The sequence below is a fragment of the Parasphingorhabdus cellanae genome, from assembly GCF_017498565.1.
Lineage (GTDB): Bacteria > Pseudomonadota > Alphaproteobacteria > Sphingomonadales > Sphingomonadaceae > Parasphingorhabdus > Parasphingorhabdus cellanae.
In genome coordinates this window covers 2589657-2646986 of the sequence record NZ_CP071794.1, presented here as the reverse complement: position 1 = coordinate 2646986, position 57330 = coordinate 2589657, and the positions used below count along the sequence as shown (strand labels likewise).

The 57330-nt window shown below is 52.9% G+C and carries 57 protein-coding genes (2 of these 57 running past the window's edge); 32 read left to right on the top strand and 25 right to left on the bottom strand.

The genetic code is table 11. The features are described 5' to 3' along the window. The 3 genes from J4G78_RS12745 to J4G78_RS12735 form a co-directional block, all read left to right on the top strand. Window positions 1–836, top strand: partial view of an isopenicillin N synthase family dioxygenase gene (locus tag J4G78_RS12745; protein WP_207986913.1) — the 3' portion only. It extends 109 nt beyond the left edge of the window; 836 of the gene's 945 nt are visible here — the last part of the coding sequence; its start codon lies beyond the left edge, outside the window; the stop codon is at window positions 834–836. Then, on the top strand, window positions 833–1453 hold the full coding sequence (gene udk, locus J4G78_RS12740; RefSeq protein ID WP_207986912.1) for a uridine kinase: 621 nt from the start codon (window positions 833–835) through the stop codon (window positions 1451–1453). The genes J4G78_RS12745 and udk overlap by 4 nt, the downstream gene beginning before the upstream one ends. Window positions 1454–1684: 231 nt before the next feature. After that, the gene (locus tag J4G78_RS12735; RefSeq protein ID WP_207986911.1) at window positions 1685–5146 is read left to right on the top strand and encodes a TonB-dependent receptor; all 3462 of its coding nucleotides are present in this window, start codon (window positions 1685–1687) and stop codon (window positions 5144–5146) included. 257 nt (window positions 5147–5403) lie between these two features. Here the strand turns inward: J4G78_RS12735 and J4G78_RS12730 are convergent, their stop codons facing one another. From J4G78_RS12730 to J4G78_RS12715, 4 genes are all read right to left on the bottom strand, one after another. Next, entirely contained in the window at window positions 5404–5934 is a 531-nt protein-coding gene (locus tag J4G78_RS12730; RefSeq protein WP_108811228.1) for a CarD family transcriptional regulator, read from the bottom strand. A gap of 427 nt (window positions 5935–6361) precedes the next feature. Next, window positions 6362–6700 (bottom strand): ferredoxin FdxA, encoded by a 339-nt coding sequence (fdxA, locus tag J4G78_RS12725; RefSeq protein WP_207986910.1) that lies wholly within the window; start codon window positions 6698–6700, stop codon window positions 6362–6364. A 100-nt stretch (window positions 6701–6800) separates the two neighbouring features. Next, entirely contained in the window at window positions 6801–7103 is a 303-nt protein-coding gene (locus J4G78_RS12720; RefSeq protein ID WP_207986909.1) for an RNA-binding S4 domain-containing protein, read from the bottom strand. A 9-nt stretch (window positions 7104–7112) separates the two neighbouring features. After that, entirely contained in the window at window positions 7113–9857 is a 2745-nt protein-coding gene (locus J4G78_RS12715) for a helicase-related protein (protein ID WP_207986908.1), read from the bottom strand. A 227-nt stretch (window positions 9858–10084) separates the two neighbouring features. Between J4G78_RS12715 and J4G78_RS12710 the strand changes: the two genes are divergently transcribed. Continuing rightward, entirely contained in the window at window positions 10085–11659 is a 1575-nt protein-coding gene (locus J4G78_RS12710) for a M23 family metallopeptidase (RefSeq protein ID WP_375140340.1), read from the top strand. 11 nt (window positions 11660–11670) lie between these two features. Here J4G78_RS12710 and J4G78_RS12705 read toward each other — a convergent pair whose 3' ends face one another. Both J4G78_RS12705 and J4G78_RS12700 read right to left on the bottom strand, forming a co-directional pair. Next, window positions 11671–11988 (bottom strand): hypothetical protein, encoded by a 318-nt coding sequence (locus J4G78_RS12705; RefSeq protein ID WP_207986907.1) that lies wholly within the window; start codon window positions 11986–11988, stop codon window positions 11671–11673. A gap of 64 nt (window positions 11989–12052) precedes the next feature. Further along, on the bottom strand, window positions 12053–13645 hold the full coding sequence (locus tag J4G78_RS12700) for a caspase family protein (protein WP_207986906.1): 1593 nt from the start codon (window positions 13643–13645) through the stop codon (window positions 12053–12055). A gap of 116 nt (window positions 13646–13761) precedes the next feature. On the opposite strand from J4G78_RS12700, the gene hemB reads away from it, so the two are divergent. From hemB to J4G78_RS12680, 4 genes are read left to right on the top strand one after another with little or no spacing between them, the layout of a single operon-like run. Further along, on the top strand, window positions 13762–14763 hold the full coding sequence (gene hemB, locus J4G78_RS12695) for a porphobilinogen synthase (protein ID WP_207986905.1): 1002 nt from the start codon (window positions 13762–13764) through the stop codon (window positions 14761–14763). Next, window positions 14756–15313: a GNAT family N-acetyltransferase gene (locus J4G78_RS12690; protein ID WP_207986904.1), complete on the top strand. Its 558-nt coding sequence runs from the start codon at window positions 14756–14758 to the stop codon at window positions 15311–15313. Before hemB ends, J4G78_RS12690 begins: the two co-directional genes overlap by 8 nt. Before the next feature lie 15 nt (window positions 15314–15328). Beyond that, on the top strand, window positions 15329–15874 hold the full coding sequence (locus J4G78_RS12685; RefSeq protein WP_207986903.1) for a GNAT family N-acetyltransferase: 546 nt from the start codon (window positions 15329–15331) through the stop codon (window positions 15872–15874). Then, window positions 15871–16428, top strand: a complete 558-nt coding sequence (locus tag J4G78_RS12680; protein WP_207986902.1) for a gamma carbonic anhydrase family protein — start codon at window positions 15871–15873, stop codon at window positions 16426–16428. Before J4G78_RS12685 ends, J4G78_RS12680 begins: the two co-directional genes overlap by 4 nt. A gap of 9 nt (window positions 16429–16437) precedes the next feature. Here J4G78_RS12680 and J4G78_RS12675 read toward each other — a convergent pair whose 3' ends face one another. Then, window positions 16438–16956: a hypothetical protein gene (locus J4G78_RS12675; protein ID WP_207986901.1), complete on the bottom strand. Its 519-nt coding sequence runs from the start codon at window positions 16954–16956 to the stop codon at window positions 16438–16440. A 230-nt stretch (window positions 16957–17186) separates the two neighbouring features. On the opposite strand from J4G78_RS12675, the gene rplU reads away from it, so the two are divergent. The 3 genes from rplU to J4G78_RS12660 all read left to right on the top strand — a co-directional run bounded on the left by rplU (window position 17187) and on the right by J4G78_RS12660 (window position 18782). Next, window positions 17187–17732 (top strand): 50S ribosomal protein L21, encoded by a 546-nt coding sequence (rplU, locus tag J4G78_RS12670; RefSeq protein WP_207986900.1) that lies wholly within the window; start codon window positions 17187–17189, stop codon window positions 17730–17732. Window positions 17733–17735: 3 nt separating this feature from the next. After that, a complete protein-coding gene (gene rpmA / locus J4G78_RS12665) occupies window positions 17736–18005 on the top strand; it encodes a 50S ribosomal protein L27 (protein WP_108811240.1) in 270 nt (89 codons plus the stop codon). A gap of 225 nt (window positions 18006–18230) precedes the next feature. After that, window positions 18231–18782: a GNAT family N-acetyltransferase gene (locus J4G78_RS12660; protein ID WP_207986899.1), complete on the top strand. Its 552-nt coding sequence runs from the start codon at window positions 18231–18233 to the stop codon at window positions 18780–18782. Here J4G78_RS12660 and J4G78_RS12655 read toward each other — a convergent pair. From J4G78_RS12655 to lnt, 4 genes are all read right to left on the bottom strand, one after another. Beyond that, window positions 18779–19753, bottom strand: a complete 975-nt coding sequence (locus J4G78_RS12655; RefSeq protein ID WP_207986898.1) for a metal-dependent hydrolase — start codon at window positions 19751–19753, stop codon at window positions 18779–18781. The genes J4G78_RS12660 and J4G78_RS12655 overlap by 4 nt on opposite strands. Before the next feature lie 185 nt (window positions 19754–19938). Then, window positions 19939–20634, bottom strand: a complete 696-nt coding sequence (gene trmB, locus J4G78_RS12650; protein ID WP_207986897.1) for a tRNA (guanine(46)-N(7))-methyltransferase TrmB — start codon at window positions 20632–20634, stop codon at window positions 19939–19941. A 28-nt stretch (window positions 20635–20662) separates the two neighbouring features. Beyond that, window positions 20663–21874 carry a methionine adenosyltransferase gene (gene metK, locus J4G78_RS12645; RefSeq protein WP_207986896.1) on the bottom strand — a complete coding sequence of 404 codons (1212 nt, stop codon included), beginning with the start codon at window positions 21872–21874 and terminating at the stop codon, window positions 20663–20665. A 70-nt stretch (window positions 21875–21944) separates the two neighbouring features. Further along, a complete protein-coding gene (lnt, locus tag J4G78_RS12640) occupies window positions 21945–23627 on the bottom strand; it encodes an apolipoprotein N-acyltransferase (protein WP_207986895.1) in 1683 nt (560 codons plus the stop codon). A gap of 188 nt (window positions 23628–23815) precedes the next feature. On the opposite strand from lnt, the gene J4G78_RS12635 reads away from it, so the two are divergent. Beyond that, a complete protein-coding gene (locus tag J4G78_RS12635) occupies window positions 23816–24562 on the top strand; it encodes a hypothetical protein (protein ID WP_207986894.1) in 747 nt (248 codons plus the stop codon). Continuing rightward, window positions 24558–24980: a VOC family protein gene (locus tag J4G78_RS12630; protein WP_207990696.1), complete on the top strand. Its 423-nt coding sequence runs from the start codon at window positions 24558–24560 to the stop codon at window positions 24978–24980. The genes J4G78_RS12635 and J4G78_RS12630 overlap by 5 nt, the downstream gene beginning before the upstream one ends. Here the strand turns inward: J4G78_RS12630 and J4G78_RS12625 are convergent. Together J4G78_RS12625 and J4G78_RS12620 are read right to left on the bottom strand one after the other, a co-directional pair. Continuing rightward, complete coding sequence (locus J4G78_RS12625) at window positions 24963–26090, bottom strand: sigma-54 interaction domain-containing protein (protein WP_207986893.1); 1128 nt, start codon at window positions 26088–26090, stop codon at window positions 24963–24965. The genes J4G78_RS12630 and J4G78_RS12625 overlap by 18 nt on opposite strands. 104 nt (window positions 26091–26194) lie before the next feature. Beyond that, window positions 26195–26791, bottom strand: a complete 597-nt coding sequence (locus J4G78_RS12620; RefSeq protein ID WP_207986892.1) for a TetR/AcrR family transcriptional regulator — start codon at window positions 26789–26791, stop codon at window positions 26195–26197. A 78-nt stretch (window positions 26792–26869) separates the two neighbouring features. Between J4G78_RS12620 and J4G78_RS12615 the strand changes: the two genes are divergently transcribed. The 4 genes from J4G78_RS12615 (at window position 26870) to J4G78_RS12600 (ending at window position 29369) form a co-directional block, all read left to right on the top strand. Further along, window positions 26870–27769 carry a metal-dependent hydrolase gene (locus J4G78_RS12615; RefSeq protein ID WP_207986891.1) on the top strand — a complete coding sequence of 300 codons (900 nt, stop codon included), beginning with the start codon at window positions 26870–26872 and terminating at the stop codon, window positions 27767–27769. A gap of 340 nt (window positions 27770–28109) precedes the next feature. After that, on the top strand, window positions 28110–28538 hold the full coding sequence (locus J4G78_RS12610) for a hypothetical protein (protein WP_207986890.1): 429 nt from the start codon (window positions 28110–28112) through the stop codon (window positions 28536–28538). 245 nt (window positions 28539–28783) lie between these two features. Then, the gene (locus J4G78_RS12605) at window positions 28784–29095 is read left to right on the top strand and encodes a hypothetical protein (protein ID WP_207986889.1); all 312 of its coding nucleotides are present in this window, start codon (window positions 28784–28786) and stop codon (window positions 29093–29095) included. Window positions 29096–29168: 73 nt separating this feature from the next. Further along, complete coding sequence (locus J4G78_RS12600) at window positions 29169–29369, top strand: hypothetical protein (protein WP_207986888.1); 201 nt, start codon at window positions 29169–29171, stop codon at window positions 29367–29369. Window positions 29370–29543: 174 nt separating this feature from the next. On the opposite strand, the gene J4G78_RS12595 is transcribed toward J4G78_RS12600, so the two are convergent. Continuing rightward, entirely contained in the window at window positions 29544–29831 is a 288-nt protein-coding gene (locus tag J4G78_RS12595; RefSeq protein ID WP_207986887.1) for a hypothetical protein, read from the bottom strand. A gap of 150 nt (window positions 29832–29981) precedes the next feature. Between J4G78_RS12595 and J4G78_RS12590 the strand changes: the two genes are divergently transcribed. Together J4G78_RS12590 and J4G78_RS12585 are read left to right on the top strand one after the other, a co-directional pair. Then, the gene (locus J4G78_RS12590) at window positions 29982–30143 is read left to right on the top strand and encodes a DUF1328 domain-containing protein (RefSeq protein WP_207986886.1); all 162 of its coding nucleotides are present in this window, start codon (window positions 29982–29984) and stop codon (window positions 30141–30143) included. 119 nt (window positions 30144–30262) lie between these two features. Beyond that, window positions 30263–30631: a PRC-barrel domain-containing protein gene (locus tag J4G78_RS12585; RefSeq protein WP_243457085.1), complete on the top strand. Its 369-nt coding sequence runs from the start codon at window positions 30263–30265 to the stop codon at window positions 30629–30631. A gap of 117 nt (window positions 30632–30748) precedes the next feature. On the opposite strand, the gene J4G78_RS12580 is transcribed toward J4G78_RS12585, so the two are convergent. From J4G78_RS12580 to J4G78_RS12560, 5 genes are all read right to left on the bottom strand, one after another. Beyond that, a complete protein-coding gene (locus J4G78_RS12580; RefSeq protein ID WP_207986885.1) occupies window positions 30749–31729 on the bottom strand; it encodes a hypothetical protein in 981 nt (326 codons plus the stop codon). Window positions 31730–31813: 84 nt separating this feature from the next. Then, complete coding sequence (locus J4G78_RS12575) at window positions 31814–32371, bottom strand: hypothetical protein (RefSeq protein ID WP_207986884.1); 558 nt, start codon at window positions 32369–32371, stop codon at window positions 31814–31816. Between the two features lie 105 nt (window positions 32372–32476). Beyond that, complete coding sequence (locus J4G78_RS12570) at window positions 32477–33022, bottom strand: hypothetical protein (RefSeq protein ID WP_207986883.1); 546 nt, start codon at window positions 33020–33022, stop codon at window positions 32477–32479. An 84-nt stretch (window positions 33023–33106) separates the two neighbouring features. Further along, window positions 33107–33613, bottom strand: coding sequence for a hypothetical protein (locus J4G78_RS12565; RefSeq protein WP_207986882.1), 507 nt, complete (start codon window positions 33611–33613; stop codon window positions 33107–33109). A gap of 1 nt (window position 33614) precedes the next feature. Next, a complete protein-coding gene (locus J4G78_RS12560; protein ID WP_207986881.1) occupies window positions 33615–34679 on the bottom strand; it encodes a hypothetical protein in 1065 nt (354 codons plus the stop codon). 244 nt (window positions 34680–34923) lie between these two features. Here J4G78_RS12560 and J4G78_RS12555 point away from each other — a divergent pair, with 244 nt between their 5' ends. Beyond that, window positions 34924–36849: an alpha/beta hydrolase family protein gene (locus J4G78_RS12555; RefSeq protein ID WP_207986880.1), complete on the top strand. Its 1926-nt coding sequence runs from the start codon at window positions 34924–34926 to the stop codon at window positions 36847–36849. Window positions 36850–36868: 19 nt separating this feature from the next. On the opposite strand, the gene J4G78_RS12550 is transcribed toward J4G78_RS12555, so the two are convergent. Further along, window positions 36869–37420 (bottom strand): hypothetical protein, encoded by a 552-nt coding sequence (locus J4G78_RS12550; protein ID WP_207986879.1) that lies wholly within the window; start codon window positions 37418–37420, stop codon window positions 36869–36871. A gap of 438 nt (window positions 37421–37858) precedes the next feature. After that, window positions 37859–38647 carry a DUF4864 domain-containing protein gene (locus J4G78_RS12545; RefSeq protein ID WP_207986878.1) on the bottom strand — a complete coding sequence of 263 codons (789 nt, stop codon included), beginning with the start codon at window positions 38645–38647 and terminating at the stop codon, window positions 37859–37861. Between the two features lie 179 nt (window positions 38648–38826). Between J4G78_RS12545 and J4G78_RS12540 the strand changes: the two genes are divergently transcribed. Continuing rightward, the gene (locus J4G78_RS12540) at window positions 38827–39480 is read left to right on the top strand and encodes a response regulator (protein WP_207986877.1); all 654 of its coding nucleotides are present in this window, start codon (window positions 38827–38829) and stop codon (window positions 39478–39480) included. A gap of 37 nt (window positions 39481–39517) precedes the next feature. After that, complete coding sequence (locus J4G78_RS12535; RefSeq protein ID WP_207986876.1) at window positions 39518–41398, top strand: ATP-binding protein; 1881 nt, start codon at window positions 39518–39520, stop codon at window positions 41396–41398. 60 nt (window positions 41399–41458) lie between these two features. On the opposite strand, the gene J4G78_RS12530 is transcribed toward J4G78_RS12535, so the two are convergent. Both J4G78_RS12530 and J4G78_RS12525 read right to left on the bottom strand, forming a co-directional pair. Continuing rightward, window positions 41459–41908 carry a (2Fe-2S)-binding protein gene (locus J4G78_RS12530; RefSeq protein ID WP_207986875.1) on the bottom strand — a complete coding sequence of 150 codons (450 nt, stop codon included), beginning with the start codon at window positions 41906–41908 and terminating at the stop codon, window positions 41459–41461. Window positions 41909–41911: 3 nt separating this feature from the next. After that, window positions 41912–44308, bottom strand: coding sequence for a xanthine dehydrogenase family protein molybdopterin-binding subunit (locus J4G78_RS12525; RefSeq protein ID WP_207986874.1), 2397 nt, complete (start codon window positions 44306–44308; stop codon window positions 41912–41914). A gap of 290 nt (window positions 44309–44598) precedes the next feature. On the opposite strand from J4G78_RS12525, the gene J4G78_RS12520 reads away from it, so the two are divergent. Both J4G78_RS12520 and J4G78_RS12515 read left to right on the top strand, forming a co-directional pair. Continuing rightward, window positions 44599–45726: a sensor histidine kinase gene (locus J4G78_RS12520; RefSeq protein ID WP_207986873.1), complete on the top strand. Its 1128-nt coding sequence runs from the start codon at window positions 44599–44601 to the stop codon at window positions 45724–45726. A 2-nt stretch (window positions 45727–45728) separates the two neighbouring features. Next, window positions 45729–46523 (top strand): LytR/AlgR family response regulator transcription factor, encoded by a 795-nt coding sequence (locus J4G78_RS12515; protein WP_243457084.1) that lies wholly within the window; start codon window positions 45729–45731, stop codon window positions 46521–46523. A gap of 320 nt (window positions 46524–46843) precedes the next feature. Here the strand turns inward: J4G78_RS12515 and J4G78_RS12510 are convergent, their stop codons facing one another. Both J4G78_RS12510 and thiS read right to left on the bottom strand, forming a co-directional pair. Then, complete coding sequence (locus J4G78_RS12510) at window positions 46844–47200, bottom strand: UrcA family protein (protein WP_207986872.1); 357 nt, start codon at window positions 47198–47200, stop codon at window positions 46844–46846. 382 nt (window positions 47201–47582) lie between these two features. Then, window positions 47583–48596: a sulfur carrier protein ThiS gene (gene thiS, locus J4G78_RS12505; protein ID WP_207986871.1), complete on the bottom strand. Its 1014-nt coding sequence runs from the start codon at window positions 48594–48596 to the stop codon at window positions 47583–47585. Between the two features lie 97 nt (window positions 48597–48693). Here thiS and aroQ point away from each other — a divergent pair, with 97 nt between their 5' ends. The 8 genes from aroQ to J4G78_RS12465 form a co-directional block, all read left to right on the top strand. After that, window positions 48694–49158: a type II 3-dehydroquinate dehydratase gene (aroQ, locus tag J4G78_RS12500; protein WP_259371337.1), complete on the top strand. Its 465-nt coding sequence runs from the start codon at window positions 48694–48696 to the stop codon at window positions 49156–49158. Between the two features lie 33 nt (window positions 49159–49191). Beyond that, window positions 49192–49674 carry an acetyl-CoA carboxylase biotin carboxyl carrier protein gene (gene accB, locus J4G78_RS12495; protein ID WP_243457083.1) on the top strand — a complete coding sequence of 161 codons (483 nt, stop codon included), beginning with the start codon at window positions 49192–49194 and terminating at the stop codon, window positions 49672–49674. A 14-nt stretch (window positions 49675–49688) separates the two neighbouring features. Beyond that, window positions 49689–51041 carry an acetyl-CoA carboxylase biotin carboxylase subunit gene (gene accC, locus J4G78_RS12490; protein WP_207986869.1) on the top strand — a complete coding sequence of 451 codons (1353 nt, stop codon included), beginning with the start codon at window positions 49689–49691 and terminating at the stop codon, window positions 51039–51041. Window positions 51042–51187: 146 nt separating this feature from the next. After that, the gene (locus J4G78_RS12485) at window positions 51188–52390 is read left to right on the top strand and encodes an RcnB family protein (protein WP_207986868.1); all 1203 of its coding nucleotides are present in this window, start codon (window positions 51188–51190) and stop codon (window positions 52388–52390) included. Window positions 52391–52531: 141 nt separating this feature from the next. Beyond that, window positions 52532–53827 (top strand): metal-dependent hydrolase family protein, encoded by a 1296-nt coding sequence (locus J4G78_RS12480; protein WP_207986867.1) that lies wholly within the window; start codon window positions 52532–52534, stop codon window positions 53825–53827. Window positions 53828–53835: 8 nt separating this feature from the next. Next, entirely contained in the window at window positions 53836–54546 is a 711-nt protein-coding gene (locus tag J4G78_RS12475) for a 2OG-Fe(II) oxygenase (RefSeq protein ID WP_243457082.1), read from the top strand. Window positions 54547–54711: 165 nt separating this feature from the next. Continuing rightward, the gene (locus J4G78_RS12470) at window positions 54712–56547 is read left to right on the top strand and encodes a DUF885 domain-containing protein (protein ID WP_207986866.1); all 1836 of its coding nucleotides are present in this window, start codon (window positions 54712–54714) and stop codon (window positions 56545–56547) included. An 88-nt stretch (window positions 56548–56635) separates the two neighbouring features. Continuing rightward, window positions 56636–57330, top strand: partial view of a M1 aminopeptidase family protein gene (locus J4G78_RS12465; RefSeq protein ID WP_207986865.1) — the 5' portion only. The gene runs 820 nt beyond the window's last position; 695 of the gene's 1515 nt are visible here — the first part of the coding sequence; its start codon is at window positions 56636–56638; its stop codon lies beyond the right edge, outside the window.

Sequence of the window (57330 nt, the reverse complement as noted above, 5' to 3'; positions counted from 1 at the left end):
CCATTATTTCAGATCACGGCATTCCGGATGAATTGATCGCAAAAGCCGAGCACATGTCCCGCGCGTTTTTCGCGTTGCCGGATGGTGTGAAACGCAAATATTATGTTCCCGGCGGCGGCGGTGCCCGCGGCTACACGCCTTTCGGTACAGAGGCGGCTAAAGATTCCAACATACACGACCTCAAGGAGTTCTGGCATATCGGTCGGCAGTTGCCGAGCGGACATGCGTTTGAACCGTTTATGAGTGACAATATTTGGCCGGAAGAAGTGGACGGCTTTCGCGAATGCTATCTTGAGCTGTTCGCTGCTTTTGACAAGGCGGGACAACGCATATTGGAAGGGATTGCACGCTTCCTGGGATTGGAGCCCAATTTCTTCGACGACACAGTGCGCGACGGTAACAGTATATTACGTCTCATCCATTATCCGCCGGTACCAGCTGATTCACCTGCCGTGCGCGCCGCAGCGCATGAAGATATCAACACCATTACCCTGCTTATCGGAGCAGAAGAAGCGGGGCTTGAGCTGCTGGACAAACAAGGCAATTGGCGCCCTGTGACTCCGAAACCAGGTGAGCTCGCCGTCAATATTGGCGATATGCTGCAACGACTGACCAACAACCGCTTGCCATCGACGACACACCGGGTAGTTAATCCGCCACCAGAACGGCGCGGACATTCGCGCTATTCGATGCCATTTTTCCTTCACTTCCGGCCAGACTATTTAATCGAGACTTTGCCGCAATCCATAGATGAGGATCATCCCAATCTCTATCCAGAGCCGATTACGGCCCATGATTATCTGATGGAACGTCTTCGCGAAATTGGATTGGTATGAGTCCAAAAGTTGTGGGGATTAGTGGCGGCAGCTGCTCAGGAAAATCGACACTGGCGGCTTATATCCATGGGACATTGGGCGCTGATCAATGCGTCATCCTGCCACAAGATGACTATTTTTTTGGTTATGGCGATGCCCCGGAAGGTAAGGGAGGTCCGAATTTCGATCACCCCGATGCGGTTGATTTTGACAAGATGCGCGCGCAACTATCTTTACTAAAACAGGGTCAATCAATTGACCGGCCGCTTTATGATTTTCCAACGCATATGCCCAAGATGGAAACGGAGCTTACCGAGCCACGGCAGATCATATTGGTCGACGGCATATTGATCCTGCACCACGCTCCCTTGCGGCAGCTATTTGATCTATCTGTTTTTGTGCGATGTGACAGCGCCATCCGATTTGAACGACGCCTAGAACGTGATGTCAGGGAACGCGGGCGCACGGCCGACTCGGTCCGAGAAGTTTTTCGCAGTCAGGTCGATCCGATGCACGAAAAATTTGTCGCGCCTTCACAGATGCATGCAGATATCGTGATAAATTCGCAACAGTCAAAAACAGTCGTTACGAGCGATTTTTCCGCTATTTTGGAATCAATAAATACTTTAATTCAATAAGATAGCTTCATTCCGCAGTGAAACTCGGCCATTTATCAACCGATTTTCCAAGCCCTTGATAAACTGTGGATAAAAATTAAATGCTGCAGCGCAAAACAAAGTCGTTGCGATTGAGACAAAACTGTCATTTTACGCCCCTAGGGAGCAGTTCGATTACATGGCGTTCAGGACGTTCACCGCGTCGCCGATCATGTCCATCACTGTAAAAGACCGCAAATGGGGAACCTTAACATGAAAATGAAATATCTATTGGCAGCCAGCGTTGTCAGCCTTTCCACAGCCGGCCTGATGGCCACTCCAGCCGCAGCGCAGCAGATTACATCTGGCGTCGAAGGTAAAGTTGCTGATGAAAGTGGTGCCGCCATTTCCGGCGCTACTGTCACAATCACCGATACTCGAACCGGTCAGAAAAGAACAATTTCTACTGGATCCAACGGCTTGTTTCGCGCTGAAACGCTTGTCACCGGTGGCCCTTACACAATTACGGCAACTGCACCGGGCTTCGAAGGCCAAACGGTTGAGAACCAGTTTTTGAACCTTCAAGGTAACACTGACTATACCTTTACGCTTGCATCTGGTTCTGAAGAAAATGTAATCGTCGTTACGGGTACACGTGCTGGTGTATCTCAACTTGCTGTGGGTCCTGGACAAGCGTTTGGGTTGGAAGCCTTAGAAGGATTCCCTTCAGTTACCCGCGATGTTCGCGATATAATAAAATTCAATCCGCTCGTATCGCTGGATCGGAGCAATGAAGTAGACGAAGTGTCCTGTTTGGGCGGAAACACTCGGTCGAATAGCTTCACTGTCGATGGCATATCTCAATCAGATTCTTTTGGCCTCAACAACACTCCCTTTGCCGCGCGTAATTCATTGCCGATTCCTTTTGATGCAATCCGCGAAACATCTGTTGAATTTGCGCCTTTTGATGTTGAGTATGGTCAATTCAGCGGCTGTGCAATTAACACTGTCACAAAATCCGGTGAGAATGACTTTCACGGCACGGCCTTTTTTACTTATACGGGCGATGGCCTGACGGGCGACACAGTGGATGGCCAAAACATTACACAGTCTCCTTTTGATCGCTATCGCTGGGGCGCAACGCTCTCTGGCCCAATCATTAAAGACAAGCTGTTCTTCTTCTTTGCTTATGAAGAAACCGATCTCGGCAATAGTCAAGACAACGGCCCGGCAGGAGCAGGATTTGCGAATGAGGCAGCTGGTGTCAATCAAGCGCAATTCGATGAAATTTCAGATGTGCTGAACACTGTTTATGGCATTGATACGGGCGAAATTGCTCGCACACTTCCCCAAACCGACCGACGCTTTTTTGGACGATTGGACTGGTTGATCAATGATGATCATCGTCTTGAAGTTACATATCAGAACCTTAAAGAAGGTCGGGTAGAAGAAGATGACTTTGATCAGCGCGACAGTGAAATTACTGGTGTAAATAGTTTCGAATTGGAAGGTACAGAATCGGATTATTACTCGGCTCGCCTCTATTCGCAATGGACAGATAACCTTTCCACTGAGTTGCGTGTGTCTCGCTCTGAAGTGAGTGATCTTCAAGGTCCTGTCGGCGGAGGCGAAGCACAATCAGATAATCCAATCAACCGCATTGTTGTCGGCATCGACAATAGCACAGATCTTGGCGGTGGTGTCATTGCTGGCAATGGTTCAGGTGTAGATGGTGCAGTTATTGCCGGTCCGGGAATTTTCCGTTCGGCTAACCAGTTGGACCGGCAAGTTGATCTGGTGAAATTTCAGGCTAACTATTCCGCTGGCGATCATGATATCAAAATTGGCACGGAATATAACAAGCTCGATATTTTCAATCTCTTTGCGATCAACGCAACAGGCACTCTATTCTTCCAGAATGTTGATGACTTGCGTGCTGGCCTGTTATCAGGTGGGACTGGCTTTACATCAGCTTTTTCCAGTCCAAGTGATGCTGCGAGCGGAAACATTGGTGGAGCGGTTATCGCTGCATCCCCTTCCGGCGATATTAACGAAGCAGCGGCTGATTGGTCACGGACGATCTGGTCATTTTATGCGCAGGATGATTGGCGTGTAAACGATAATCTGTCTGTTACGATTGGTATCAGAACCGATTTGTACAATGGCGATGCACCACGTGCCAATCCCAACTTTTTGTCTCGTTACGGCTTCACCAACCGCAATTCATTCAGCCGTCTGGATCCAGTTTTCCAGCCACGCGTTGCGTTCAACTATGGTTTCGACAATGACGGATTTCTCAGTAATTCTGTGCTGACTGGCGGTGTAGGTATCTACTCCGGCGGCGATCCCACTGTTTGGTTCTCAAACGCTTTCTCAAATAATGGCTTCTCTACCGCGGCAGCCAACAGCTTGGTCAGCGGCTGCGATCCATTGCGTGATGCCAATGGACAGATCGACGTAACCCCAGGTGGAACCTTTTCCGGTATCCCCGCCTGTGTTGTGGAAGCAGCATCTGCCACATCATCTGCCGGTTTGGCTGATACACAATCGACCGACCCTGATCTTAAAATCGCGACCGTGGTACGTGCCAATCTTGGCTTTGAGAGTGTTTTGAACTTCACCGGCAATGACGGGTTTTTTGACAACTGGAATATCAAGGCCGACTATATCTATAGCCGGTTCCGTAATCCTTATAACTTTGTCGATCTCTCCCAGGTTCCAAATCCAGCATTGGGTGTGAATGGCTTTACAGTGGACGGTCGTCCGATTCTGCGTGCAATTGATCCAGATGCCGCCGGATGTAATGCTGTTCTTTCTGGAACAGGCGGAACCCCGCCAACCTATACCGGTGTGACAGCTGAGTGTTTCTCAACCCGCCGGGACGACGAAATACAGTTCACCAATGCAGCGGGCTATAGCAGCCACGCATTTGGTCTCAGTCTGGGCAAACGTTTCTTGGGCGGCGTCTTTACTGAAGCGGGGTCGACCAAAATCAACCTTGGTTATGCTTTTGTTGATTCAAACAACCGACGGAACCTTGCGAGTTCTACCTCTACATCCAGCTTTGATAGCACGGCCGCGTTTGATCGCCAAAATCCTGCAGTTTCAACGTCAAATTTCGAAACCCGGCACCGGATCACTGCGCAGCTCGACTTCAAAGAATATTTCTTTGATGATTTTGCAACTCGGTTAGGATTTAGCTTCATTGCACAGTCAGGTCGCCCTTACAGTCTGACATTCGACAATCAGGGTGTATTTGCGGACAGCAGTTCAGGATCAGACAATGCGCTGCTTTACATTCCAACAGGCATCGACGATCCTAATCTGTCAGCAGCATCTGATCCGGCTGCCGTTCAAGCTCTGGTTGATTATGCAAACGGCTTGGGTTGTGCCCGCAACTTCCTCGGAAGCTCGATTAGCAGAAACACCTGCCGCAACGACTGGTCCTATGACCTTGACCTACGTATCAGTCAGGAAATCCCTGGTCCCGGTCGTTTGTTCGGTGTTGAAGATAAAATTCAAATCTTCGCTGATATCGACAATCTGTTGAATATTTTTGATAGCAGCGCCAACACCTTTCGTGATCGTTCAGACCGGGTGGAAGTTGCTGGTGGCGGCTTCGATGCAACGACAGGCCAATACATCATTAGTAGTTTCAATCCTGATGATGAAGAAAATGTCACAACCAGCTCATCATTGTGGCGGATTGTTCTAGGCGTGCGTTACGAATTCTAAAGCATTCAAGCTAACAAATTGGTTCAATTTTCAAAAACGGCGACGCTGCAAAGCGTCGCCGTTTTCATTTGTTGCAGCCTCCTAAAGCATTCTGTAGCTATATATATCTCTCAACAAACGGTAATTTCTCTATTTACCAAAACCCCTGCAAGGTAGCGATATTCTAGCAACCATCCTTATCTCGATGGGCACAAAAAAGGCCGCCCCATTTCTGGGACGGCCCTTGATGATATCAATTTGAAATCAGATCAGAGTGATCAGTCTTCCTTGACCTCATAATATTGCGGTGCCGCGATATTCAGGATCTCGAGAATTTTCGCCAGAGCGGTTGGCTCATCGGTTTCTTCCATCGCAGCCAATTCGCGAGCAAGACGGCTGGAGGCCGCTTCGAAAATCTGACGTTCGGAATAGCTTTGTTCTGGCTGATCATCAGCGCGGAAAAGATCGCGGGTTACCTCGGCAATAGAGACAAGATCACCCGAGTTGATCTTCGCTTCATATTCCTGGGCGCGGCGCGACCACATGGAGCGTTTTACCTTCGGTTTATCTTTTAGTGTTTCAAGCGCCTCTTTCAGCGTCTTGTCAGAAGACAGTTTGCGCATGCCGACGCCTTCTGCCTTGTTCATTGGTACACGCAACGTCATGCGCTCTTTTTCAAAACGCAGAACATAAAGTTCCAGTTGCATGCCCGCAATTTCTTCATTTTGCAGTTCGATCACACGGCCCACACCGTGTTTTGGGTAAACCACATAATCGCCCACATCAAAGGACAGCGTATTCGCAGCCATAAAAAGCCTTTCTTTCTCAATGGAAAAGAAGGATGATTCCAGTCAAATTTCTCAAAACCCCGACGAAAAAACCCTTTTGTTCATACATATAACGACCGAACACCCCCCGTGCCCAGCCGCTAACCGACACTAGTGTTAGCAGATTCGTCACAAAAAAGCAATTTATCGTTGCAACGCACAACTTTTATTGGACCTCAAGCGCCGGGCGCGGGCATCTGCCCACTTGGCTACGCGCCAATAAGGCGCGGCGGCCGGTCGGCCTTGCCTCGCTGCGCCCGGCTTGGTGATACCCCTGAAGGTCGCGCTGATCCGACGCATCGCGTCGGCAAGCGCGATCACGCGCCCGAGCTTATGCGAGGATAGCCAAGGGCACGGATGGGCCCGCCCGGCGCCTGAGGTTCAAAAAGAAATCCTCTAAAAAACTTTCTTAATCGCCTTCGCCGGGTTTCTCAGAGAAGTGCGCTTCAAACTTTCCTTCAACGCCTTTGAAGTCATCCGCATCAGCGGGTGGCTCGCGGCTGACGGTTATGTTCGGCCAGCTTTCGGAATATTTGGTATTCACTTCCAGCCACTTTTCCAGACCGTCTTCGGTATCCGGCAAAATTGCTTCGGCGGGACATTCTGGCTCACACACACCGCAGTCGATACATTCGCTGGGGTTAATGACGAGCATATTGTCACCTTCATAAAAACAGTCAACGGGGCAGACTTCCACGCAGTCCATATATTTGCATTTAATACATGCGTCGGTAACAACATAAGTCATCGGGTCGTCTACTCCATCTTACAGGCCGTTATATTTACGACCATCGATATCTGCTATTGCGCAAAATTGGGAACGTCAACAGTTGGTTTTCGGTCCTATTTCATTCACCAGTGCGCAGTCTTTCAAAACAGCTTTGCGCATCCGGCGCACTGCCGCGCCGCAGTGGCAACACTGCTATTCGGATGACATGCACTTCGCGGCCTTGCGGAATCGTTAAGATATCCCCCTGTCGGACCATCATATGCGCGCGATCCACCCGGCGACCGTTTAAACGGACATGGCCCTTATTGGCGAGTTTTTTTGCCATCGTCCGGTTGCCAGCAAAACGTAAATACCAAAGCAGCTTGTCGATCCTGAGCGCCAGAGGGTCAGGTTTTGTTTCAACAGCTGTTTTGCTTCTCAACGCCGCATCCTATTTTTTCATAGCCTTTTTCAGTTCCGCCAGTTCAGCAAAGGCACCGCCAGCGGTCGCTAAGACAGGCTCGGTCTTGCGTGAACCGGTACCAGATTTATTCGGCCGCTTGTTAGGGGGCTTCTTGTTGTAATTCTTATGATGCTTTCCTGAACGAGCCTTACCCATGCCCTTCCAACGCCAATATACTGCCGGCGCCTCAGGTTGAGTATCATCGTTTGACGCTAGAAAATCCTCTGACTCAACGGCGCCAGCTTTGCTGACGTCGTCTGTTACTGGTACGTCCGTTGCAGCTGCTTGCGATTCTTTCGTTTCATCCGGTTCAATAATCTGAGGTTTGTCCTCAGTTTTCACAAATCCAGCCATGTCGAGCAACGCTTCATGTATCTCCGTTGACAAACCAAGAGATGTAGCAAGCGCTGGGTCAATTGGAAAAACCGGTCCCGCCTGACGCGCCTCATGCGCCTGTTTGACAAGACGCTCGGCCATATCGACGCGCACATATTCATTGCCGATTTTTCGGAACCCCAATCGGCTGGCATGGTCTGGAGCTGCAAATTTCCAATCTTTAAGATGCACGGCATTATCGCCGGGTAGCGCAATCATGGGCTGCTCATCTAGCGCAGCGAACAGAGCATTGCGCCAGAGCACGGCGCCTGGCTTCATCAAGGCATGATGAAAGATGTCGAGGGCACCGAAAACTAGCCCACCACGCCGCGCTACACCGCGCATATCATTATCTAGCGCCCGAACTGCCTGATCAATTTGCCGCCGCATAATGATTCCACCGGCTTCGACGATCTGCGCAAATAACGCACGGACCGAGGCCGGTGTATTCGCATCATTGGCAAGCGCATCAATTTTGACGAGCCCTTCCAAATGCTTGGCCTTCATCGTCTCGACCCACTGCTTGACCCGTTCTTCTGCTTTTTTGCTATTTTCAGGTGAGATATCTTTAAGCGCGCGATCAAATTTAATTTCGGGATGGAGGAGATTCTTCCCCTTGGTCAGCAATGCAAGCTTCGCCTCTTGCCAATATATGACCGGCTGACCAGTTTCATCGGCGGCCAATGTCAATTCACTATCGGAGGCTTTTGCCAACGCGTCAGCTTTGTCGGTCATAATTGGTCCCAAATATCTTTCCGCTGCGGCAAGCAGCATCTTGCGGTCTTCTCTCCGGCTATCCGAAGGCACAATGAATTGGAAGCCCTTCAGCGTTCCAATTTCCAGTCCATCCACCAATACCGCGCCATCTGCTTCCAGTCCAACATCCTGTGGCAAGGCATCTTTCAGGAGCCCACGCATCAGGACGCGAGTGCGTTTGTCGACGAATCTCTGGGTCAGCTGATTGTGCATCGCATCACTCAGTCGCCGTTCCAATAGGCGGGTGCGATCCACCATCACGTCAGCTTGCTCGACCCAACGGGATTTTTGCGCAATATAGCTCCAGCTGCGAGCAGCAGATATGCGCGCGGCAAGAGTAGATATGTCGCCCTGGACATTTTCCAATCGAGAGATTTCCTGAGCCATACGGGCATGGGGAATGCGGCCGCTACCTTGAGCCAGATAAGACCATAGTGAAGCGACAAAACGCGCCTGATGATCCGCGCCTATCTTGCGAAAGTCGGGAATACACGCCGCTTCCCAAAGCAAACGCACCTGATCACGCCCCATTGCCAATCGGCTGACATTGGGATCCTGGGCCAGTCTTTTCAGGACAGCCAAATCAACCGCTTCAGGCGCGGGCTGCAACAGCCGGTCCTTTGGCTTTTCCTCCAATGATTGAATGAGCATTGTAACGCTTGACAAATCCGGGTCAGCATTACGCCAATAGAGCCATTCCAATCGTGGAAAGCTATGATCTTCTAGCCGCTCGATTTCTTCGGGCTCCAACTCGTCGGAAGATGCCAGTCCCGATAGCACTCCAAAACTGCCATCTTTTTGATGACGACCGGCGCGACCGGCAATTTGACCGATTTCTGAGAGCGTCAGGCGGCGACGGCGGCGGCCATCAAATTTTTTTAGAGCAGCAAATGCGACATGCGACACATCAAGATTTAGACCCATGCCAATTGCATCCGTGGCGACGAGATAGTCCACCTCGCCGTCCTGATACATTTTGACTTGCGCATTGCGGGTTTGCGGCGACAATGATCCCATTACAATCGCAGCCCCGCCATGCTGCCGCCGAAGCATTTCAGCGATCGCATAAACGTCCTCAACTGAAAATGCGACAATCGCGGAGCGTCGTGGTAACCGCGATAGCTTTCGTGGTCCGGCATAGCTCAGCGTTGAAAATCGTGGGCGCGAGATGATTTCAGCATCCGGTATCAACTGCTCAACCAATGGCCGCAAACTATCGGAGCCTAAGATCATTGTTTCATCCCGACCGCGTATATTCAGCATTCGGTCGGTAAAAATATGGCCGCGTTCAGGGTTTATACCCAGCTGTGCCTCGTCAATGGCCACAAAGCTGAAATCCCGGTCAATCGGCATCGCTTCAGCTGTGCAGAGGAACCAGCGCGCGGCCGGCGGAACAATTTTTTCCTCACCCGTAACCAAAGCCACGCGATTGACGCCTTTCAAAGCGACCACCCGATCATAAACTTCACGGGCCAGCAATCGCAGCGGAAAACCGATCATCCCACTGGAATGGGCACACATCCGCTCAACCGCCAAATGGGTTTTGCCGGTATTCGTTGGGCCAAGAACGGCGATAACAGGAGACTGGGAGAAGTCGGACATTTGCCTTACCTCACCGCATCTGCATCAAACAGGCAAGCAGATTCCTTATAAAATTGACCAGATTCTTGCCAATATAGTTGGATGTCTGCGATTTTACACGTTTTATCGCATAGCGTATGATCTGACCATGATCTTAATTTGACATTAACCCTATTCCTTCACAGAGAAAGAAACGATATTGTGACGGAGTTTTATCTTTGCGTATAAAAAGATAGCGTCGCCAAGGGGTGCATTTGTTCAAGAGTATCGACATGCTTGCCGATCAGGGAAACGGGGCTGCAGCCGTTGCAGCAGACCCACCTGCGCCGATATTCACCATGCCCGAAGCCTTGACCAGCGCTTTTGACGACTGGCGGGACCGGTTAAGTGATGTAGATTGGGTGCCGGACCTCGGGCGCGACATTGGTAGCCTGACTTGGCTTCGCGGTCTCGCCACTTTGGTTTTACTCTGCGGTATAGCAATCTCCTTTCTGCCAGATTTCGGCCCAATTAATGGCCATCAAAGTGCAGCGCTAACCGGTTTTCGTGCGGATCAAGCGCGATCGCAAACAATTGCCCCACTGGCTTATGGATCTGATACTGGCGTTCGAATGGCTGCTACGGATGCCGTGCGTCCATTGGCGCAAAGCCCGGAGCGCCCGTCTATTGAACTGGTTGCAACCTTAGGCCGCGGCGATAGCTTGCGGCGGGTATTGCAGCGTGCTGGTGTAGCCAATGCAGAAGCTCGCGAAGTAACGAATCTGGTTTCCAGTGCGGTGACTTTAGACGAAATCAAACCGGGCACAAAGATAGATGTAACCTTGGGTCGCCGGTCGTCTAAAAATCAGCCACGCCCTCTAGACCAGCTGGCGTTCCGGGCCAGATTTGATTTGAATCTCGAAATTCTCCGCAATGGTGATCAGCTAAAACTCAACCGTAAGCCGATCGTAGTAGACAATACGCCTCTGCGGATAAGAGGCACAGTCGGATCCAGCCTATATCGCTCCGCTCGCGCCGCTGGCGCGCCAGCAGAGGCAGTTCAAAAATATCTGCAGGTTATCGGAAAAAAAATGTCGGTCTCGCGTGATATCCGGTCGACCGACGAGTTTGACATCATTCTTGGTTATCGCCGCGCCGAAACCGGGGAAGTTGAGGTCGGTGATCTTCTTTACGCGGGCATTGAGCGCGATGGTAAGGCCAAAGCACAGATGCTAAAATGGGCAAGTGGTGGGCGTTCAAACTGGTTTGAAGCATCGGGCGTCGGCCAATCTCGCGGCGAGCTGGTTCGTCCCACCCGCGGTCGGAGGACATCTAATTACGGGATGCGTCGGCACCCCATATTGCGGTATAAAAGAATGCACAGCGGTATTGATTTTGGCGGCGGCTATGGGGCCCCGATCTATGCGGTCACCGATGGCAAGGTCACTTACGCCGGTCGCAAAGGCGGTTATGGCAAGTTTGTAAAAATCAAACATAGCGGCGGGCTTGCATCGGGCTATGCCCATATGAGCCGTATCGCGGTCAGCAATGGACGCAGCGTGCGCAAGGGGCAAATAATCGGCTATATCGGCTCAACGGGCTTATCGACTGGCCCTCATCTTCATTATGAACTGTATCGCAATGGCCGGACGATCAACCCCAACTCCGTGAAATTTGTTCAGCGGTCTGAGCTCAGCGGCAAAGAGTTGAAACGGTTCAAAAGCGAATTGCAGCGTCTGAAACAGGTAACGCCAGGTGCGGCCCTTGGAACACTGAAAAGTGCATCAACCGGTCCGAAAAAACAGCGCGAGATAAGTCGGCTGACGAAAGCCTCCATCAGCTAAAGCAGATAGTCTCAAATGCTGCCGAAGCAGATTTCACCGGCTGCTTCCAACTTTTCCTGAGGTGGGTTCATTTTCTCACCGATGCCATCAAGCTTTTCGTTGAGCTCTTTGGCCATACAGTCGCATAGAGGCGTAGCATCCGCTTCAGCCGCTCCTGCTTTTGTGGCTTCCGCTACACATCCCGCTACGAATTCTGTATTCCAGCTCTCGTTAAAATTCTTGTTAAACGCACCGGTCAGGCTGTTCTCGTCATCCGCACTACCGCATGCAGATAAAATGAACGTAGCGGTCAATACAGCTGGTACACGGAATAGATAATTGGATGGCATGAAAATTCCTTTATGTTTACGACTTGGATAGCCTGACCTTAGCTTGCCTTGCAAAGATCAATATTTACTGACTGCGTGGTTGAAAACCATTGTCGGTCAGCACCATGGCTTTCAAATCTACACCCATCTGGGTCTTGGTCATGTTGGAAACCCGATCAGAAATCTGTTTCATCAGTGTTGGATTGTTTTTGGCAGCATCAAGGCTGGTAGCCAGCACTAACGAATTCAGCAGCATCAAATCGCTCAATTCCTGTTTTCCAGCATCGGTTTGCGGTATTTGCTCTGGTGTCAGGATCAACAACTTGGCCATCTGATTGCGTAGTCCTTGGGCTTGTGCGGTGGTGGCTTCGGTGACCACACCGTTGGCAGCATCATGCAAAACCCCAATCAATAGACTAAAAGTATCAGCCATATTATTGGTGCGCATGCCATATTTATCAAACGCTTCCCGCTGCACCAAAGCGAACAGATCTTGCGAAGCGAGCAACAAACCAAAAACCTGTGCAGATGCAGGATCGCTCGTTTGCAGTTGCTTGATAAATGTATCGGACGTCTTACGGCGCACTGCCGCCGATGCCTTGAAATCAAATTCGCGGATCGTTGCTGCGTTAATGTTTGACCCGGAACCAACAGCGCCAGGGCCGATAACGTTGCTAAAACTCGGAATAGTGAATCCTTGAACGCCAGGCACCGATGCAGGCAGCGCATTGATCCTGGCAATATTTTCTTCCGCTAGTCCAGCGTAACGACCTTGTGGATATTGTTTGAGATACGACCGATAGGCTTTTTCGCTGTTCGCGCTTACCGCCCCTTGCCAAAATAACGCCTCGCCGGTTTCGGCGCTGACAGATGGAGCAAGCGCGGACGCAGCATTGCTGACTGCTGTCTGGTTTTTGCCAGGTACGAAATAAAATGCGTTACCTGACAAGGAACCATAGGTGAAAGGTTCTTGCTGACGGCCAGTTTTACGCAGGACATCGTCGCGGACGGAACGGAATAACAGGCTGATTTCCAGCCCAGGCTGGACCAACCGCCGTGCTAGCGCTTCGGCAAATGGGCTGTTCGCTCCATCACCATCTGCCGCCGTTGCACCGGCCTTAGCGGCATAAACGACAAGTGTTTCGCCTTCCGGTTCAATCGGCGCTAGGCCGCGACCTACCGAGCGATTACGCATTGTCCGCTGCATGCTTGAAATGAACGGGTTGTTTCGGCAGGCATCGAGTATAACGATCTTCAGCCGGCCGCCTTCGACCATCAACAGCGCTGTTTCGAGCCGGGTTGCCTCAATTTCCAGATCCCGGTCGCGTTGGAGCTCGGCATCAACAGGGATTAAATAATTTTGACCGCCTGCTTCAATGCCGTGCCCCGCGTAATATACCAAGGACACATCCGCGCCGTCCGACCTTTGTCCGAAATCCCGTAATTCAGATTCCAGTGCGGATTTGCTGAGATCATATTTGACATCAACATTATCGAACCCGGATTGTTTCAGCGATGCGGCAATCAACCGCGCATCGGATGCGGGATTGGCCAGAGACGATGCATTTTGATAGTCCGAGTTCGCAATAACCAGCGCGACCCGTTTGGCATTGGAGGGATTGGAGGCGATCGCAAATATAACGATTATGATGGTGAGTAGTCTGACAACCAGGTTCATCGCCGCTAGCGCTCCGCAAAAGTTTACAAAGGTGTAAAAGATACCATCCTTCGCTGCAAGCTGTTCAAAATGCTATTTCAATTGCCCTATAGTCGTACCGCTCTATATTGAGGTCTATGACCCAAACTCCGGCTTTCCCCCGCACCCGTCTGCGCCGCACTCGCACTTCTGCCTGGAGCAGAGCGATGGTTCGCGAAAATATTTTAACGCCGGCCGATCTGATCTGGCCCCTGTTCATTTCCGATGGGGACGAAGTTGAAGAGCCGATTGCTTCACTACCTGGTGTTTCGCGATGGTCAGTGGACCTTATTGTCGAGCGCGCTAAAGAGGCCCGCGACCTTGGCATTCCTTGCGTTGCTTTATTCCCCAACACGCCAACAGATAAGCGCAGCGACGATGGCGCAGAAGCGCTCAACGTGGACAATCTGATGTGCCGCGCAACCAAGGCGATAAAAGATGCTTTGGGCGACGACATTGGTGTGCTCACAGATGTAGCGCTCGACCCCTATACAGCCCATGGCCAGGACGGCTTGATTGACGCCGATGGCTATGTCGAGAACGACCGAACGCTCGATATGCTGACCAAGCAGGCGCTTAATCAAGCCAATGCTGGTGCGGATATCATTGCACCCTCTGACATGATGGACGGGCGGGTCGGTGCTATTCGCGACACGCTGGAATTAGCAAACCATCATAATGTGCAAATCATGTCTTATGCCGCCAAATATGCCAGCGCCTTTTACGGACCCTTCCGTGATGCTGTTGGTTCTAGCGGCACCCTGAAAGGCGACAAGAAAAGCTATCAGATGGACGCCGCCAACAGCGATGAAGCGATGCGCGAAATCGCGCTTGATATTGCCGAAGGGGCTGACAGCGTGATGGTCAAACCCGGCCTCGCCTATCTCGACATTATCTACCGCGCAAAGACTGAGTTTAATGTGCCAGTCTTTGCCTATCAGGTTTCCGGCGAATACGCGCTGGTCGCTGCCGGAGCCGCCGCCGGAATTGGCGACCGTGACGCCTTGATGATGGAAAAGCTGATCGCCTTCAAACGCGCTGGCTGTTCAGGTATACTCACCTATTTCGCCGCGGATGCGGCTCGGCTCCTCCATGGCTGATATCATTATCGAAACCGAACGGCTGCGTCTGCGCAATTGGCGGGATGAGGATATCGAACCATTTATGACGTATCTCAACACGCCTAAAGTCACGCGCTGGCTCGGCGGCGTGCAATCCCGAGAGAAATTTCTGGAAGCGGTTGAGAGGATCAGAGGCTACGACCGTGACTTTGGGCACACATTTTGGATCGTCGAACGCAAGTCCGATGATGCTCTGCTGGGTTTCTGCGGACTGAAGCGCGTCAACGCGCCGCAGCCGAAATTAACCGGAGCCTTTGAAATTGGTTGGCGGCTGCGAGAGGACGTCTGGGGACAAGGCTATGCCCGGGAGGCAGCGACCGCTGCGATGAGCGCTGCTTTTACACGACACAAAGCCCCCTTTGTTGTCGCGCTCACCGTTTCCGGCAATGAATCATCTTTGGGCCTTATGAAAAGGCTGGGCATGATACACCGGCCGGAACTGGACTTTCACGACCCTAATTATGGCGAAGAATTAAACCCGACGATCGTCTATCGGATCGAAGCCAAAGACTGGAAACCCGACACATGATCGATCCACTTCTCCATGGCTGAATTTCAATTGGAAACAGACCGATTAATCTTACGTGGATGGCGGGCGAATGATCTCGATATCTTCCATGCCATCAACAGCGATCCCAAGGTTAGAAGAACGCTGGGGCCCATCATGACACGCAAGCAAGTCGCCGACCTTATCTCCTGGCAGCAAGATTATCAGAAAGAAAATGGCCATTGTTTTTGGGCGTTGGAAACAAAAGCGGACAAAAAATTGATTGGTTGGTGCGGCATCATAAGAGGTGGTGAAGAAACGCCTGTACATGACAAGCTGGAAATCGGTTGGAGGATGGCTTTTGCGCAATGGGGCAATGGCTACGTGACCGAGGCAGCCCAAAAATGCTGCGAATGGGCTGCAGCAACATTCCCGGATGAACAAGTTTGGGCCATTACCAGCGAAAATAATAATCGCAGCAGAGCGGTTATGGAACGCTTGAATATGAAACATTTGCCAGAACTTGATTTCGACCATCCGAAAGTCGATCCACAGAGCGATCTGTTGCGCCATGTCACTTATCGTAAGGAAACATCCAAATGACCGATCCGCTTATCCTGCCGTTTAATGGCAAAACGCCGAAAATTCATGAATCGGCTTTCATTGCCCCGGGTTGCAAGATCATTGGCGATGTCGAAGTCGGTCCAGAGGCAAGCATCTGGTATAATTGCGTGATCCGCGCAGATGTGAACAAAATCACGATCGGAGCCCGCAGCAACATCCAGGACGGAACAACCGTTCACTGTGACAGTCCAACCTCGTTCACCCCCTATGGTTATCCAACCATTATTGGTGAAGACGTGTTGGTTGGTCATATGGTCATGCTCCATGGTTGCACGCTGGAAGACCGCGCCTTCGTCGGTTTGAGCACCACGGTCATGGATGGCTGTGTCATTGAAGGCGACGGGATGCTCGCCGCTGGCGCGACGCTGACGCCCAATAAACGAATCCCGACAGGACAGCTCTGGGCGGGATCACCAGCAAAATATATGCGCGACCTAACTGAGCAAGCAATCGAAGGTATGCGGTTGGGTGTTTCCCACTATGTTGAAAATGCCAAGGCCCATAAAGCGGCGGTCGAGGCAGCGTCAAATTAGACTGCAAATTTAGCGGATACGCGATTTCAATTTTTCGATCTCGTCTTGTTGCAATGAAACTTGCGCTTCAATCTGCTGACGCGATTTTGCTATCAACGCTGCCGCCCCTTTTTCTTCACCGGCAAATTCTTGATCGAGCCTTTGCATATAGAGCGAATCGATATCCGCCAGCGCTGATATGGACGGACTGCGGTCCATTTCCAGTGATGAAAGCTGCATCTGAGCCACTACCCATGATTCGCTTGACGGTGATGCGCCACGCGCTGCCGATATAGTTTGCTTCACTTTAGGGAGATCAGCCAAGAAAACTTGATGAGCCGCATTGCTTTGCCGCACGGCTGCATCCACGGCCTTTTTAAGCGCAGCGGGTAGCGCGTCTATTTCCTGAGCGGACGGTGCAACCGGCTCGTCTATTGCGGTGCCATCCTCATAAGCGCGCTTGGAAAGCGACGGAAAATCGCCCGATTGCATAGCGCATGCGGATAGTGACAAGCCAAGGGCGGGAACCAAAAAGGTGGATAATTTCATAAAAACATCTTTAGGCTGCGGTGATTGCTGCGGCAATGGTCTTTGCAATCCGCCTGCATTGCTGTCACGACACGACGGTGCGGACACAGAATTTTGGCCAAAAAATCGGCCAAGACTGGTTGACACAGCCATGTCCATCTAGTAGCTGCGCACTCTTTCCAGCGTGAGCCGAGAGACTCGCGTTTCCTTGCTTGCGCGCTGGAACCACAAGATTGAAACGGAAAAATGCCATGTTCGCAATAGTGCGCACCGGCGGTAAACAATATCGTGTTGCCGCAGGAGATATAATCGCAGTCGAAAAACTTGCTGGTGAAGCAGGTGATTCGGTAACCTTGGATGATGTTTTGCTGGCCGGTGAAGGCGCAGACATGAAAGACGTCAAAGGTCTGACCGTGGCTGCTGAAATTGTTGCGCAGGAAAAAGGCGAGAAGATCATTATCTTCAAGAAACGCCGCCGGCATAACTATCGCCGTAAAAATGGCCATCGTCAGCAGCACACTGTGCTGAAGATCAGCGCCATTGGTGATCAGAAAGCTGCGAAAAAAGCGGCGCCCAAGAAAGAAGCTGCCAAGCCTGCTGAAGACAAGCCGGCGGCTGAGAAAAAAGCAGCACCTGCTAAAAAGGAAACGGCCAAAAAGGCTCCGGCCAAGAAAGCTGCTGCAAAGCCAGCTGCTAAAAAGGCCGCTGCTAAAACAGAAGCAAAACCAGCCGCGGCGAAAAAAGCTCCGGCCAAGAAGCCAGCCGCTAAAAAGCCGGCTGCGAAGAAGAAGGACTAAACCATGGCACATAAGAAAGCAGGCGGTTCATCGCGTAACGGCCGTGATTCAGAAGGCCGCCGTTTAGGCGTCAAAAAATACGGCAGCGAAGCTGTTGTAGCTGGCAACATTATCATCCGCCAACGCGGAACCAAGACCCATCCGGGTCGCAATGTCGGTATGGGCAAGGACCACACCCTATTTGCGCTCATTGATGGCAAAGTGGAATTCCACAAGGGCAAGCTCGGCCGCAAATATGTGTCCGTTGACGCCATGGCGGAAGCCGCCGAATAACCGGACAATCGATAACGGGTTGTCCTTTGAGGGATGACCTGGATGGTTCGAAAGAACTTCCAAATTCAAGGGAGAGGGTCACCCCCTCTCCCTTTTTTTGTCTCTCCCTGTCGAAAATGTCACTGCCTTGTCATCCGCCCATAGTAGGAGCCGGTCAAACCAAAGCAGGGACGGTTAAATTTTGACTTTTTGGTCGCGAAACGGCCAAAACAACGGAGAGTCCCAATGTTTGCAAGAACACCAAGATTATTGTTGCGGCCAGGTTGGCCCGAAGATGCCGAAGCGTTGCATGATGCGATTAATGATGAAGCCATTGTCCGTAATCTTGCGAGTGCGCCTTGGCCCTATAGCCGGGATGATGCGGAAGACTTTCTTTCGCTTCCCCATGATCCCAAGAGCCCGCGCTGGTTGATTTACCGGCGGACGGCTGGTGCCCCTTGCTTGGTTGGGACTTGCGGTATTGATATGATGCCAGACGGTAGTGTCGAACTCGGCTATTGGATTGGCCGCGACCATTGGGGTCTAGGCTATGCTACGGAAGCCGCCCGCGCTGCATTGCAAACAGCCAAAGCGCTGGGGTACCGCCAGATTGTCGCCAGCCATTTCATCGACAATCCAGCTTCCGGGAACGTGTTGACCAAATTAGGTTTTCGTCGCACCGGGCGGACACAACCGCGGTTCAGCAAAGGACGCAGTTGTTCTGTCGCAGCAGTTGAATTCGAACTATCTCTGGAAAACGATATGGAATGCGACGTCGTGCGACCGCTAGCGGCTTAGGCCACTTTGGGTAGGCGCTTCTTTTTGCGGCGCTCACCCATTGTGGCGCCCGTCGCAGTGATATTTTCCGGTGCCTCAGGACTGTCCATAATCGCCGCCTCATATTCACTTTCGGCCAATTGAATAAGACCGCGATCATCTTTGTTCCAGGGATGAAAGCCTGGAAGGAAGAACAGGAACCAAGGGCCCAGCGTGCGACGAAACGGGGCCGGACTGACCAAAGCATAATGCGCAAAACCGAACCATGCGCGTGGACCGGAGATGCCGTCCTGCTTCAACAAATCAAAAATGCCCTTCGTGCGGTTTTTCGCGAACCCCAGCGAGATACGGATCATGAACGCTGACTGCGTGATCCATCGTTTCATTGGGCTCCAATCCCTCGTGGCATGCAACCAGGTATCATAAGCAACACCCTTGTGCTCAACTTCTTCCGATGCGTGCCAAAGCCACATCTTGCGCTGCTCTTCATCCGCATCGCGGAAATGAGCAGGATTTTCAATAAATTCGGCGGCCATGATTGCTGTGAGATGTTCCAAACATGTTGTCGCGACAAGCTGTCTGATGAGCGGCATGTTCCCTATCTTATCGATCACATCGGTCAGCGCCTGTTCAAGCCGAGTGAGGTCGAAATCGGTTTGCTCAATCTGTTTGTTGAAAAAAAGATGTTCTCGGCTATGCACCGCCTCCTGCTGCACAAAACCACGAATTTCGCGGGCAAGCTTTTCCGGAACCTCATCGCGATATTGCTTCAACACCTTCATGAAAAAGGTTTCACCTTTGGGAAAAGTGACCGACAATGCGTTGAAGAAAGCCGACGCATAAGGATCGCCACCGACCCAGCGGCGGCGCTCAATCACCGCAGTGGAGAAATGCCGGTTACGCGACTGAATATGCAGATCAGCAGGCGTGGCACTACCCACTATGGTTGCATCCGCAATCGCGGAATCTTGGCTTGATGGAACGTCGCCCATTTCTGTGTGAGGCCTCCTGGAATCCAATAGCTGTGCGACCAGTTTTTTGGTTAAGCAATCTCTAGATTAGGAGGGTTAACAAAATACCTATGGCAATGAATAAATTTACGGTTAACTGCTTGTTTACAAGGCGATTCAAGTATAAGTCGCAGTAAAACTACGTTAATAAAATTTGCCGGAATCGCTCACTTACGCTGGTAGCGAAAATACCAGACTTCATGCCCCTGTTTCCGGGCCTTGGCTTCGTAACGCGTTTCTGGCCAACCACCTGGACGGACCATCCAGCTTTTCGGACTATCGCACAGCCAGTTAAATTCGCTGCGCTGGTTCATGATCATCATCGCCCATTCCAGATAGACCGGGTGATCCGTGCCGAACCGGAATTCGCCACCAGGCTTCAGCTTGGCCGCGATCAGGTCAACTGGTCCATGGTTCATGAACCGCCGCTTTGCGTGCCTGGCTTTGGGCCACGGGTCGGGATGCAAAAGATAGACGAAGCTCAAAGCGCCATCTGGTATCCGTTCCAGCACATCCAGTGCGTTGCCCATGTAAAGGCGAATATTGGGCAGAACGCCCTCTCTCACATGCTGCAGCGCGCCGACCATTCCATTGAGATAGGGCTCACAGCCGATAAACCCGTGATCAGGCAGCATATCCGCCCGCGCCGCCATATGCTCGCCGGCACCAAAGCCAATTTCGAAATGGAGAGGCCGATTGTCGCCAAATAGCTCCGACGAGGATACTGCTCCCTCGGTCGGCACGCTAATCTGCGGCAGCAGCTTTTCGACCAGCTCGACTTGCTGGTCCCTGAGCGCATGGCCCTGCCGCCGGCCATAAAGTTGACGGATGGTGGTCGGATCCTGATTATCTTTGCTGGTCATCCGGCGCGGTTAGCACTCGTAGACTGATTTAAATAGCAGCTTTTAGAGCGTCCACCAAATCCGTTTTTTCCCAAGTAAAAAGATCGCCATCCGCCTCGCGCCCAAAATGTCCGTAAGCAGCGGTCGGGCTGTATATCGGTTTGTTGAGGCCGAGATGGGTGCGAATGCCCTTTGGGGTCAAGCGCACCAGTTTCGGCAGGATTTCCTCCAGCTTTTCTTCGCTCACCGTTCCGGTGCCGTGCAGATCGACATTGATCGACAAAGGCTCGGCCACGCCAATGGCGTAGGAAAGCTGGATCGCGCAGCGCTTGGCGAGACCGGCCGCAACGATATTTTTAGCGAGATAGCGCGTGATATAAGCCGCAGACCGATCCACTTTGGTCGGGTCTTTGCCCGAGAAAGCACCGCCGCCATGCGGGCTTGCCCCACCATAGGTATCCACAATGATCTTTCGGCCGGTCAAACCCGCATCCCCATCTGGTCCGCCAATTTCAAAGCGCCCGGTCGGGTTCACGTGAATCACCGTATTGTCTGTGATAAAATCATCCGGCAGCACCGAATGGAATACGCCCATCACATAGTCGCGCAATTCTTCATAAAGCTCTGGATTGTCGCTATCTTTGAAATAGCCAGGCGCATGCTGGGTCGATACGACCAGTGCCGTCGCTTCCACCGGCACTTCATTGACATAGCGCAATGTGACCTGACTCTTGCTATCCGGCTCCAGAAACGGTGCCTTGCCGCTGTGACGATCGGCGGCCATTTGCTTCAATATCTGATGCGAATATTGCAAAGTCGCTGGCATTAAATCCGGTGTTTCATCGCTGGCATATCCGAACATAATGCCCTGGTCACCGGCGCCTTCATCCTTGTTACCGCTTTCATCGACGCCTTGTGCGATATGGGCGGATTGCGGATGAAGGTGGTTTTCAAAGGTCAGATTCTGCCAATGGAAACCGTCTTGTTCATAACCGATTTTCTTGACCGTATCCCGCACAACTGTCTGGATTTCTTCCTGTGCGCCCGGAGCCCAATTGCCATCGGTATCAATCATGCCCTTGCCGCGCACTTCGCCAGCCAAAATAACGCGATCTGTGGTTGTCAGGGTTTCACAGGCAACTCGCGCTTCCGGGTCTTTGGATAGAAACAAATCAACAATCGCGTCCGAAATCTGGTCAGAAACCTTATCAGGATGACCTTCGGATACGGATTCGGACGTGAAGATAAATTCTGAGCGCATGACTTTTCCTACTATTTGGTCGCTTGGGGGCGCGTTATTTTGGATATAAAGAAAGGTTTATATGCGCTTCTTAGCGAGCACGAAGCCGGATTGCAATGGCACAGATCAGCAAAAAGAACGCAAACCCGAGCGATAGGACGTTGCCGTATAGAGAGAATAATGTCGGCTTTTCGGGAGACGGCAATATTGTGTCGATCCGGCCTGCCTGCCCCATGGGAATGCTTTCTACCACCTTGCCCCTGCTCGTGATGACCGCTGATATGCCGGTCGGGGTGGAACGGATGACCGGTAACCCCTCTTCAATCGCACGCATTTGCGCTTGCGCAAGATGCTGTGGCGGTCCCCAAGCGCCAAACCACGCATCATTGGATGGGTTGAAAATGAAATCGGGACGATTGTCCCGGTCAACAACTTGGCCAGAGAAGATAATCTCGTAACAGACTTGCAAGCCTGCCTTGCCAAATGCGCCGAGATCCAGCGAGCGTGGGCCCGGACCCGGCCAGAAATCGAAATCCCCCGGTGCCAGCCGTGACAAACCAAGAGCAGATAACAGCGGCCGCATTGGAAGATACTCGCCATAGGGCACCAAATGACTCTTATCGTACCGACCGAGCAGTTCGCGCTCTGAGTCCATCGCAAAGACACTGTTACGGGCTCCGATGGCGCGCCTCTCATCAGGGGCGCTGGCGTCGTCAAATTCCAGTTTCAGCCCGCCGAGCACAAGAACATCGCCGGGCTTCATAAGACCAGCAAGCTGTGCTCGCACCATCTGTGGCGGGCGGCCGTAATAATAGCGCTGCGGATAGCCGGTTTCGAGATAATCCGGGATCGCGGCTTCCGGCCAGAATACCAAGCGCGGCGTGTCATCCTTGCGCACGGTCAATCCAGCCAGTTTGCCGAGGTTCAGCTCTTCATATCCGGCCTGCCATTTATCCTGCTGCCCGATATTGGGCTGGACGACCGTGATATTGGGCGGTCCGCAATTTTCAGCCCAACCTTCTTTACAAATGGCGATTGCGCCAAAATCCATCACATCCCCGTTCCACAGGTCTTCCCGGCTACCGATCAGGAACAATATACCGGCACCCAAGGCGACAATCGCAAGATCGAATACCCGGCGAACGATCAGCCGCCACTGCAGGGTGAGCATCCCAATAACCGCCGAGCCCACAAGACCGGCAACACCGATTGTCAATCCGGAAAGCCCATAGGTTCCTATGGAACGAGCACTCAAAGCGAGTCCGGCGTCAACTGCGATTACACCCAGTGGATTCCAGATGAATCCGCTAAATACCCAGCTGCGCAGCCATTCCGTGATGATCCAGAATCCTGCAAAAGCCAAAACAAATGCTAAGCGCCGTCCCCTTGCCAAAAGCCACGCGCCCAGCGCCGTTAATGCCGGATAGACCGCCAGATAGAGGGACAGCAAAACCACCGCAATATAGCCCAGCCATTCCGGCATCGCGGCCTGAAAGGTGAACGCCTTGGCGATCCAGTTCAGCCCGACAACGAAATGTCCCAGGCCAAATAACCAGCCAGAAAAGAAAACGGATTTGCGACTCCCCAGGCGATCAACAATGGCAATCCATAAGGCTAGCGCAAGCAGGCTTACCGGCCATAGCCCAAGCGGGGCGAAGCCGGTCGCCGATATTGCGCCCGCCATGAGCGACAACCAGAACGGATATTGGCGGGGCAGGTTGATGAGAAATTTCACGGACGGCTTTTGCCGCTTTGGTTGGACAGGTTCAAACATTAATTACCAAAATCCATTTTGTTCAGATTGAAGGCTTCGAACCTGACAGTTTAGACGGCTTCTACATAGAATGAACCAGAAAAAGCGTCGCGGTTTCCTTTTTGAGAATCTCAGGCACATCGGATTTTGGAAAATAAGGTGCCGTCATGATTGGCTGAATATCATGATGGCAGGTTTGTAGGAAAGCATTGATCGACAATTGGCATTTGCCGCGAGCGGCCTCGCACCGCTATACAGCGATCATGGAAAAACTCATGTTAATATTGCTAGCGCTGTTACAGCCCGCGCCCGCCATTAACGAACCGGCGGTCACAGCCTTCACGGACATTCATAAACGCGATCTGTCTTGTGTCGCGATTCTCGCGATTGTAGCGTCGGAACAGGAGCGCGGCATCGAAAGTGCCCTGACCTATCCTTTGCTGAGCGAGCGCGGGCGGACCTATGCCGGGCAAGTAGGCGAGCGGGTTATGGCTGAGACCGGACAGTCCCGGGAGCAGGTGCGCGATGCGATTTTGAAAGCGGTGGCCGCGCAGCAAGCCATGGTGAAGAAAGTTGCGGAACCGGAACAAGTTGTCGCCGAAGGAATGGAAAAATGTCTGCCGCTTCTTGATACCGAAGTGGCGCCGAAACCGAAGCCGACATTAAACCAGTGCGCTGCGATGCTGCAGCTGGCTTATGAAACCGTCTATGCCCGAGAGAAATTGTCGAAAACCGCCCAAGATCTGAAGACATTGGCCTTTGTCCTCGACAGCCGTGCCCGCGAAAAGATGCGCGGCGAAGGCAAAAGTGGTTCTGAAAGCGATATCATCCTTACCCAGACCCGCGAGGAAGTGAAAGCATTGGAACAAAACCAAGGCAAGCGAGCGAAACTGGATATTGATCATTGTTTCGCGCTGGCTGCGCCGGAAAAAAAGGGACAGAATTTTGAACATTGAACACCGCCCTTTCCATCTCGCTTTTCCCGTCCATGACCTCGCGGCTGCGCGGGAATTTTACGGCGACTTGCTGGGCTGTGCAGAGGGTCGGAGCAGCAGCCACTGGATTGATTTCAATCTCTATGGTCATCAGATTGTCGCGCATCTTGATACCAACGCAAAACCACCAGCGACCACCAATCCAGTGGACGGCGAGGATGTTCCGGTCCCGCATTTTGGAGTGGTTCTGACGACCACCCAATGGCAAGCATTGGCTGAACGGCTGGAACAGCGAGGCACCGCATTTGTCATCGCACCCACGGTTCGTTTCCGCGGTGAAATCGGGGAGCAGGCCACGATGTTTTTTATGGACCCCAGCGGCAATGCTCTGGAGTTCAAGGCCTTTGCCGATGATGACCAATTATTCGCGGCGGACTAGTTCCGACCGGTGGTCCGTCATCGCCATTTTCCGAACGATTTTATGGCGCCGCATTTTCTCGACAAAAGTGGTCCGGCGGAGGCTGACCAGATGTGCCGCCTCCGCCACTACGCCTTCCGCCATCCTGAGCGCAGATAACAGATATTTGCGCTCCTCCTGCATGAGATGTTTTTTCAGGTCAAAACCGTCACCCAATGTGCCGCGATCAAAGCCGCTATCATCGTCTATCGTCTTGAAAGGTTTCACCTCCGCTCCGCCCGCATAGCTTGATGGCAGCGCATAGCGGTGATGGGTCGGGGCGTTGGACGCCCGGCGACGAAAAAGCGAGGATAGCTGACTGGCCGATATCATCACACCGGGAAAGAGCACGACCGCTCGCTCGACAATGTTACGCAGCTCACGCGCATTGCCGGGCCAGGCGTAATTTTCCAGCAAGTCCATGGCTTCGGTGGAAAAATAGATCTCTTCACTGCCAATTTGCGCGATGAAATGCCGAATCAGAGGCGCAATATCGTCACGGCGATCCTTCAGCGCAGGAATATCGATTGGAAAGACGGAAAGGCGATAGAATAGATCTTCACGAAAGCGCTTGTCGGCGATGGCTTGATCAAGATTTTGATGGGTGGCCGATATGATCCGGGTATCGATGGCAATTGATTCTGCGCCGCCAATCCGTTCAATCTGCTTTTCCTCAAGCACCCGCAGCAATTTGACCTGCATGTCGAAGGGCATGTCGCCAATTTCATCCAGAAATAGGGTGCCATTGCTCGCATCTTCAAACTGGCCCTTGCGCTGGGCAATGGCGCCGGTGAAGCTGCCTTTTTCGTGACCAAATAGCTCTGATTCCAACAAATCACGCGGAATGGCACCGCAATTTACGCCGATAAATTTCTCACCCGACCGCGCTGAGCAACGGTGCAGCGCTTTGGCTACCACTTCCTTTCCGCAGCCCGACGGCCCGGTAATCATGACGGGTATCGTCGTCGCAGCAGCATAGCGGATCAAGCTCCGGACTTCTTCGATCGCCGCGCTGTCTCCAACAAGATGAAGCGCGGGATCGTCGGGGTGCAATGTCCGGGCATCGCCGATGGCATTGGGATTCTGTTCCATGTCGCAGCTCCACATCCAAAAAATATCTTGTGGAAGAGATTATGAAACGAAAAGCTAAAAAGATGCAGAAACCTGCGCCGTTTCGGACAGGAAATGGACCAAATTCAGGCGGGATGTTCCTTTTTCCAGCGGTCGAGCGCATGCTCCAAATGGGTTTCCGCCAGATCACGGGCGCTATGGCGCGGCAAATCGAGCGAGTCGGCAAGCCGCTCGCCGATCAACGCGTCCCCCAGCGCCATGAGCACCAGCGTCAAAGTATCCTCATGCATTTCCCGATCTTCATGACCGCCATCGCCCAGTTCATCGACCAAGGCATGGATCGCATCGACAATCGGATCAAGCGCATCTTCATTGCCGGTCAGCAACATCCAGGATGACAAGGCCCCCGCGCCCTGTTTGTCAAAGGCATCAAATGTGAGGTCAACAATGTCACGTACAGTACCTTCGCCCGTGCGCGACTTCAGCACCGCCTGCGCGATGGACCCGCAAACCTGATCCGTCAGATATTGCGCGAGCGATTTCTGTAACCCTGAAGCGGACCCGAAATGATGAAGAAGATTGGCATGCGTCCGGCCAATCCGCGAGGCCACGGCTTTAAGCGTCACCGCTTGCGGTCCAGCCTCGATCAGCAAATCCCGCGCGGCAGCCAAGGCCATGCCGCGGCTTTCTTCAGGAGAGAGGCGTCGTTTAGCTATTGACATCTATGTAAGTAACCCTAATATCTATGCTGCAAGTTAAACAATTTTTGCGTAAAAGCTAACTTTAAAGAATATGCCCCTATGAACATCCATAGCAGCCTGCAAGCGGAACCGGAAACAATTGATACGCCCACGCCGAAAGATCATCAGATCACGCCGCGTGACCGCCGCTTTGGCCGTGATGAAGGACATCAGCCTGGCCGATGGTGGCTGAACAACGATCCCGTTGCGACGGCCTTTTATAACGCGCTGTCCCTTACTTTCCCGCGCGGCGAGGCGTTTTTCATTGAAAGCGTCAAAGCCTTTCGCGACGTCACCCCTGAAAAACTGCAAAAAGAAATCCGCGCGTTTGTGAAGCAGGAAATCATCCACACCCGCGAACATGTCGCGTTGAACCGCCGGGTCGAGGAAGCGGGCTATGATACGAGCCGTATCGAACAACGCGTCATCGAGTCGCTGGAAATGACCAAAGGAAGGCCTGCGATAGCCAATCTTGGTGCGACGATGATCCTTGAACATTTCACCGCGATCATGGCCCAGCAATTTATCGCCAACCCGCAACATTTTGCCAAGGCCGACAAGGAAACCGCGGACCTGTGGCGCTGGCACGCTCTCGAAGAAATCGAGCATAAGGGCGTCGCCTATGACACCTGGCTCTATGCGACCCGTGACTGGTCCCGCTGGCAGCGCTGGAAAGTCAAGTCGCTCTTGATGCTGGTCATTACCCGGAATTTCTGGACCAACCGCTATAGTGACACGCTCGACTTGCTGGCTCAGGATGGCTTTACCGGTTTCCGCACCAACATGACGCTGCTCCGCTTCCTGTTAGTCACGCCCGGCGTGGCGCGGAAGATCATCGTGCCGTGGATAAAATTCTTCCTGCCCGGATTCCATCCGTGGAACGAAGATGACCGGCATCTGATTGATCTTGCGGAAAGCGAGTTTTCCGCCGCGTTGCCAGATGGCACGCAAACCGCTTAACGACGGTTGCCAGCGGCTTCAGAGTCACAGCTGAAAATTCAAACGATTTCTTCGTTGAAAATTATACAAATTATACGCAACTGAGGGTTGAAATTCGGTTGAGCCGAGTACCTGCGCCGATGAACCGTTATGCTCGCGGAAACAAAGACACGGCCATATCGCCGTCGACGGCACATGCGATACTAAGCAGAAAAGTGAAGCGATCATCGCCGCCGTATACCATCTCGCTGATGCTGTAGGAAAGCGGTTTTGCGCGTGGGCTTTAGTATATTCGAAAGAATAGTTTTGTGATCCATTTGATGTATAGCAGAGGGAACAGAATTGATCTGGAGACCAGTATATGTGGCATATGCGCTTTTTGACAACATCAGCCTTGGTTTTCGGATTGGCGGCTTGTTCCACCACAGGCAATTTCCAAAAATTGAAAGACGCGCACCTCGCTATCAACCCATATGACACGATAGCCAATCCATCGGAAATATATCTGTTGGCGGACATGAAAGGACGGTTGGAGACTGACGGGAATTGTATAGTTGCAAATACGTCCGCAGGACCAATCACACTGCTTTGGCCGGAAGGTACTGTCGTCACTATTGTAAGAGGCAAAAGCGCTATTATGCTTCCCCATGGCAGAGGAACGGCCTTTTTTAGTAACCAGATCAATTTCGGCGGCGCGACGCTACCGGTGTCTCAAAGCGCGGCTGTCGCCCAGCTGACTAAAGACATTTGCCCGCAAGATTATTTCGTCGTCTCTACCATTGGAAAGTGAGCCCGGGAAATAGCGCGCCATATACCTGCGAAGGCAGGAATCCATCTCCCACCCTTCAGAAACCTAACCGTCCGGAGATGGACCCCTGCCTTCGCAGGGGCACAAGACTTTTGAAAATATATTCTACTCCGTAACCAGATGCGCTTGGTAAAGCCGCCGCGGCATCACCCTTTATACGAAGATGCCCCTGCCGCCCCTCTTGGATTGCCGCTACAGCCTATTTGACAAGAGATACAGAATTGGAAATGAAAGCAATTGTTGCAAGGTTTGACGATTGCTTGAGAGGAAATATCATGGCCGAAGCCCCCTCCATCTGGGACTGGACCAACCCCACCGATAGCGACGCTTTATTCACCGAGCTCGTCAGCGCGTCCGAGGAGAAGTTTAAAGCCATCGCCCTCGGCATTCTTGCTGATGAGTCGGACATAGCTGACCCGCTCTATGGCGGCGCCCAAGAGGTGGCACTGTGCTCGTCGCACATGTTCTTTGACGACCCCTATGCCTCGATGGAATATGAAGATATTGACGCCCAGCGAGCCGAACGACTGACAGTTTAATCGCAAGGCGATCAGCACGGCGATTGGCAATGACGGCGCGCGCTTTGAAGATTTTATCGGCGCTGATCCCGCCTTGCTCGACGATGACAAAGCCTTTGCGATCTATGAGCTGGAAGACTGGCATGGTTATTTCTGGATATGGTCAGGCGCGGACACGATCTTCTTCCTTGCCGAGCGGCAGGAAGACAGCGAGTTGCCCATAGATATTAGCTTCGGCCGGGCACCAGCGGATTATTACGCTAAACTGAAAGCACAGGTCGCGGCTTTGCTCTGATGCATTGACAATAGCCGGTGGTAAGTCGGTGGCCAGTGACCCGCGACCTGCCGATCAGATATCTATTACTCTTTAAGATAAGGAGCAATCGCATCCATCGCTGCATTGGATCCCGTAAGGCTAAACCGATGAGAGCGACCGCCATAGGCAAATCTCCAAACTGAGAGGGGCCGGTTATTTTTCGATTTCCGCCAAGGCCTGATTGATGAGCTGCTGCTCTTCTGCCAGTGTCGATTCCTTATCTGCTGAAATCGGTTCGGACTGACCCATGCCTTCGCCTTCGGCCCGCAAGCGGGCTTCCACATCCTCTTTCCAATAACGCAATATGTCGCGCTTTTGTTCAGTGCTTAGATGCTCGTCCGTCAGAACATTAGCTGGCGTTTGATACGTATGCCGGGGGTGATCGGCTTCCCGGCTCTTGATACCTTCACTCCGGTCATTGCCGGTTTGCTTATCGGTCATTTTCATCATCTCCTCATCCTTATGAAGACAACTTTTATGAACGGCTTTGGTTCCCGAACGATGCGTTTCGAAACATTATCTGTTGCCTGTTGGAACCTATTGGAGTGGCAGGACTTATCATCATGTAAACAATAAGTGTGGAGAGAAGACATGTTACGATATGCGATCATATTTTTGATTGTAGCGATAATTGCTGCAGCCCTTGGATTCGGCGGTATCGCCGGTTTTGCGATATATCTGGCCTATGGAGCAGCGGTGATTTTTGTCATCTTGCTGGTTCTCCATCTTTTGGGCGTCAAGACCGGGGTCTAGCCACGCTGGCGGAAAAGGAACCAAATTTGATTTCGCGGATTGATATCATGTGATCAGACACTGTCCCCCGACAAATAACAGGCCTGATCATTTGATCCCTAACCAGAAAGGAGCTTTCCATGATGTTAAAAGAAGATGATCGAACCAGTACCGTCATTGCCAGCGACCGCGTCGAAGGCACTGCGATTTATGGTGCTGATAATGATAAAATTGGTACCGTCGACAAGCTGATGATTGAAAAACAAACCGGCCGTGTAACCGACGCGATTCTATCTGTCGGCGGCTTCCTTGGTATTGGTTCGGATCGGCATAGCTTGCCATGGGCCAAACTGGACTATGATACGGAGCTGGGCGGATACAAGCTCGACGTCACCAAAGAACAGCTGGAACAGGCGCCGCGATTCAAGGAAGATGAGGCGGACAAGGCTTTTGACCGGCAATATCAAACCAGCGTTTATGAATATTGGATGGTCACACCCTATTGGTGATGACTTTTCCGATCATATTCAAAATATAGAGGAAAACCGGGCGGTGTTTTCGCCCGGTTTTTTTGCGGTTTTTCATGGTGACCGGTGCACCAATCTCTTCTCTTTGTCATCCTGCAGCTATTCCTCAACCGCTCCGCTGTTTCGGCCGGCCTTCAAAACCACTGCTTGCCCAACCTTGTCACAGCGCCCGGCGATATCCTGCTCAGCCTTGAAAACACAGACGGTCCGGATGTGGCTGGTCGGTGAAAAGCGCATGATTTGCCGCACTATCATCTCGCGGCCAGCGTCATCGGTACCTTTGCCCGCAATCACAACGTCGCCATCTTCTTCTACCTCTGCGGCGTCGGTTTGAAGGTCTTTGAAATCCAGCCCCTGCATGGCTTTAAGCGCCAAAGTCTTGCGCTGTTCCGGCGTCAGTGCGCCCACTGCCGGATTGGTACCAATGCTGGAAGCAATGATGACAAGCGGCTGCGATCCATCCGAGACCACGTCTTCGGGACCGTCCGTCATTAACAAACCGCTGCCTGCCAAAGTACGAACAGCGCGAAAATCAGCGCGTTCCGCAACGGTGAACGGCAGCCGCGCTATTTCGTCTTCCAGCGAACCGCGCGGCTGGAACCGAACCGATTGGAGCGCGCTCAGCACCTCATCATCCGAATAAGCCTCACTCGTCGCCGGGATTTGTACCGTCACCATGGCTGTGCTGTCACTGCTGCGTGCAATCATCACCCATTTACGATAGTCAAAACCCTGCTGCGTTTGGACGCCAACGGCCAGCAATGCCTCAACATCTCCGGCCAGTGTCAGCTTTTGCGCGGGGCCGTCCATCGTCATCCGGCTTGCCAGTTTTTCCGGCGTAAATTGGGGTGCAATTTGCGCATAAGCTTCCAGCGGAAATTCGGCGATCAGGATTGACGCCCCTTCTTCGCTGTCCCGGAATCCGGAAAAACTTTCGGCCACCGTCATGTCGCCGGGCGGCTCCAGACCCACAGCCCCGTCACCCGGGAAGACCACCGATGCGGCCAGCGCCGGTGCGGCGACAAACAGGCTCGGCACCGCCCACAGGCATATTGCCACTTTTTTCCAATATTCCAACATTTGCTGCTCGCTTCTTCTAAGTTAGCTTTTCGCAGGTCAGTCTACTGTCCTATTGGAAAAATCCCTAATGAAGAAATCGAAATGCTAAGTCGTTTCTCTCGCCATCATATTTCTCACTCCATCCAGATCCGCCCATGCGCCAGCAAATGGTGCCAGAAAGAATGCTATGCTTTCCAGCGACCACACCAGTTTGATCTCACCCGGTGGGACGTTATATTCCCCTCTGCTATTAACCAGTTTGGAGGAAATATAGTTGGAACCATCGGCCACTTGAACAATGGCTTCAAATGCTGTGCCAGGGCCGGCGGACAACAGCGCAAATGCCGTTGCAAAATCTGCCTCTGCCCAAACCCAACCGAACCAGAGAGCCGTCAGGCAGACCGCACTGCCCGGCACAGCGACGAACAGACGGGCGAGAAGCGACCGGCCGGGTAAAGCAAAACAGGCCATGGCAAAAACCGTCGCAATTACGCAAAGAAGCGCATCAAATGTCGTAAATGGATTGAAGGACGCGACCGCCCCATAAGCCGCAGCGATGACAGCGCTAATCGATATCGCAAGAAACGAACCTTTTGCGGAAATAAACTCCCCTGACATATTGTCCGGTGTTGGCGATGACGCTTTCATGTTTTGGCGAGCCATAACAAACCTTTCTTTAGCGGGATGACTGCGACGATAGTTGCAAATGATCGGCAGTCCGTCAGATACAGCGCGGTATATCTGAGGAACCGGCGCCAGTGAAACCGATTAGGCGGCGGCGTTCTCATGCCCCTCATCCGCATCGCCGGCGCTCATGCCCAACCAGGCGCCGACCGCTGGAAGCAAGAGAAAGCCCAGACTTTCCAGCGTCCAGAATAGCTTGATCCGGCCCGAGCCGACTTCGACATCGGTCCGGAAACCGCGGCCTGCCGTATAGCTGGTCCCGTCAGCAATTTCCGAAATCACGGTGAAGGCATGGCCCGGGCCACCCGCGAGCACCGCCATCGCGGCATCATAATCGATCTGCACCCAGAACCAACCAAACCACATCATCGAGAGGCAGACCAGGCCGCCCGGAATGGCAACAACCAAACGCGCCATGCGTGACTGGCCGATCATCGCATAAGCGGCAAAAATAAATATCGCGGAGATGAATAGAAAAATCAGATCCACAATCGTCAGCGGGAAGAAGGCAGCGGCCGCGCCATAGCCCAGCGCAACGGCGCCGCTAATAAGGATGGCGAAAATAGCGCCCACGATCGAAATGGGCTTGCCGGGTGTGTCATCATTATTATCGATCGTTTGGTCAGTCATAGTCATTCTCTTTCTTTGATTGGGTTTTGGGGGGGAAGGTTTGTTGCAAAATAATTGGGGGACAGGCCTCGGCCATCAAGGCTGCTATTCTTTGGGACGGGGTTTTCGAAATTGGATGGATCGCAGCGCCGCCTGAATCTTTGCATCAGAATAAAGTGTGCTGCCCGCCGGAGCCCGGGCAAATATACTGGCAAACAGATCAGCATTGCGCGCTACCATTGTCCAATGACGGCGAGCGACTCCGTCCTTTATGTCGGAATAAGCCACCAGATAGGCCTCTATGCCTCCTGCAAGTTGCAGATGCTGCACCGGCCCTTCCACTCTGATACCTGGCGGCACTTCGCCCAAATTACCAAAGTCCGAAAACGGTTTCCCCGGGGCGTCACCCCAAGCTTCTTCAAAGATACTGATTACAGCATCTTCATCATTATCTTCAAACATGGTGAGGCCGATATGGGCCGTCATAGCGCCCGGCGGACTGAGACCGACGGCACCGCCTGCGGGAAAAACCACATCGCTGGCGAGCGCAGGTAAGGACAGGGACAGACATAGCCATGTCGCGATCAGCCGGGAGCAAGGGCGCATGATCATCTTAAGGCCTCTCTGGATCGGGGCAGCAGGCCTTCCGCTCTTTGTATGGAGTGACCACCGGGGCAAATCGGATGACTGAGACTTTTTCATAGCTTTTGAAGCTTATCGACTGCCCAACTTGATCGCAGCGCGCGCTGATATCGTGTTCCGGCGCAAAGGAGCAGACTGTCGAGACATGCCCGCGTGGCCCGAAATGCAGTATTTGTCGCAGCTTTATATCTCGACCCAGGTCATCTTGACCGATGGCCGATATCACTATGTCGCCGTCCTCTTCGACGTCCGTGCTAATGATATTTATGTCTTTGAAATCAAGCGAGTGAATCGCCTTCTGCGCCAAGGGGACCCGCTGCTCCTTACGCTCATCTGCGTCCGCATAAAAGCCAGCATCATAGTGATAATTGATGATCACGGTGGGCCGTACGCTGTCACCTGTCCCACTGCTTCCCGTTTTGGACAAGGGCAGGTCAGTCATGGTCACATCATATGGCTGCTTGGTCTTTACAACCGCAAAATTCGCGCGGTTTCCGATGACATAAGAACGCTGCGCAATAAACTTTTCCATGGGATTTTGCCATCGGAACCGAAGTGATTGCAGAGCCGCTTGCATCTTTGCACCGGTATATATCGCGCTGTCCGCCGGTGCACTCGCGAACACAGTGGCAAATAATTCCGCATTACGTGCTTCCATCGACCAATAACGTAATGGCGTGCCGCCCGCCGTATCTATGAAAACCGCCAGACTTGCCTCAATACCACCGGGAAGTTTCAGATGCTGTATAGCGCCTTCCACTTTTTTGGTTGCCAATAGAGCGCCTATTTTTAAACTAGGAAACGCTTGATCGTGCCGGTCAGCTATAGGTTCCTCGATTATGCCGATCCAAGCATCTGCCTCTCCATCGCGGAAGCCAGCGTCAAAAGGCCATGGATCATGATCATCATCTATCATTTGGCCTGGGGGCTTCAGACCGACTGCACTGTTCCCCGGAAAAACCACATCGCTGGCGAGCGCAGGTAAGGACAGGGACAGGCATAGCCATGCCGCGATCAGCCGGAAGCAAGGGCGCATATAATATGCCTTCTACGCTTTACCTATCGCCCTGAAACCTGCCGGCAGTTTGAAACAATAGTGCGCCCCGATGCACTAGCGGTGTTACAGATGGACAGCTAACCGCTCCAGCCGGTCCCGTCACCCCGGTTGGCCGAAACTGTTAAAGCTGCGCGTCTTTCAAGACCGAATAAATAGCGCTATCGTCAATTTTTCTGGCGATCTATTCTTATATATCGCGATCTTTCATAGATCAGGGGCAATCATGTCAGGGCGTTTTATTGCAGCTATTGCTGTTTTAATTACATTGATGTTCGCGGCTATTTCTTCACCGTCACAAGCGCAGACGCCGCTGGAACATTTTGCGGCACTGCCGATGCTGAACAACCCGAAATTATCTCCATCAGGGGACAGATATGCGGCCTTGATAGCGACAGGCGGCAAACAGATTTTCATGATTTCTCCGGTTATGGCATCGGGGCCAAAGCGTGTCGTTTTGAATATTGGCGACGCCGATATGACCGGATGGCGCTGGGTCAATGAGGACTGGCTGATCGCGCGCATCGCCGATGTCAAGAATGTGCAAGGCGATGATTGGCTTGTTACCCGCACCGCAGCGATCAAGGCAGATGGCACATCCACAGAGCTGCTGGTCAACCGCAAGGCTGCCCAAAATGCTGCTGATGTCCTGTGGGTTGCCAAGGACGGATCGCCGGAAATTCTGCTCGCTTATCAGACGTCAATCTACTCCAACTATCCCGGCTTTTGGGCGCAGGTCGATCGTATCAATCTGGAAACGGGGAAAAAGAAAACCGTCGTCAAACCCAAAGCCGGTGTTCAGGATTGGTATGCTGATCAGACGGGTAATGTCAGGCTGGGCATTGGGCGCAGCGACAAAAGCCTATCGTCAAAACTCTATTATCGGGAAAGAAACGGCAAGCTGTTCAAGATTGTTGATCGCGCCAAACGGACAAAAGGAGAGGGACTGACGGTCCCAACCTTGTTTCTGGCCGATCCAGCGAAGGCTCTGGTTTTTGACGACAAAGACGGCACCGATGCCCTCTATCACTACGACCTCAGCAGCCTGACCATCGGTGACAAAATACATGCCGTTGAAGGCTATGACATCGACTATATTCACACCAATGCCGATGGCAACGCCCTGATCGGCTATGGCTATACCGATACGCGTTATAAAGTCGAATGGCTGGACCCCACGCTTAAGGAACTGCAGGAGGCACTGGACCAATCCGTTCCCGGGCAGTCTGCCAGGATCATTTCCAGAAACCGGGCGCACACCCGCTTCATCGTATCTGTCGGCAGCGCGTCGCGCCCCGGCAAATATTATATTTTTGATACCGGCTGGGGCACGATGCAGAAGCTGGGCGAGATTAATGATCAACTCGGGAACAAAAGCTATGCACCGGTCAAGACGATCCGTTACAAAGCGCGCGATGGCCTGTCGATCGAAGCCGTCCTTACTGTCCCCAAAGCGCGGACGACAGAAAAACTGCCGCTGATCATGATGCCGCATGGCGGCCCGTTTGCTCGCGATTCCGAGCGCTGGGACTGGTGGGCGCAATTTCTCGCGGATCGCGGCTATGCGGTTTTGCAGCCCAATTATCGCGGCTCGTCCGGCTATGGCGTGGCCTTTGCCTTGAAAGGGGAAGGCCAATGGGGCCTGGCGATGCAGGATGATTTGGATGACGGTGTGAAATGGGCGGTTGAACAGGGCATTGCCGATCCGGGCCGGGTCTGCATCGTCGGCGGATCGTACGGCGGCTATGCCGCAATGCGCGCGGCACATCGCAATCCCGACATATATAAATGTGCCGTCTCTTTTGCCGGTGTATCCGATCTGCAGGCGATGATCCGTTATGACCGGCGCTATCTGAACAGCAAGTGGAGCCGGACCTGGGTGAAGGAACAGGCACCAGACCTAAGGTCAGTATCACCCATCCATTATGCCGAAGATGTGGAGGTGCCGATGCTGCTTATCCACGGCAAAAAGGACCGCAGGGTCAAAGTCAGCCAGAGCAGGCGTTTTGCCAAAGCGCTAAAAAAAGCGGGCAAGGATGTCCGCTATGTCGAGCAAAAAGAAGGCGACCACCACTTTTCTCTAGAGGCTGACCGTGTGCAATTTCTTCAAGAGATGGAAGCGTTTCTGGCCCAGCATATTCCGGCAGGATAATGCCGAAACCAACTTGAGTTCAATGAGCAGCCTTGTTCATGTCGACCTTTTCAACCCATTCCGGAAAGAAGCTGGGTTCGCGTGTGGACCAGCCGGGTGCGGTGGCCGCGGCTTCGCTGATCGATTGCAGTAAACCTTTGCGGGTCTTTGGGTGCAGGTGCGGCAAAGAGGCTGCGGCGCAAAAGCTGCCGGGCAACCATGGCCGGGCATCCGGGCCGAGCAAGCGCTCATAGAGAAAACGATAGGCGGGGAAACTGCTGATACGCCCCTGCCCCAAATCATAGGCAGATAGCGAGATCAACGCGGGCATGAATTTCTCAATGCTGTCAATCGCACAATCCTGCGGAATGGCTTTGCGGATATCGGCGAGGCGTTTGTAAAGCTTTGTCTGCACCTTGATGCCCGCTTCCTCGACCGCATCACGCGACCAGGTTCCGACGGCATCTGCACGGTCCAGACCAACATCAAGCGAACGGCGGATATAACGCTGGGTCGCGGAACCAAAGCTCGCAAATTCCTTCATTTCCGACAGCGTCATTGCGCCTGGTACCGGTTGCATCGCTTTGGTCATGGTAACTCCTACATTGAAACATCTACGCTGTTCCCACGAGAGCCACTTGACCAAAACATGGTTAGGATTTGATTAAATATGATCCAAATTATCGGAGATTTATTCTCTGAACCAGATTAATTTGCCATTTATCGCCGGCAATAAGTGAATAAAATAAAGCGATTAGAAATTGGAGTGGCGTTCCAACAATCAGGTGAAAAACGTCTGGATTGCGGCCTCGATACCGACCTGCGGCGTCAGCTGTTTTGCTATAATTTGCAAATTGACCAATCCGATTCGCGAATGAACCAATACCGAGGCACGTCTTTTCCGGGATTTTTAAGTTTTTCCCGGATCCGCAGATCTGCCAATAAAAACACGTCCTGGATTTTGCCTTCTCGCTTGGAACGCCTTTTGTTTACCTCTGATATAATTGCAACGCTCGACAAGTTTGTCTGTTCACTCTGGCGGCAAGCCGACTTTCAAGGCGATACCGTCAAACTTCCAATCAACACCTTCGTAAAAAAATAGCTGTCGAAAATAGATTGGAAAAGGTTCAACCGGATAATGCCCCCGGATAGCCAGAACCCGTGTTTCTTCATTAATCTCTGACCCATCGATTATGGGTTCTTGCTGGCTCAATTCCAGATAGCCTTCGGCATATTTAAAAAACTTTCCGAAGCCCTTATCCAGATTTTCCAAAGATACTGTCCGTTGATAATCGGCTGTGCCTGTATCCCACAGCTTTTTCATGCTCTTTTCAGACAATGATTGCGCAAAGACCGTGACGGTATCCTTGAACAACTGCTTTTGTTTATCAGGCGATGGAAGCGCACCGCTTGAGGAGGCTTCCTTTAACCCCGCACTTTCTTTCTCAATCGCGTTGATTCGCCAGCCTGCTTCTGAGTCAATCAACCGCAGTTGCAAGGGTATCTTGCTACCGCCAGCAGTCGTTACCGTGCCTTCCAATCGGCCGGTGCCGCCAGTGATGAAGCGCGAGCTCCATGACGTTTCTTTGATATTGTCCAGAGCATTGGCCGCGAGATAGGATTTAAGCTCCGCCTTGCTCGTACCCACCTGGAAATCGTCCGATAGCAACGCATAGGCTGTATCCATATCGTCATTTTGCACAGCCGCGAAGAAATCGTCTCCCGTCTTGGTAATGTCGCCCGTCAGCCAGAATATCAGGCTGACCAAAGCTGCAATTCCGGCAAATACCCCCAATACCACTTTCATCCATGTCTTCATCGGAAATCCTTTCTCTATAAAAAGGCATGGCCCGACCCCAAGCTTTTGCCCACAAACGAAAAATGGATGATGAAAGGGTGGGGCGCCATCCCAAGTTTATGGGATGGGCAATCACGGGCCGTTTGATTTATTTCCCGCAAGGGGTCATTCTTTGCGACGACGTCATTTGGGAGATATTTATGCGACCCGGATATTCCAAAGTTGCGGTTGTGGAGGATGACCCACCGGTTCTTTCCGATATCTGCGGCGCTATTGAACGGGCTGAGGATATGGAGCTGGTCGCTTCCGCCACAAATTTCGCCACCGGCGAACAGCTCGTCGCCAATGGCGGCTTTGATGTTCTGATCTGTGATCTTGGGTTACCGGATGGTGACGGTACGACCCTTATCCAGATGGCGTCCGAACGGCAGCATGAAATAGACATCATGGTGCTCACCATGTTTGCCGATCACCAGAAAGTCCTGAATGCGATCCGGGCCGGAGCGCGGGGCTATTTACTCAAAGATCAGCCGCTGGAAAAATGCGTCGATGCGATACGAGAAATCCGGGCAGGTGGTTCGCCGATTAGTCCCATAATCGCTCGACTGGTGCTGAAGCAATTGCAACCCCAGTCCCCGCCGATTGAACAGATGGCGGAACCATTATCCAATCGAGAGTTGGAGACACTCAACCTTTTATCGCGTGGATTTTCTTACGCGGAATCTGCGGAAATCATGAATATTTCAGCGCATACCGTGGCAACCTATGTCAAACATATCTACCGAAAGCTCGAAGTAAATTCTCGCGCCGAGGCCGTATTCGAAGCATCGAACCGCGGCATATTGGGAGGTTAGCGATTTGTTGGTCCGCTATTCGTGGTTGCTATGGCTCATGGTTTTTTCCGCAGCCGCACAGCCCGTCGAAGCGCAGAATGGTGTGACCGCCAATCAGTTCGATGTAGAGACGACAAGAGCCGGCAAAATCATCCGTTTTGTCGATGCAGATTTTTCCTTCTCCGAAAGCAGTTATAATTCCAAAAACCGTGGGCTAAAAAGCGATTGGAACCGTCGAGACTTGCCGGCGCTCTGGTTGTCTGATGAGGCGCGCAAGGTACAAAGCGGAAATTTGTCCGTCTCGGCCAGAGTGAGGTTCGACGGCGCAGCATTGGGCAATGATGCTGTCGCCATATTCACCGAGAATAATCGCGAACGGATTTCCGTTTCGGTCAACGGGACCAGCATCTTCAGAAATTATACCGACAACAGGCATTCCATGCTCGGATGGAATCAGCCCTATTTGATACCATTATCCCGTTCCCTGTTAAAACCCGGCACAAACGAAATTGTGATCCGTGCCGAATCCGGCCGTAACCATTCTCTCGGCATCGGTACCATCGCCGTGGGCAACCACAATGCCTTGGGTTCGCATTTCAAAAGCCAGTATTTTTTCCGGATAGATGCGCCAAAAACACTCAACTGGATCATGCTACTGCTATCAGCCTTCGTCTTTGTCATGTGGCTTGGCCGCAGACAGGAAATGGAGCTTTTGTGGCTGTCGCTCACCGGGGTGTTCTGGTTTATTCGGAACTATCATTTTTTCGCCGAAACTGTGCCCTTGGAACCGCTCCTATTTCAGCAAATTACCTATTATTCGGTCTATTTTGCGGTTGCGGTCACTTTGGCATTCTGTGCCGAATTTCTGAAACTTCGCCGGCGCCATATCATTATAGTGATCATGCTGGGTATCGGTGTCCTGTTAAGCCTTTCGCGTCTTTTTCTGACAATAACAGACCGGACAGACATGGCGAGCAGCGTGATGACAATCGTATTATTCGGTTCCTTTCTTCTGATTTTGGCGCATCACGCTGTCAAAGAAAATTCTTCGGAAAGCTGGCTATTATTACTGCTACTTTCGCTCGCGGCGCTAACCGGTATTCATGATATCGGCCGCATTCCTAACATCGACTGGTGGAGCGGTGCGGGCTTTCACTTTCAACCCTATATAGGTTTTCTTCTATTCCTTGTGTTTATGCTCTCATTGGCCCGACGTTTCCTCGGCGCTCTCAGCCTTGTTGAAGAAACCAATGTCCATCTGGAAAAAAGCGTAAAGGAGGCGACAGATGCGTTAGCCGCCAGCCAGCAGGCTCAGCGACAGATGGAGGTGGAACGGGCGATCGAAACGGAGCGCGAGCGTTTGATGCGGGAAATGCATGACGGAATCGGTTCTAGCCTTGTGACAGCATTGGCAGTCGCGCGCCAACGGGAAGACCCGCCGTCCACGATCACCACTCTCCAAAGGGCGATTAGCGATCTCAAAATTACAGTCGATTCCCTGGCACCGATTGAAGGAGATGTGGTGACGCTGCTCGCCAATCTGCGCCACAGGATGGAACAAGAGCTTGCCCAGGCAGGGATAACCAGCGTCTGGCAAGTGCATGACTGTGCACCGCTTAGCTGGATGGATGCCGGGCATAGCCTTCATTTGCTGCGGCTGTTGCAAGAAGCGATTAGCAATGTGCTGCAACATGCCAAAGCCCGTTCGATTACCTTGTCCTGTCAATCAAGCCTGATGCACGGCAAATCTGGCATATTGATAAGCATTATTGACGATGGCATTGGCTTTGATCCCAATGATAGCGGCGGCAGCAAGGGACTGGAGTTCATGCATCAACGCGCAGCGATTCTAAATGGGACTTTGACGATCGAGAATATAGATCCGGGCGGTACAGCGGTAAATTTGTGGCTGGCGCGGGACCCGGTTGCGCAAGAATAGGATCCTGATGGTCGCAGACAGTCAACAGGGCCGCTTGATCTCGAAAGCCGGCAATGGATTTTAACCAGCCGCTTCCTTGATCGCCCGGCGAATGCTCATATAGGTCGCACAGCGGCAGATATTCCCGCTCATTGCCGCATCAATATCCTCGTCGCTGGGATTGGAATTTTCCGCCAATAAAGCCGTTGCCGCCATGATCTGGCCCGATTGGCAATAGCCGCATTGCGGGACATCATTTTTTACCCAAACCTCCCGAATGGCATCGGCAGCATTTCCAGTCACGCCTTCGATAGTTGTAACCTTCGCGTCTCCAAGCGAGTCATGCGCGGTGATGCAAGACCGCGTGGGGGTCCCATCGACGTGCACCGTACAGGCACCGCATTGCGCAACGCCGCACCCAAATTTCGTGCCTGTCATTTTCAGATGATCGCGCAAGACCCAAAGCAATGGGGTCCCCGATGCTGCATCAACTGTTTCGTCTTTTCCATTGATGTTCAGTGTCGTGGCCATGACCTATCCTTCTGCTTGTTCGGTTGCTGCTGCTGGCAAGGTCAGACGACTGCCGCTCGCGCCGATAATGGGTAATGTTCTGATCCGGTGACCAGTGGCATTGAATATTGCATTGGTCAGTGCAGGCGCGGCAGGCGGCGTTGCCGGTTCACCCACGCCGGCGGGAGCGCTATTTGATTTGACGATTTCCACCTCAAATGCCTTGGGGGCCTCACCCATTCGCAATACCCGCCAAGATGGGAAGTTATCCTGCACTATAACCCCGTTTTTGGCGGTTATCTCACCGAATAGCGCATTGGACAGGCCATAGATTGTTCCGCCTTCCATCTGCGCGCGCGCGTGGCGGGGATTGATAACCGTCCCGGAATCGGCGGCAAGCCAAATACCCGGGATAGTCAGCGCGCCTTCGGGCGTCACGGCCACTTCGATTATGGTCGCAATATAGGACAGGAATGATCGATGGACGGCTATACCCAGGCCATGTCCCGAGGGCATTTTACGGCCCCACTTGGCCATGTCTGAGACCCTGTTCACAACATTGGCAAGCCGTGCGGTTTCGATAGGATATTCTTCAAGCGAGGCATCATAGTTAGGATAGGTCGCGCCTTCAGCATTGGGGTCTATCGTGCGGGCGTCTCCAATCAGCTCCAGTAAATAATCTTTCTGGTCCCTCCCGGCAGCATGCGCCATTTCTGCGGCAAAGCTCTGGACCGCGAAAGCATGATAGATATTGGATACTGCGCGCAACCAACCGATCCGGACATGGCCTTTCGCGTTGCCGGATTCCACTTGCAGGTTGGGCATAGCGAACGGCACATCAGTCGCTCCCAAGCCCATTTCTCCATCTGTTGGGACATCCATGCCTGACACGAATGTTGATGCAATGGGGGGAAAGACCGTGCGGTGCAGATAGGACGTACATTTGCCATCTGCATCCAATCCGGCTTCGAGCCACTGCGCACTTGCGGAGTGATAGAAACCGTGACGGACTTCGTCTTCCCGGGTCCAAGTCACTTTGACAGGTTTACCAACGTCCTTGGCGATCAGGGCCGCCTCGACGACAAAATCCGGTTTGGATTTGCGGCCGAAAGCACCGCCCAACCAGGTGGCGTGGACTGTGATGTTGTCTTTGTCGATTTTCAGCAGATCAGACAGCGTCTGGCGCGTCGCCTGTGGGTCTTGTACGCAGGCCCAGCATTCCAATTTTTCGCCATCCCATTCGGCTGTTGCTGCCGGCGGCTCCATCGGTGACTGCGAAAGATGCGGCGCATAATATTCCGCTTCAATCCGCTGCGCAGCATTTGCGAGACCGGAACCTGTATCACCGCGTTTGCGCCGGACTGTGCCAGACCGGCGTGCGGTTTGCGTCATCTGTTCGGCGAAAGTTTCGGAATCATAGCTGGCATTGGGACCGTCAATCCAGTCTACCTCCAATGCATTGCGCCCCTGAATGGCGGCCCATGTATCGGTCGCGACAATGGCAACGCCTCCCAGCGGTTGGAAAAGAGCCGGTGGCTTGGCATCGGGCAGCTTCACTGTTTGCAGCACGCCGGGGATTGCCAGTGCGTCCGTGTCACGAACCGCACCAGTTTTGCCAAATAGCTGTGGCGGCCGGGCCACGACAGCATAGACCATGCCTGGTCTATCAACGTCGATGCCAAACGTGCCTTCACCGCGCGTGATACGCGGGATGGTCAGCGAAGAAATTTCCTTGTTGATATAACGCCAGTCTTTTGGATTTTTCAGGGTGACATTGGCTTCTTCTGGCACCTGCAATCTCGCCGCAAGTTTGGCGAGATTACCGTAGGAAAGAGTATCGCTATTCTGGCTATTGCTGACGAGCCCCTGTGAGGCCGAACATTCTGACGGCTCCATTTTCCAGTAGACCGCAGCCGCCTCGGTCAGCATCTGTTTCATCGCAGCGCCGGCGATCCGCAGCCGGTGGAAATTATACCGTACTGACCGCGACCCGTCGGTATTCTGATCACCATAGCGTTCGTGCCCCTCGGCCTGCACAATTTCAACCTTGTCCCACTCGGCCTCTAGCTCGTCAGCGACAATCTGCGCCATCGCGGTCCAAACCTGCTGACCCATTTCCGATCGGTGGCACGTGATTTTGACCGCCCCGTTTTCCTCAATGGCGATCCACAAGGCCGGTGTTGCGTCACCGCCTTTCACTTCCGTCAACGGGCTAGGCCCCGCTTCCGGCAAGTCTATAGCATCAGGGTCAATTTTTGGTTCTTCGTAGCTGGAGCAACCAACCAGGGTGATGCCGACAACAAACAGACTAGACCCTACAACAAAACCACGACGCGACAGATTCGTAATTGCCGGTTTATCGGATGGCGATGCGTGGCTTTTTGTGCCGCCAGGAATAATCCCAATATCGTGCAAGAACATCAACCATCTCCCGTGTGTTTCGTCCGTTTGCTGTTACCATTTTTTTCACACTATAGCCCATTTTTTCCGCGCTTTTATATTATAGCCATAATATTCACGATATCCCGCATGATTTTCACTGCGTGGTTTGCCTTACATGTTCCCAAGACGTTCAAATATTTTGAAAATTACGTGCGCGCGACCGAAAGTTTCGACCAACCGCAACCCTGTTTCGACCGGACACGATTCCGATAGAGACAATTGATACCATTTCCATCTAAAGTGCATAGCAACGAGAAATTAGGCGCATAATGAGAAAATTCGACATCGGAAATCACAAACCATCTGTCGGGCAGCAAGTTGCTATCCTGTCGATCCTTGGGTTCTGGCTCTTTTACGTGATCATCATCACTTTGCGCGCCGCAGTTAGCGATTGGCCGGCTCAGGAAGAACTGGCGTTGCGCCGCGTCATCGTAACGCTGCTTGGTATTGCCATAACCTATCTGCTCTATCGATTGCTGCGGCTATTCGAGGACAAGGCCTTGTCCACCCGTATCATTACCGCCTTTGCCGGTGCGATTCCTTGCGCGGTCGCTATTGCCGTTTTCAACTATTACATGTTCAACGTTTACGATCCACAAAGCCTGTTTGACGAAGCGCACATGGAGAAGATGCGCGAGTATATGGAAAAAGAAAATTATGCGCTGCAGGCTATTGTCGAAGACAGTATCTCCCGCTTTTTCTTTATGATCAGCTGGGCCTCGCTCTATCTAACGCTGAGCTACGCGAGTGAGGTTCGCAGTGTCGAGCGCAAGGCCGCCCGCTTTGCCCAGGCAGCGCAAGATGCCGAGTTGCGGAGCTTGCGCTATCAGGTCAATCCGCACTTCCTGTTCAACACCCTCAATAGCCTTAGCACTCTGGTCATGCGTAGCCAGCCGGAAGAGGCGGAGAAGATGATCCTCAATCTGTCCAAATTCTACCGCAGCAGTCTGTCCGGGGACCCTTTGGAAGATGTCGCGCTATCTGAGGAAGTGCATCTGCAAAAGCTTTATCTTGATATCGAAGCGGTACGTTTTCCAGAACGGCTGGCAACCGAGACAGATATACCGGTCAAATTAAATGACGTGTTGGTGCCCGGTCTTATCCTGCAGCCGCTGGTTGAAAATGCGATCAAACATGGCGTGGCCCATAGCAAACGCCCCGTGACCATCCGCATCACGGCTCGATCCAAGGGGGATTTTCTGAAACTGACCGTGGCCGATGACGGCGAGATTCAGCCTCAGAAAAAATCCAAAGGTCAAAATAATGGTATTGGCCTGGCCAATGTCCGAGACCGGCTGGAGACTAGATTTGGCTCCCAGGCCAAGTTAAAGACGTCCTATCCCGATTCCGGCGGATTTGTTGCGGAACTCACCATGCCGCTTCTAGCGGATATCTGAATATGGCGGACGACAATATGGCAAACGACACGGCCTCTGCCTCATCGCAGCTTAAAACGCTGATCGTAGATGACGAACCGCTTGCGATCGAACGGTTGCAGCTTCTGTGCGCCCGCCAGGAACATATCAATCTGGTTGGCACAGCAAGCGATGGAGAAGCCGCCGTTCGCCTTGCGCACCAGTTGAAGCCGGACCTGTTGTTGCTCGACATTGCCATGCCGGGAATGGACGGGTTGGAAGTCGCCAAGCAATTGGCCGATCTCGAAACACCGCCGGCAATTATCTTCGTCACCGCTTTTGACAAATTTGCTGTTGAAGCCTTTGGCGTGGCCGCGATTGACTATGTGCTAAAGCCCGTCGAGACAGAGCGGCTATCCATCGCCATATCGCGCGTATTGGAGCGCAAAACCGATCAGGCTCCGATTTCTGCCGAAGACTCCCCCTGGGCCGAAGAGTTCTGGGTACCTTATAAATCAGAACTGCGCCGGATCGCTGCATCTGAAATCAACCGTATCGAAGCAGAGCGCGACTATATGCGGTTGCACGTGGGCGGCGCCGAAGGCAGCGAGCAAGGCGCGACCAGCTATTTGCTGCACCAGACGATTACCGGACTGGAAGGAAGACTCAATCCGGAGCATTTTATCCGCCTGCACCGGTCCCATCTGGTCCGCCGGGACTGGATTGGCGGCCTGCGCCACGATGGCGGCGGGATCTGGATTGCCTGTCTGAAATGCGGGACGGAAATCCGTATCGGCCGCACCCATTTGGCAGAGGCGAAGAAACTCGCGGGGCGGTAAGACTTACTTTCCGTCAACTCGGTTTGGTCTGCCTGTCCTCCTCAATCCGTTCGGGGTGAGCCCGTCGAAGCCATTTCCTTCTAGTTTAGAGATATCCCAGAGATATCCTTCGACAGGCTCAGGACGAACGGGATAGGGCTTGCGCGGAGAGAATGACTGGAAGAAACTGGCCGGGAGCTGCGTTCCACTCAAATAGCGACGGCGGAACGCGCAAAAATAAACCCCGGTGTAAGGGCACCGGGGTCATAAGTTGGTTTGGCCAAATAAGGGGCCGCTTAATTGGGATTCGCGGCTCTTGCGTTACTTAGGAAAAATAGGGCTTATCTGCCGCCGATCGTCACTGTGCTCGAACCAAGCGTTCCCGCTTCTGCTCTGGCAATTAGTGACACTTTCGCGCGCTTGGCCGACATTTTGGCTTCTTTGACGCAGCCACTATGGTCCGCCATGTCGCGCAGACTTTTCGAATTATAGCTGCCGCAAACTTTACGCACGGCGCCTTTGATCCGGCCATCCAGCGTTTCTTGACCATTGGCGCTGGTCAGATCGAGATCAGCATAGCTGACTTCAACAGACTTGGTGATCCGGCCCTGCGCACTCGCGCTGGCCGAGAAACCGGTTACGGTTACGGCGATGGCGGCTGCGGCACAAAGGCCTTTGCTCAAAATAGAATTTTTCATGTGTTCACTCCTCACTCATATTTTCCGGGAAGCGCTGGAATAAGGGGAACCAGGCCACCCTCATTATCCCTGCTAAAAGAAGGGAGGGGGTTATGAGTACGGGAGCAGTTGTTTCGACCAGCTCGGGGAAGAGCTTTTGACTTATGCTGCTGCTCCCGCCTCGTATTTTTAGATACGGGAAGGGTGGCCCGCGAGCATTCGAACTTCGATAAACATCCATTTTAGTCGGTGAACAACTAAAGGCTTCGACCAACGACATCGAGACATCGATCAAAGTAAAACAATGTAACTTTTGTTACTATTCAATTGGTTACAGATGACACCGAATCATAGTGTATTATAGCGCTAAATCAGCCTTGATTCGGTTATTGCAGCCCAAATCCTAAATTAATCCGGAAAGCGGACTCGAGGGGTCGGCATACATCCGCCGCCCCATCCGGCCAGACAGATAGGCTTCTCGACCCGCTTCGACGGCGAGCTTCATGGCACGGGCCATCCGCACCGGTTCCTTGGCTTCCGCAATCGCGGTGTTCATCAGCACGCCATCGCAGCCTAGCTCCATCGCAACCGCTGCATCGCTGGCCGTTCCAACACCGGCATCGACCAGAACGGGTACACTGGCGCCCTCGACAATCAAACGGATGGTTACGCGGTTTTGAATACCCAGGCCGGAGCCGATTGGTGCGCCCAACGGCATGATCGCCACCGCGCCGGCATCCTCAAGCTGTTTCGCGGCGATCGGATCATCGACGCAATAGACCATGGGCTTGAAGCCTTCCTTGGCCAGCACTTCGGTTGCTTCCAGTGTCTCGCGCATATTGGGGTAAAGCGTCTTGGCCTCGCCCAGCACTTCCAGCTTCACCAGATCCCAGCCACCCGCTTCACGCGCCAAGCGTAATGTGCGAATGGCGTCATCGGCATTAAAACAGCCGGCGGTATTTGGTAGATAGGTGATTTTTTTGGGATCGATAAAATCCGTCAGCATCGGCTGATTGCGATCCATCACATTAACCCGCCGCACGGCCACGGTGACAATCTCTGCGCCCGCCGCTTCAACGGCGGCAGCATTTTCGTCGAAATCCTTATATTTGCCGGTGCCGACAATCAGGCGGGATGAGAAGTTTTGACCGGCCACGCTCCAGCCGTCAGTTGAGGTCACATCACCGGCATGATCGCCGCCGCCAACAAAATGGACTATCTCCAACTGATCACCATCTTCAACCGTGACATCGCCCAGGGTTGAGCGGGTCACGATTTCACGGTTCCGTTCCACCGCCACTTTCTCTGGTTCCAGATCCAGCGACCGCACCAGATCGGCGACAGACATGCCGCTCTCGATCCGCTTGCTGTCGCCATTTAGCTGAATTGAAATTTCCGGCATTACCAATGTTTCCATTTGTTTGATCTCGCTTTTCGGAATCGAGCGCTATAAGAAGGCCATATAAACAGCTTAGCAGCGCCGCAACCAAAAGTGCCATATGGGGGACATTATATTGCCGAAAAATATAAGCGCGGGAAAAAGCACCAACAAGACCGTCTTTGTGCTTAATGGCCCCAACCTCAATCTTCTGGGGATGCGGGAACCAGAAATCTATGGGTCCGATACGCTGGATGATATTGCCGGACAGCTGGAAGATCAGGCGCATGACCTGGATCTTGATGTAGACATTCGCCAGAGCAACCATGAAGGCCATCTGGTGGACTGGTTGCAGGAAGCGGCGGCCGATGAAGCGCAGGCGGTGATCCTGAACGCGGGCGCGCTGACCCACACATCCATTGCCCTGCATGACGCCATCAAGGCGATAGCAGTGCCGGTAATCGAGGTGCATATCTCCAATCCGGCGGCGCGCGAAGAATTTCGTCAAAAGAGTATGATCGCACCGGTTGCAAAAGGAACGATTTGCGGCTTTGGTGCTTTGGGATATCAATTGGCGCTTGACGCCGCCCACAAGCTTTAGAACATAACTTTAACTTCAATATGGGAAGCAGAAATGGCCGCAAAAAAAGATAGTGATGGCAGCATGAATGTGGACCTCGACATTGTTCGAGAGCTGGCCGGGATATTGGATGGTGCTGGCCTCAGCGAAATTGAAGTCGAAGATGGCGACCGCAAAATCCGTGTCTCGCGCGGCGGTGGCGGAGCATCGGCCCCCGTACAGGCCATAGCTGCGCCGGCCCCGATGCCTGCGCCCGCTGCTGCACCCGCCGCGGAAGCCGGACCGGCGCCTGCTGATGATCATGCCGGCGCACAGAAATCACCAATGGTTGGCACCGCCTATCTGGCACCCGATCCGGACGCGGCCAATTTCGTTAGCGTGGGTGACAAAGTCGCGGCCGGTGACACGGTCTTGATTATTGAAGCGATGAAGGTGATGAACCCGATTTCCGCTGACAGTGCCGGCACTGTTAAAGCCATATTGGTCGAAAATGGCCAGCCGGTTGAATTTGACCAGCCGCTGGTTGTGATCGCGTAGATGAGGCCCGGCGCATGACCATCAACAAAATCCTGATCGCCAATCGCGGCGAAATCGCGCTTCGCATTTTGCGCGCGGCACGCGAACTTGGCATCGAAACCGTTGCCGTGCACAGTACTGCCGATGAAGACGCGATGCACGTCCGGCTTGCCCATGAAGCCATCTGCATCGGGCCGCCGTCAGCAACCGACAGCTATCTCAGCATACCGGCGATTATTTCCGCCGCAGAGATTAGCGGCGCGGATGCGATCCATCCCGGCTATGGTTTCCTTTCCGAAAACGCGCATTTTGCCGAAGTGGTTGAAGCGCATGATATTAAATGGATCGGACCGAAACCCGAGCATATTGAAATCATGGGTGACAAGGTCGCGGCCAAAAAGACCGCTGGTGAACTCGGCATTCCTTTGGTTCCCGGCTCTGACGGAGCGGTCAGCGAGATCGAGGAAGCCAAAAAGGTGGCAGCAGACGTTGGCTATCCCGTGATCATCAAGGCAGCATCCGGCGGCGGCGGGCGCGGCATGAAGGTCGTGAACAGCGAAACCGAGCTGGAAACGCAGATGAAGCAAGCTGGCACCGAGGCCAAAGCGGCTTTCGGCGACGCGACCGTCTATATTGAAAAATACCTGGGCGATCCGCGCCATATTGAATTTCAGGTCTTCGGCGATGGTCGCGGCAATGCCATTCATCTGGGCGAACGCGATTGTTCTTTGCAACGCCGGCATCAGAAAGTCCTAGAAGAAGCGCCTTCCCCCGTGATCAGCGCTGAACAGCGCGAACGCATGGGCAAAGTCTGTGTCGACGCGATGAAGGGCATGGGCTATCGCGGCGCCGGTACGATCGAGTTCCTGTATGAGAATGACGAATTCTACTTCATCGAAATGAACACCCGCTTGCAGGTCGAGCATCCGGTGACGGAAATGATCACGGGCTTTGATCTCGTCCGCGAACAGATCCGCATTGCTGATGGCCGTGATCTATCGGTCAAACAGGAAGAGCTCGAATTTACGGGCCATGCGATTGAATGCCGGATCAATGCAGAGAATCCGAAAACCTTCGCGCCGTCACCTGGCAAGGTGGTGGGCTATCACCCGCCCGGCGGCATGCACGTCCGCGTCGATAGCGGGCTCTATGCCGGTTATTCGATCCCGCCTTATTATGACAGCATGATCGCCAAGCTGATCGTTTATGGCCGGACTCGTGATGGTTGTATGATGCGGCTGGCCCGCGCGCTGGATGAATTTGTTATTGAAGGCGTGGAAACCACCATCCCGCTACATCAAAAGCTGGTTTATGATGAAGGTTTTCAGTCTGGCGAATATACGATTAAATGGCTCGAAGAGTGGCTCGACAAGGATGAACAGGCCTAGTTTACCGTCATAACTGCGCAAATTTCGTTCATATAAGTCGATTCTTTCCTGAATATTACAGCCAAGTTCAGCTGTCCGACAGGGTTAACACGCTATGACTTGTTGCACAGATGCGGCAAATAGAGTCGCATAGTGAGGAGTAGCCTATGCGACTATTTTATCTAACCGGCCTGATGGCGGCCACCATATTGACGCCTGCGACAGCGTCCGCCGCCGATCTTGCCCCCAACCTGAATCAGAACACGCGCCCAGTCGCGCCGATCTTGATCGACAACAATCTGACTGGCAGCGCGGCATTGCAGCGCGATGGCCGCGGTGAACGCCGCGCCAATCGCGGTAATCGCGGTGGCAATCGTGAAGCAAGACGTGCCAATCGTGGCAATGGCAACCGTGATGCCCGCCGGGCCGCACGTGCCGAGAACCGCAATAATCGCGGGCGCGCCAATATCATGACTGATGGCGATCGCGCTGAAAGACGGCAGCAGCGCCGTACGGTGCGCCAGCAAAATGGCAATGTCGACCGCGACTTCTCACGCAGCCGCAGCCGCGCCGATGTAGGTCGTTCCAACCGTCAAGCTCGCCGGGATGTCGCCAAGCGTGATCGCAGCCGTGCAGAACGGCGCGCTATCAGGCGTGGTGACCGTAACAGGGACGGCCGGGTCGACCGCCGCTTTGACCGAAACCGTGATGGCCGCATTGATCGCCGGTTCGACCGCAACAATAATGGCCGTGTCGACCGGCGCGTAGACCGCAACCGCGACGGACGGATTGATCGCCGTTACCGCGAAAATCGCCGCGCCAATGCACGCGGTGACCGTAACCGGGACGGCCGCGTTGATCGGCGCTGGGACCGCAACCGCGATGGCCGCATTGACCGGCGCTTTGACCGGAACAACAACGGCCGCGTGGATCGCCGTTGGGATCGCAACCGTGATGGCCGGATAGACCGCCGCTATGGTTATCGCAACGACCGTCGGGACTATCGCAATGACCGGCGCGGATATCGCAAAGGCTATCGTGATGCACGCCGTGACTATCGCAAATGGAACCGCGGATGGCGCAATGACAGGCGCTACAACTGGCGGAACTATCGCAAAGCCAACCGCCATTATTATCGCCCGGGTCGTTATTATTCGCCGTACCGGAACCACAGTTACAGACGCTGGAATATCGGTGTCTATCTGGGATCATCGTTCTACGGGTCGCGCTATTGGATAAATGACCCATGGCGTTATCGCCTGCCACCGGCTTATGGCGGCTATCGCTGGATCCGTTACTATGGTGATGTGCTGTTGATCGACACTTATGATGGCCGTGTGGTCGATGTGATCTACGACTTTTTCTATTAAGTCGGCACAAACCGAAACATAGTTTCTTTAGGAAAGGCCCGTAATCAGCAATGATTGCGGGCCTTACTTATACATTATCCCTTGAAACGATCTGCCGCCCGTCGCACACAGGTCAAAACACCTAATGGGAAAGATTGAGATATGATCCGGCATCTGATGGCTATTGCAACATTGGGCTTCGCAGCCCCGATATCGGCGGCAGACGAAAAACCGATGACGCCAGTCACCATCATTAAGGTTGGCAATCTTATTGCTGATCCCGGCCAAGGCGCTTCTGGGCCGGCAACGATTACCGTTAGCGACGGGAAGATTATCGACATTGCTCAAGGGGCGGTTGTGCCCTCTGCTCCTGAAGACCATGTCACGATTATCGATATGTCCGACAAGACTGTGATGCCCGGCCTTATCGATTTGCACGTGCACCTGACCGGCGATCCCGGTGGCGATTTTTGGAAACAGGCGACCGAACCCACTGAATGGGGCGTTGTCGTCGGTGCGAAAAACGCTCTGATCACGGCCAAGGCCGGTTTCACCACCGTGCGCGAAGCAGGTTCTTCGCAATATTCCGCTTTCTCGCTGCGCAAAGGGACGGCCGAGGGCTTGATCCCCGGACCGCGCATCGTCGCCGCAGGTCCCGCCCTGGCGATTGTCGGCGGTCATGGCGATACGACCGGCTTCAAGGAAGATATTAACGATGCGCTAGCCAGCGGCTATAGCTGCACCGGTCCCACTGAGTGCGCAGAAAAAGTCCGTAAGGCATCACGCGCTGGCTCCGACATTATCAAGATCACCGCAACCGGCGGCGTGCTGTCTCAGCAAGGGCGCGGTCTTGAAGCCCATTTTACCGATGCGGAAATGACATCTATTGCTGATACCGCTCATTCACTAGGCCTGAAGGTCATGGCCCATGCCCATGGCGCACGCGGCATCGAAGCAGCGGCGCGCGCGGGTATCGACACGATTGACCATGGCACTTTTGCTGACGAGGCTGCGCTTAAGGCGATGAAGGCGAACGGGTCTGCGCTGATTCCTACCCTGATGGCGTTTCAGGGTGTGAGCGAAGGTTTGGGCAAAGGCATCTATACGCCGGTCGTGGAGAATAAAATTCGCGAAACGTTGGGAAGCGTTGGCAAAGCCGTCACCCTGGCCAAAAAAATGGGCGTGCCGGTCGCATTTGGTACCGATGCAGGCGTATTCGGTCATGGCCGCAATGCCGAAGAATTTGCGCTGATGGTTCGTCATGGCCTGACACCGCGTGAAGCCGTGGTGAGTGCAACCACCCTGGCGGCTGAAGTGCTTGGTATGGAGGGACAGATTGGCCGGATCGCCAATGGCTATTCGGCGGACCTGATCGCCTTTGACGGCAATCCGCTGGAAGATGTGACCGTGCTCGAAAATATCGACTGGGTCATGGTCCGCGGCCGGGTTATCGACTGAGGCTTCCGATGATGAAGACAGTGCCAAAGACCAAGGCGACCAAGTATAACAGCCCCAAACGGATGATCGAGCTGAGCCGCCGGGTGACGGACAAGTTAAATGCCCATCCCCATGTGCAATGGCTGGAAAGCCCGCATGCGCAGCTATTTGTGCACCAGAATTTTCTATCTGATGCCGATTGCGCCTTGCTGATCGACATGATTGAGGCCGATTCCGCACCGTCTAGCGTTTATGAGACAATGAAGAGCGAGGATTTTCGGACCAGCTATAGCTGTAATGTGAAGATAGATGATCCGGATATTCAACGTATCGAGAAATCCATCGCTGATCTGATGGGACTGGATAATGACCATAGCGAAGTGTTGCAGGGACAACGCTACGAAGTCGGTCAGGAATTCAAGGATCACCATGACTTTTTTCATGAGTCCGAACAATATTGGAAGAATGAACAGCCCAATGGCGGACAGCGCAGCTGGACCGCGATGGCCTATCTCAACGAACCGGAAGAAGGCGGCGCGACCGCTTTCCCGAATCTCGACTATCAGGTCAAACCGCGCAAGGGCATGTTGCTAATCTGGAATAATATGGGCTTGGACGGCAGACCCAATCTCAACACGCTGCATGCTGGAACGCCAGTCGTCAAAGGCACAAAATATATCATTACCAAATGGTTCCGACTCAATCGTTGGCATGGCCGCCCAGTCACCATAACGGTCTGATATTTGAACGAATTTAGAGGACGGCGCCAGGGATAACGACAATCAACGGCCGTTCGCCCCTTGACCAACGACGCACTTGCTTCGACCAACGACATCGGCGATCGTTGCAGCTGTAACCAAGCTGTGTTAGCCATACATAACAGCTTTTCAAACAAGGGATATATAATGATCAACAAGTCTCTCGCACTGCTCGCCAGTGCCAGCCTGCTGGCCACCGGCTCGATTGCAAATGCCCATAGCCTCTCCGCAACCAGCGCCGCTTCTGCGCAAGAGGGGGTTGAAAAGCCGCCCGAGACGGAGGGCGAGACCCTGAAGGCCCTGTTTGCAAAAAGCGATGCAGATAGCCTGAATCGCAATCCAATCGGTGCCCTTTTCCGCGGCGACGAACGCTATGCCGACCGCTTGGGCGACTATATCAGCGATGAATATTTCGCTGCCGAACTCGCCGCTGAAGAAAGCGAGCTGGCGGCATTGATGGCGATTGATCGCACCAAGCTCAGTGTGACTGACAAGATTGCCTATGACGTCTTCTTGCGCGACAAGAAACAAGCGATCAAAGGCATGTCCAAAGAGATTATGGACCTCAGCGTCGTTCGCCCGCTCAATCATTTCAGCGGCTTTCATACATTTTACCCGACCTTTGCATCCGGCAAAGGCGCAGCGCCGTTCAAGACTGTCAAAAATTACGAAGACAATCTGAAACGCCATGCCGAGTTCATCACGCTGATCGACCGCTCGGTTGGCCGGTTCCGTCAGGGCATGGACAGCGGCGTGGTTGAAACCAAGCTGACTGTTGGCAATGTGATTGAGCAGCTCGCCACGCAAATTGATCTGGGTCTGGAGAAAAGCCCTTTCATGGCGCCCACCCAGCAATTTCCGGAAGATTTCAGCGATGCCGACAAGACCCGTCTGACGGCCGAATATGAAGCGATGACAAAGAAGATATTCGCATCCTATCAGACCATGCATGATTTCCTGAAAAACGAATATCTGCCAGTGGCTCGGGAAGGCGTTGGTCTGTCTTACATGAAGGGCGGCGATGTGATGTATAAACATCTCATCGAAGGCACGACCACGCTGCCGCTGGAAGCCGACTATATCCATAATCTTGGCGTCAGTGAAGTGGCGCGGATCAAGACCGAGATGGAAGCGATTAAGGACGAGGTCGGCTTCGAAGGCACATTGTCGGAATTTTTCACCCATTTGCGGACCGACCCGAAATTCCAGCCGGAATCGCGGGAAGCCCTGACCCAAGGCTATTATGATCTTGGCAAAGAAGTCGACAAGGTCATCGCGACGCAGTTCAAGGTGCTACCAAAATCTCCACTGGAAATTCGCCCCTACGATGAATCGATCGAGAAATTCCAAGCTGGCGGCTCCTATCAGAGCGGTACCCCCGACGGCTCTCGCCCCGGAGTATTTTACTTCAACGCCTATGACCTGCCATCGCGCAACACTTCCGGCATGACGACGCTGTATCTGCATGAAGGCGCACCGGGTCACCATTTCCAGATTTCACTGGCGCAGGAAAATGAGGACTTGCCCAATTTCATGCGCTTTGGCGGTAACACCGCCTTTGTCGAAGGCTGGGCGCTCTATTCCGAGAAACTCGGTTTCCCGATGGGCATGTTTGACGACCCCTATCAGCGTTTCGGCCATCTCGACGACGAAATGCTCCGTGCCATGCGGCTCGTGGTCGACACCGGTCTCCACAGCAAAAAGTGGACCCGCGAACAGGCGATCAAATATATGCTGGATAATTCGAGCATGGGTGAGACCGATGCTACAGCAGAAGTCGAACGCTATATCGCAATCCCCTCGCAAGCACTGGCCTATAAAATCGGTGCTTTGACGATCCAGCGATTGAAGAAAAAAGCGCAAGACAGCCTCGGCGAAAAATTTGACCCACGCGAGTTTCATGATCAGGTGCTCAACACCGGCGCTTTGCCGATGACAGTGCTGGAAAAGAAAATTGACGACTGGATTGCTACGCAGAGCTAAATTGATCTGATCGATCGGTTTTTCAAATCCCTGTTGCCCCTATACTGACTGTCTATTAATAAGGCTTTCAGTATAGGGGCACCATTACATGATACGTATTTTTCTTTCCGGACTTTTTTTGCTGATTTTTGTGTCGCCAGCTCAAGCAGCCTGGCATGAAGCGAGCAGCGACCATTTCCTGATCTATTCTAACCAGAAGGAAAAAGAAGTCAGAGCCTTCTCCGAAAGGCTGGAGCGCTATCATGATACCATGCGCTTGCTGTTCAATCGTCCCACGACCAAACCTAGCCCGTCAAATCGAGTAACGATTTACGTCGTTAAGAATACCGGCGATGTTCGAGACCTTCATGGCGGCGACAACAAATATGTCGGCGGTTTCTATATACCGCGTGCTGGTGGTTCGCTGGCAATCGTGCCCAAGGTCAAAAGCTCGCGCCATAAAATGGCGCAATCCGAACTGATCTTGCTGCATGAATATGCGCATCACTTCCTCATCTCTTCGGCAACACGCGCCTATCCGCGCTGGCTCAACGAAGGCTTTGCAGAATTTTATGGGACAGCCAAGTTCGGTGGCGACGGAAGCGTCAGCGTTGGGTTATCATCTAAAGGCCGCGCTTACGAACTCGCTATTGCAAAAGACGTACCGATAGAATTACTGCTGGATACCAAAGCTTATGCCGAGAATAAATCGAAAGGATATGATTCCTTTTACGGTCAGAGTTGGGCGCTTTATCATATGCTGCATTTTTCGTCTGACCGAAAAGGACAATTGTCGGACTATGT

Bases quoted from the DNA above. Each gene is read 5' to 3' on its own strand.
- udk (WP_207986912.1), top strand. From the start codon at position 833: ATGAGTCCAAAAGTTGTGGGGATTAGTGGCGGCAGCTGCTCAGGAAAA.
- J4G78_RS12735 (WP_207986911.1), top strand. From the start codon at position 1,685: ATGAAAATGAAATATCTATTGGCAGCCAGCGTTGTCAGCCTTTCCACA.
- J4G78_RS12730 (WP_108811228.1), bottom strand. From the start codon at position 5,934: ATGGCTGCGAATACGCTGTCCTTTGATGTGGGCGATTATGTGGTTTAC.
- fdxA (WP_207986910.1), bottom strand. From the start codon at position 6,700: ATGACTTATGTTGTTACCGACGCATGTATTAAATGCAAATATATGGAC.
- J4G78_RS12715 (WP_207986908.1), bottom strand. From the start codon at position 9,857: ATGTCCGACTTCTCCCAGTCTCCTGTTATCGCCGTTCTTGGCCCAACG.
- J4G78_RS12705 (WP_207986907.1), bottom strand. From the start codon at position 11,988: ATGCCATCCAATTATCTATTCCGTGTACCAGCTGTATTGACCGCTACG.
- J4G78_RS12700 (WP_207986906.1), bottom strand. From the start codon at position 13,645: ATGAACCTGGTTGTCAGACTACTCACCATCATAATCGTTATATTTGCG.
- hemB (WP_207986905.1), top strand. From the start codon at position 13,762: ATGACCCAAACTCCGGCTTTCCCCCGCACCCGTCTGCGCCGCACTCGC.
- J4G78_RS12690 (WP_207986904.1), top strand. From the start codon at position 14,756: ATGGCTGATATCATTATCGAAACCGAACGGCTGCGTCTGCGCAATTGG.
- J4G78_RS12685 (WP_207986903.1), top strand. From the start codon at position 15,329: ATGGCTGAATTTCAATTGGAAACAGACCGATTAATCTTACGTGGATGG.
- J4G78_RS12680 (WP_207986902.1), top strand. From the start codon at position 15,871: ATGACCGATCCGCTTATCCTGCCGTTTAATGGCAAAACGCCGAAAATT.
- J4G78_RS12675 (WP_207986901.1), bottom strand. From the start codon at position 16,956: ATGAAATTATCCACCTTTTTGGTTCCCGCCCTTGGCTTGTCACTATCC.
- rplU (WP_207986900.1), top strand. From the start codon at position 17,187: ATGTTCGCAATAGTGCGCACCGGCGGTAAACAATATCGTGTTGCCGCA.
- rpmA (WP_108811240.1), top strand. From the start codon at position 17,736: ATGGCACATAAGAAAGCAGGCGGTTCATCGCGTAACGGCCGTGATTCA.
- J4G78_RS12660 (WP_207986899.1), top strand. From the start codon at position 18,231: ATGTTTGCAAGAACACCAAGATTATTGTTGCGGCCAGGTTGGCCCGAA.
- J4G78_RS12655 (WP_207986898.1), bottom strand. From the start codon at position 19,753: ATGGGCGACGTTCCATCAAGCCAAGATTCCGCGATTGCGGATGCAACC.
- trmB (WP_207986897.1), bottom strand. From the start codon at position 20,634: ATGACCAGCAAAGATAATCAGGATCCGACCACCATCCGTCAACTTTAT.
- metK (WP_207986896.1), bottom strand. From the start codon at position 21,874: ATGCGCTCAGAATTTATCTTCACGTCCGAATCCGTATCCGAAGGTCAT.
- lnt (WP_207986895.1), bottom strand. From the start codon at position 23,627: ATGTTTGAACCTGTCCAACCAAAGCGGCAAAAGCCGTCCGTGAAATTT.
- J4G78_RS12625 (WP_207986893.1), bottom strand. From the start codon at position 26,090: ATGGAACAGAATCCCAATGCCATCGGCGATGCCCGGACATTGCACCCC.
- J4G78_RS12620 (WP_207986892.1), bottom strand. From the start codon at position 26,791: ATGTCAATAGCTAAACGACGCCTCTCTCCTGAAGAAAGCCGCGGCATG.
- J4G78_RS12615 (WP_207986891.1), top strand. From the start codon at position 26,870: ATGAACATCCATAGCAGCCTGCAAGCGGAACCGGAAACAATTGATACG.
- J4G78_RS12610 (WP_207986890.1), top strand. From the start codon at position 28,110: ATGTGGCATATGCGCTTTTTGACAACATCAGCCTTGGTTTTCGGATTG.
- J4G78_RS12605 (WP_207986889.1), top strand. From the start codon at position 28,784: ATGAAAGCAATTGTTGCAAGGTTTGACGATTGCTTGAGAGGAAATATC.
- J4G78_RS12595 (WP_207986887.1), bottom strand. From the start codon at position 29,831: ATGACCGATAAGCAAACCGGCAATGACCGGAGTGAAGGTATCAAGAGC.
- J4G78_RS12590 (WP_207986886.1), top strand. From the start codon at position 29,982: ATGTTACGATATGCGATCATATTTTTGATTGTAGCGATAATTGCTGCA.
- J4G78_RS12585 (WP_243457085.1), top strand. From the start codon at position 30,263: ATGATGTTAAAAGAAGATGATCGAACCAGTACCGTCATTGCCAGCGAC.
- J4G78_RS12580 (WP_207986885.1), bottom strand. From the start codon at position 31,729: ATGTTGGAATATTGGAAAAAAGTGGCAATATGCCTGTGGGCGGTGCCG.
- J4G78_RS12575 (WP_207986884.1), bottom strand. From the start codon at position 32,371: ATGGCTCGCCAAAACATGAAAGCGTCATCGCCAACACCGGACAATATG.
- J4G78_RS12570 (WP_207986883.1), bottom strand. From the start codon at position 33,022: ATGACTGACCAAACGATCGATAATAATGATGACACACCCGGCAAGCCC.
- J4G78_RS12565 (WP_207986882.1), bottom strand. From the start codon at position 33,613: ATGATCATGCGCCCTTGCTCCCGGCTGATCGCGACATGGCTATGTCTG.
- J4G78_RS12560 (WP_207986881.1), bottom strand. From the start codon at position 34,679: ATGCGCCCTTGCTTCCGGCTGATCGCGGCATGGCTATGCCTGTCCCTG.
- J4G78_RS12555 (WP_207986880.1), top strand. From the start codon at position 34,924: ATGTCAGGGCGTTTTATTGCAGCTATTGCTGTTTTAATTACATTGATG.
- J4G78_RS12550 (WP_207986879.1), bottom strand. From the start codon at position 37,420: ATGACCAAAGCGATGCAACCGGTACCAGGCGCAATGACGCTGTCGGAA.
- J4G78_RS12545 (WP_207986878.1), bottom strand. From the start codon at position 38,647: ATGAAGACATGGATGAAAGTGGTATTGGGGGTATTTGCCGGAATTGCA.
- J4G78_RS12540 (WP_207986877.1), top strand. From the start codon at position 38,827: ATGCGACCCGGATATTCCAAAGTTGCGGTTGTGGAGGATGACCCACCG.
- J4G78_RS12535 (WP_207986876.1), top strand. From the start codon at position 39,518: ATGGTTTTTTCCGCAGCCGCACAGCCCGTCGAAGCGCAGAATGGTGTG.
- J4G78_RS12530 (WP_207986875.1), bottom strand. From the start codon at position 41,908: ATGGCCACGACACTGAACATCAATGGAAAAGACGAAACAGTTGATGCA.
- J4G78_RS12525 (WP_207986874.1), bottom strand. From the start codon at position 44,308: ATGTTCTTGCACGATATTGGGATTATTCCTGGCGGCACAAAAAGCCAC.
- J4G78_RS12520 (WP_207986873.1), top strand. From the start codon at position 44,599: ATGAGAAAATTCGACATCGGAAATCACAAACCATCTGTCGGGCAGCAA.
- J4G78_RS12515 (WP_243457084.1), top strand. From the start codon at position 45,729: ATGGCGGACGACAATATGGCAAACGACACGGCCTCTGCCTCATCGCAG.
- J4G78_RS12510 (WP_207986872.1), bottom strand. From the start codon at position 47,200: ATGAAAAATTCTATTTTGAGCAAAGGCCTTTGTGCCGCAGCCGCCATC.
- thiS (WP_207986871.1), bottom strand. From the start codon at position 48,596: ATGGAAACATTGGTAATGCCGGAAATTTCAATTCAGCTAAATGGCGAC.
- accB (WP_243457083.1), top strand. From the start codon at position 49,192: ATGGCCGCAAAAAAAGATAGTGATGGCAGCATGAATGTGGACCTCGAC.
- accC (WP_207986869.1), top strand. From the start codon at position 49,689: ATGACCATCAACAAAATCCTGATCGCCAATCGCGGCGAAATCGCGCTT.
- J4G78_RS12485 (WP_207986868.1), top strand. From the start codon at position 51,188: ATGCGACTATTTTATCTAACCGGCCTGATGGCGGCCACCATATTGACG.
- J4G78_RS12480 (WP_207986867.1), top strand. From the start codon at position 52,532: ATGATCCGGCATCTGATGGCTATTGCAACATTGGGCTTCGCAGCCCCG.
- J4G78_RS12475 (WP_243457082.1), top strand. From the start codon at position 53,836: ATGATGAAGACAGTGCCAAAGACCAAGGCGACCAAGTATAACAGCCCC.
- J4G78_RS12470 (WP_207986866.1), top strand. From the start codon at position 54,712: ATGATCAACAAGTCTCTCGCACTGCTCGCCAGTGCCAGCCTGCTGGCC.